Annotated in this window: 53 protein-coding genes, 6 tRNA genes, 1 other RNA gene and 2 pseudogenes (2 of these 62 running past the window's edge); 33 read left to right on the top strand and 29 right to left on the bottom strand. The window is 56.9% G+C overall.

Annotated elements, in window-relative coordinates; genetic code table 11:
• The 3 genes in view from U6G28_02435 to U6G28_02425 are tightly spaced (each overlapping or abutting the next) and all read right to left on the bottom strand, a layout consistent with a single transcriptional unit that may run on beyond the window.
• Positions 1-463, bottom strand: the 5' portion of a protein-coding gene (locus U6G28_02435) for an HNH endonuclease signature motif containing protein (protein ID WRS30563.1). 356 nt of this gene lie to the left of the window's left edge; only the first 463 of its 819 coding nucleotides appear in the window; its start codon is at positions 461-463; its stop codon lies off the left edge, out of view.
• Positions 456-674, bottom strand: a complete 219-nt coding sequence (locus U6G28_02430) for a hypothetical protein (GenBank protein WRS30562.1) — start codon at positions 672-674, stop codon at positions 456-458. Before U6G28_02430 ends, U6G28_02435 begins: the two co-directional genes overlap by 8 nt.
• Complete coding sequence (locus tag U6G28_02425) at positions 674-910, bottom strand: hypothetical protein (protein WRS30561.1); 237 nt, start codon at positions 908-910, stop codon at positions 674-676. Before U6G28_02425 ends, U6G28_02430 begins: the two co-directional genes overlap by 1 nt.
• A gap of 127 nt (positions 911-1,037) precedes the next feature.
• Between U6G28_02425 and U6G28_02420 the strand changes: the two genes are divergently transcribed.
• Positions 1,038-1,541 (top strand): hypothetical protein, encoded by a 504-nt coding sequence (locus U6G28_02420; GenBank protein WRS30560.1) that lies wholly within the window; start codon positions 1,038-1,040, stop codon positions 1,539-1,541.
• 29 nt (positions 1,542-1,570) lie between these two features.
• On the top strand, positions 1,571-1,960 hold the full coding sequence (locus tag U6G28_02415) for a DUF6782 family putative metallopeptidase (protein WRS30559.1): 390 nt from the start codon (positions 1,571-1,573) through the stop codon (positions 1,958-1,960).
• A 118-nt stretch (positions 1,961-2,078) separates the two neighbouring features.
• Here U6G28_02415 and U6G28_02410 read toward each other — a convergent pair.
• The 3 genes from U6G28_02410 to U6G28_02400 form a co-directional block, all read right to left on the bottom strand.
• A tRNA-Phe gene (locus tag U6G28_02410) sits at positions 2,079-2,154 on the bottom strand.
• A 26-nt stretch (positions 2,155-2,180) separates the two neighbouring features.
• A tRNA-Asp gene (locus U6G28_02405) sits at positions 2,181-2,254 on the bottom strand.
• Between the two features lie 164 nt (positions 2,255-2,418).
• Positions 2,419-2,491, bottom strand: a tRNA-Glu gene (locus U6G28_02400).
• A gap of 188 nt (positions 2,492-2,679) precedes the next feature.
• Between U6G28_02400 and msrB the strand changes: the two genes are divergently transcribed.
• From msrB to purU, 4 genes are read left to right on the top strand one after another with little or no spacing between them, the layout of a single operon-like run.
• Positions 2,680-3,099 carry a peptide-methionine (R)-S-oxide reductase MsrB gene (gene msrB, locus U6G28_02395; protein ID WRS30558.1) on the top strand — a complete coding sequence of 140 codons (420 nt, stop codon included), beginning with the start codon at positions 2,680-2,682 and terminating at the stop codon, positions 3,097-3,099.
• Positions 3,099-4,097, top strand: a complete 999-nt coding sequence (locus U6G28_02390; protein WRS30557.1) for an EamA family transporter — start codon at positions 3,099-3,101, stop codon at positions 4,095-4,097. The genes msrB and U6G28_02390 overlap by 1 nt, the downstream gene beginning before the upstream one ends.
• The gene (locus tag U6G28_02385) at positions 4,094-4,360 is read left to right on the top strand and encodes a hypothetical protein (GenBank protein ID WRS30556.1); all 267 of its coding nucleotides are present in this window, start codon (positions 4,094-4,096) and stop codon (positions 4,358-4,360) included. Before U6G28_02390 ends, U6G28_02385 begins: the two co-directional genes overlap by 4 nt.
• Before the next feature lie 4 nt (positions 4,361-4,364).
• Entirely contained in the window at positions 4,365-5,246 is an 882-nt protein-coding gene (gene purU / locus U6G28_02380; GenBank protein WRS30555.1) for a formyltetrahydrofolate deformylase, read from the top strand.
• A 143-nt stretch (positions 5,247-5,389) separates the two neighbouring features.
• Here the strand turns inward: purU and U6G28_02375 are convergent, their stop codons facing one another.
• On the bottom strand, positions 5,390-5,989 hold the full coding sequence (locus U6G28_02375) for a DNA-3-methyladenine glycosylase (GenBank protein WRS30554.1): 600 nt from the start codon (positions 5,987-5,989) through the stop codon (positions 5,390-5,392).
• A gap of 535 nt (positions 5,990-6,524) precedes the next feature.
• On the opposite strand from U6G28_02375, the gene dapB reads away from it, so the two are divergent.
• The 8 genes from dapB to U6G28_02335 all read left to right on the top strand — a co-directional run bounded on the left by dapB (position 6,525) and on the right by U6G28_02335 (position 13,181).
• Entirely contained in the window at positions 6,525-7,298 is a 774-nt protein-coding gene (gene dapB / locus U6G28_02370) for a 4-hydroxy-tetrahydrodipicolinate reductase (GenBank protein WRS30553.1), read from the top strand.
• Positions 7,298-8,524 (top strand): LL-diaminopimelate aminotransferase, encoded by a 1,227-nt coding sequence (locus U6G28_02365; GenBank protein ID WRS30552.1) that lies wholly within the window; start codon positions 7,298-7,300, stop codon positions 8,522-8,524. The genes dapB and U6G28_02365 overlap by 1 nt, the downstream gene beginning before the upstream one ends.
• A gap of 231 nt (positions 8,525-8,755) precedes the next feature.
• Positions 8,756-10,051 (top strand): diaminopimelate decarboxylase, encoded by a 1,296-nt coding sequence (locus U6G28_02360; GenBank protein WRS30551.1) that lies wholly within the window; start codon positions 8,756-8,758, stop codon positions 10,049-10,051.
• A 26-nt stretch (positions 10,052-10,077) separates the two neighbouring features.
• Positions 10,078-11,367 carry a homoserine dehydrogenase gene (locus U6G28_02355; protein WRS30550.1) on the top strand — a complete coding sequence of 430 codons (1,290 nt, stop codon included), beginning with the start codon at positions 10,078-10,080 and terminating at the stop codon, positions 11,365-11,367.
• A gap of 134 nt (positions 11,368-11,501) precedes the next feature.
• Positions 11,502-12,434 carry an NAD(+) diphosphatase gene (gene nudC / locus U6G28_02350; protein WRS30549.1) on the top strand — a complete coding sequence of 311 codons (933 nt, stop codon included), beginning with the start codon at positions 11,502-11,504 and terminating at the stop codon, positions 12,432-12,434.
• Positions 12,435-12,641: 207 nt separating this feature from the next.
• Complete coding sequence (locus U6G28_02345; GenBank protein WRS30548.1) at positions 12,642-12,821, top strand: hypothetical protein; 180 nt, start codon at positions 12,642-12,644, stop codon at positions 12,819-12,821.
• A tRNA-Lys gene (locus U6G28_02340) sits at positions 12,812-12,885 on the top strand. Before U6G28_02345 ends, U6G28_02340 begins: the two co-directional genes overlap by 10 nt.
• 50 nt (positions 12,886-12,935) lie before the next feature.
• Positions 12,936-13,181, top strand: coding sequence for a hypothetical protein (locus tag U6G28_02335; protein WRS30547.1), 246 nt, complete (start codon positions 12,936-12,938; stop codon positions 13,179-13,181).
• Between the two features lie 65 nt (positions 13,182-13,246).
• Here U6G28_02335 and U6G28_02330 read toward each other — a convergent pair whose 3' ends face one another.
• A complete protein-coding gene (locus U6G28_02330) occupies positions 13,247-15,085 on the bottom strand; it encodes a BglG family transcription antiterminator (protein ID WRS30546.1) in 1,839 nt (612 codons plus the stop codon).
• A gap of 148 nt (positions 15,086-15,233) precedes the next feature.
• Here U6G28_02330 and U6G28_02325 point away from each other — a divergent pair, with 148 nt between their 5' ends.
• From U6G28_02325 to U6G28_02310, 4 genes are all read left to right on the top strand, one after another.
• Entirely contained in the window at positions 15,234-15,563 is a 330-nt protein-coding gene (locus U6G28_02325) for a PTS sugar transporter subunit IIB (protein ID WRS30545.1), read from the top strand.
• Between the two features lie 85 nt (positions 15,564-15,648).
• The gene (locus U6G28_02320; GenBank protein WRS30544.1) at positions 15,649-16,995 is read left to right on the top strand and encodes a PTS transporter subunit EIIC; all 1,347 of its coding nucleotides are present in this window, start codon (positions 15,649-15,651) and stop codon (positions 16,993-16,995) included.
• Positions 16,996-17,150: 155 nt separating this feature from the next.
• Positions 17,151-17,498, top strand: coding sequence for a PTS lactose/cellobiose transporter subunit IIA (locus U6G28_02315; protein ID WRS30543.1), 348 nt, complete (start codon positions 17,151-17,153; stop codon positions 17,496-17,498).
• Positions 17,499-18,941 (top strand): glycoside hydrolase family 1 protein, encoded by a 1,443-nt coding sequence (locus U6G28_02310; GenBank protein ID WRS30542.1) that lies wholly within the window; start codon positions 17,499-17,501, stop codon positions 18,939-18,941.
• A 3-nt stretch (positions 18,942-18,944) separates the two neighbouring features.
• Here U6G28_02310 and pstB read toward each other — a convergent pair whose 3' ends face one another.
• From pstB to pstS, 4 genes are read right to left on the bottom strand one after another with little or no spacing between them, the layout of a single operon-like run.
• Positions 18,945-19,724, bottom strand: coding sequence for a phosphate ABC transporter ATP-binding protein PstB (pstB, locus tag U6G28_02305; protein WRS30541.1), 780 nt, complete (start codon positions 19,722-19,724; stop codon positions 18,945-18,947).
• A complete protein-coding gene (pstA, locus tag U6G28_02300; GenBank protein WRS30540.1) occupies positions 19,724-20,707 on the bottom strand; it encodes a phosphate ABC transporter permease PstA in 984 nt (327 codons plus the stop codon). The genes pstB and pstA overlap by 1 nt, the downstream gene beginning before the upstream one ends.
• A complete protein-coding gene (gene pstC / locus U6G28_02295; GenBank protein ID WRS30539.1) occupies positions 20,704-21,837 on the bottom strand; it encodes a phosphate ABC transporter permease subunit PstC in 1,134 nt (377 codons plus the stop codon). Before pstC ends, pstA begins: the two co-directional genes overlap by 4 nt.
• A gap of 16 nt (positions 21,838-21,853) precedes the next feature.
• Positions 21,854-22,984 carry a phosphate ABC transporter substrate-binding protein PstS gene (gene pstS / locus U6G28_02290; protein ID WRS30538.1) on the bottom strand — a complete coding sequence of 377 codons (1,131 nt, stop codon included), beginning with the start codon at positions 22,982-22,984 and terminating at the stop codon, positions 21,854-21,856.
• Positions 22,985-23,127: 143 nt separating this feature from the next.
• Here pstS and U6G28_02285 point away from each other — a divergent pair, with 143 nt between their 5' ends.
• Together U6G28_02285 and U6G28_02280 are read left to right on the top strand one after the other, a co-directional pair.
• Positions 23,128-24,285 carry a HAMP domain-containing sensor histidine kinase gene (locus U6G28_02285; GenBank protein ID WRS30537.1) on the top strand — a complete coding sequence of 386 codons (1,158 nt, stop codon included), beginning with the start codon at positions 23,128-23,130 and terminating at the stop codon, positions 24,283-24,285.
• Positions 24,282-25,004, top strand: a complete 723-nt coding sequence (locus U6G28_02280; protein WRS30536.1) for a response regulator transcription factor — start codon at positions 24,282-24,284, stop codon at positions 25,002-25,004. Before U6G28_02285 ends, U6G28_02280 begins: the two co-directional genes overlap by 4 nt.
• Here U6G28_02280 and U6G28_02275 read toward each other — a convergent pair.
• A complete protein-coding gene (locus U6G28_02275) occupies positions 24,952-26,022 on the bottom strand; it encodes a DNA adenine methylase (GenBank protein ID WRS30535.1) in 1,071 nt (356 codons plus the stop codon). The two genes, U6G28_02280 and U6G28_02275, sit on opposite strands and share 53 nt — an antisense overlap.
• A 307-nt stretch (positions 26,023-26,329) precedes the next feature.
• On the opposite strand from U6G28_02275, the gene U6G28_02270 reads away from it, so the two are divergent.
• Positions 26,330-27,520 carry an alpha/beta hydrolase gene (locus tag U6G28_02270; protein ID WRS30534.1) on the top strand — a complete coding sequence of 397 codons (1,191 nt, stop codon included), beginning with the start codon at positions 26,330-26,332 and terminating at the stop codon, positions 27,518-27,520.
• A gap of 202 nt (positions 27,521-27,722) precedes the next feature.
• On the opposite strand, the gene U6G28_02265 is transcribed toward U6G28_02270, so the two are convergent.
• The gene (locus U6G28_02265) at positions 27,723-28,934 is read right to left on the bottom strand and encodes a hypothetical protein (protein WRS30533.1); all 1,212 of its coding nucleotides are present in this window, start codon (positions 28,932-28,934) and stop codon (positions 27,723-27,725) included.
• A gap of 162 nt (positions 28,935-29,096) precedes the next feature.
• Between U6G28_02265 and U6G28_02260 the strand changes: the two genes are divergently transcribed.
• A complete protein-coding gene (locus U6G28_02260; protein ID WRS30532.1) occupies positions 29,097-29,513 on the top strand; it encodes a hypothetical protein in 417 nt (138 codons plus the stop codon).
• A gap of 120 nt (positions 29,514-29,633) precedes the next feature.
• Here U6G28_02260 and U6G28_02255 read toward each other — a convergent pair whose 3' ends face one another.
• Positions 29,634-30,950: a TrpB-like pyridoxal phosphate-dependent enzyme gene (locus U6G28_02255; GenBank protein WRS30531.1), complete on the bottom strand. Its 1,317-nt coding sequence runs from the start codon at positions 30,948-30,950 to the stop codon at positions 29,634-29,636.
• 368 nt (positions 30,951-31,318) lie between these two features.
• On the opposite strand from U6G28_02255, the gene U6G28_02250 reads away from it, so the two are divergent.
• A complete protein-coding gene (locus tag U6G28_02250; GenBank protein WRS30530.1) occupies positions 31,319-32,185 on the top strand; it encodes an alpha/beta hydrolase in 867 nt (288 codons plus the stop codon).
• Between the two features lie 146 nt (positions 32,186-32,331).
• On the opposite strand, the gene U6G28_02245 is transcribed toward U6G28_02250, so the two are convergent.
• Positions 32,332-33,093, bottom strand: a complete 762-nt coding sequence (locus U6G28_02245) for a glycosyltransferase family A protein (GenBank protein WRS30529.1) — start codon at positions 33,091-33,093, stop codon at positions 32,332-32,334.
• Between the two features lie 243 nt (positions 33,094-33,336).
• A tRNA-Ser gene (locus U6G28_02240) sits at positions 33,337-33,421 on the bottom strand.
• A 227-nt stretch (positions 33,422-33,648) separates the two neighbouring features.
• Here U6G28_02240 and U6G28_02235 point away from each other — a divergent pair.
• Complete coding sequence (locus U6G28_02235; GenBank protein WRS30528.1) at positions 33,649-34,860, top strand: carbohydrate-binding domain-containing protein; 1,212 nt, start codon at positions 33,649-33,651, stop codon at positions 34,858-34,860.
• Between the two features lie 274 nt (positions 34,861-35,134).
• Here U6G28_02235 and tpx read toward each other — a convergent pair whose 3' ends face one another.
• From tpx to U6G28_02215, 4 genes are all read right to left on the bottom strand, one after another.
• Positions 35,135-35,632, bottom strand: a complete 498-nt coding sequence (tpx, locus tag U6G28_02230) for a thiol peroxidase (GenBank protein WRS30527.1) — start codon at positions 35,630-35,632, stop codon at positions 35,135-35,137.
• A gap of 178 nt (positions 35,633-35,810) precedes the next feature.
• Positions 35,811-36,629, bottom strand: a complete 819-nt coding sequence (locus U6G28_02225; protein ID WRS30526.1) for a DUF4097 family beta strand repeat-containing protein — start codon at positions 36,627-36,629, stop codon at positions 35,811-35,813.
• Positions 36,626-37,327, bottom strand: coding sequence for a response regulator transcription factor (locus U6G28_02220; GenBank protein WRS30525.1), 702 nt, complete (start codon positions 37,325-37,327; stop codon positions 36,626-36,628). The genes U6G28_02225 and U6G28_02220 overlap by 4 nt, the downstream gene beginning before the upstream one ends.
• Complete coding sequence (locus U6G28_02215) at positions 37,315-38,793, bottom strand: sensor histidine kinase (GenBank protein ID WRS30524.1); 1,479 nt, start codon at positions 38,791-38,793, stop codon at positions 37,315-37,317. The genes U6G28_02220 and U6G28_02215 overlap by 13 nt, the downstream gene beginning before the upstream one ends.
• A 194-nt stretch (positions 38,794-38,987) precedes the next feature.
• On the opposite strand from U6G28_02215, the gene ffs reads away from it, so the two are divergent.
• The 3 genes from ffs to recR all read left to right on the top strand — a co-directional run bounded on the left by ffs (position 38,988) and on the right by recR (position 42,130).
• An RNA gene (gene ffs / locus U6G28_02210) (signal recognition particle sRNA small type) lies at positions 38,988-39,083 on the top strand.
• A 78-nt stretch (positions 39,084-39,161) separates the two neighbouring features.
• Positions 39,162-41,534: a DNA polymerase III subunit gamma and tau gene (locus tag U6G28_02205; GenBank protein WRS30523.1), complete on the top strand. Its 2,373-nt coding sequence runs from the start codon at positions 39,162-39,164 to the stop codon at positions 41,532-41,534.
• Positions 41,531-42,130 carry a recombination mediator RecR gene (gene recR / locus U6G28_02200; protein ID WRS30522.1) on the top strand — a complete coding sequence of 200 codons (600 nt, stop codon included), beginning with the start codon at positions 41,531-41,533 and terminating at the stop codon, positions 42,128-42,130. Before U6G28_02205 ends, recR begins: the two co-directional genes overlap by 4 nt.
• Before the next feature lie 213 nt (positions 42,131-42,343).
• On the opposite strand, the gene trxA is transcribed toward recR, so the two are convergent.
• Entirely contained in the window at positions 42,344-42,709 is a 366-nt protein-coding gene (trxA, locus tag U6G28_02195) for a thioredoxin (GenBank protein ID WRS30521.1), read from the bottom strand.
• 363 nt (positions 42,710-43,072) lie between these two features.
• Positions 43,073-43,555 carry an NUDIX domain-containing protein gene (locus U6G28_02190; GenBank protein ID WRS30520.1) on the bottom strand — a complete coding sequence of 161 codons (483 nt, stop codon included), beginning with the start codon at positions 43,553-43,555 and terminating at the stop codon, positions 43,073-43,075.
• Positions 43,556-43,728: 173 nt separating this feature from the next.
• Between U6G28_02190 and U6G28_02185 the strand changes: the two genes are divergently transcribed.
• The 3 genes from U6G28_02185 to U6G28_02175 all read left to right on the top strand — a co-directional run bounded on the left by U6G28_02185 (position 43,729) and on the right by U6G28_02175 (position 46,618).
• Positions 43,729-43,802: transfer RNA gene (locus tag U6G28_02185), tRNA-Gly, on the top strand.
• A 318-nt stretch (positions 43,803-44,120) separates the two neighbouring features.
• Positions 44,121-44,561 (top strand): hypothetical protein, encoded by a 441-nt coding sequence (locus U6G28_02180; protein ID WRS30519.1) that lies wholly within the window; start codon positions 44,121-44,123, stop codon positions 44,559-44,561.
• A 755-nt stretch (positions 44,562-45,316) separates the two neighbouring features.
• Positions 45,317-46,618 (top strand): IS110 family transposase, encoded by a 1,302-nt coding sequence (locus U6G28_02175; GenBank protein ID WRS30518.1) that lies wholly within the window; start codon positions 45,317-45,319, stop codon positions 46,616-46,618.
• 695 nt (positions 46,619-47,313) lie between these two features.
• Here the strand turns inward: U6G28_02175 and U6G28_02170 are convergent.
• The 3 genes and pseudogenes from U6G28_02170 to U6G28_02160 form a co-directional block, all read right to left on the bottom strand.
• A pseudogene (locus U6G28_02170) lies at positions 47,314-47,862 on the bottom strand (transposase).
• A gap of 27 nt (positions 47,863-47,889) precedes the next feature.
• Positions 47,890-49,242: an IS256 family transposase gene (locus U6G28_02165; protein WRS31178.1), complete on the bottom strand. Its 1,353-nt coding sequence runs from the start codon at positions 49,240-49,242 to the stop codon at positions 47,890-47,892.
• 82 nt (positions 49,243-49,324) lie between these two features.
• Positions 49,325-50,077: pseudogene (locus U6G28_02160) on the bottom strand (IS256 family transposase).
• Positions 50,078-50,318: 241 nt separating this feature from the next.
• Here U6G28_02160 and U6G28_02155 point away from each other — a divergent pair.
• Positions 50,319-50,477, top strand: a complete 159-nt coding sequence (locus U6G28_02155) for a DUF3024 domain-containing protein (protein WRS30517.1) — start codon at positions 50,319-50,321, stop codon at positions 50,475-50,477.
• A 96-nt stretch (positions 50,478-50,573) separates the two neighbouring features.
• Here the strand turns inward: U6G28_02155 and U6G28_02150 are convergent, their stop codons facing one another.
• The 3 genes from U6G28_02150 to U6G28_02140 form a co-directional block, all read right to left on the bottom strand.
• Positions 50,574-50,870: a hypothetical protein gene (locus U6G28_02150; GenBank protein ID WRS30516.1), complete on the bottom strand. Its 297-nt coding sequence runs from the start codon at positions 50,868-50,870 to the stop codon at positions 50,574-50,576.
• Position 50,871: 1 nt separating this feature from the next.
• Entirely contained in the window at positions 50,872-51,894 is a 1,023-nt protein-coding gene (locus U6G28_02145) for a hypothetical protein (GenBank protein WRS30515.1), read from the bottom strand.
• Positions 51,895-51,983: 89 nt separating this feature from the next.
• Entirely contained in the window at positions 51,984-52,628 is a 645-nt protein-coding gene (locus tag U6G28_02140) for a hypothetical protein (protein WRS30514.1), read from the bottom strand.
• Positions 52,629-53,345: 717 nt separating this feature from the next.
• Here U6G28_02140 and U6G28_02135 point away from each other — a divergent pair.
• Together U6G28_02135 and U6G28_02130 are read left to right on the top strand one after the other, a co-directional pair.
• Complete coding sequence (locus U6G28_02135; GenBank protein ID WRS30513.1) at positions 53,346-56,597, top strand: NPCBM/NEW2 domain-containing protein; 3,252 nt, start codon at positions 53,346-53,348, stop codon at positions 56,595-56,597.
• A gap of 189 nt (positions 56,598-56,786) precedes the next feature.
• Positions 56,787-57,480, top strand: the 5' portion of a protein-coding gene (locus U6G28_02130; GenBank protein WRS30512.1) for a metallophosphoesterase. The gene runs 2,000 nt beyond the window's last position; only the first 694 of its 2,694 coding nucleotides appear in the window; the start codon lies at positions 56,787-56,789; the stop codon falls past the right edge of the window.

Here is a 57,480-nt window from a genome sequence, read left to right as displayed (position 1 = left end):
GCTGACAGTCCTGAACAGTCACCCCGTCACGCTTATAAATAATCGGCGCGCCGTGTCTGCATTCGAGTGGTCGACCAGCGCGGCGACTGTTCTCAGCGCGACTCACAATCTCCATGTGCGCGGTGTTCATGCACTTCTTGTTTTGACACAAGTGGTCAACGGTCATGTCAGCGGGGATCGGCCCGTTCGCTTGCTCCCACGCGACACGGTGAGCGAGCTTGGCTACACCCTCAAGGGAGAACACCCCATAGTTTTTGCTGTTGAATCCGCCTTCCCAAGGCCAACATTCGTCGTCGCCACGAACCAGTATTTTCGCGTTGAAATCATCGAGCACGCCAGGATCGGAAATCTTGCGTTTAGGCTTCTTGTATCCGCGAGCGCGACGATCCTGGTGATAGTGCGTGTCGCAGAAGCCTCTAGCTTTAACTCTGCGAGCGCATCCCGCGATCTGACATTCACGCATCTTGCATCGCGTCCTGCCATGCGAGTTCTTGGCGTGCGGTCACGTAGATACGGCCTGGGCCTTTGGAGCCCTTCTTCTTGACCCTTTTCACGGTCAGGTCTGGGTACGGGTCTCCTTGCCCTTTCATGCAGCGTTCAGCGGTGTCGCGACTGATCGAGTTACGTCTAGCGAACTCGTCCAGCGTCATCATCGAAATGTCGGAAGTGAGCATTAGGCTGCCGCCTTGAAGGTGTCGGGGCGCGCTTCGGCTAGCTGATCGACGTTCTTGCTGAAGGTGAGTGCGATTGAGGCTAGGAACAGCGCGGATGGTGCTTCTTTGCCGGTTTTGACGGCGGTGTATTCGTCTTCGGGGATTCCTGCGAGTCTTGCCATCGCTTCGTCGGTGGCGATGCCCCCGGATTGGCGGAGACTGTCGAGGATTCCTTCTTTCATTGCTAGATATGCCAAGGTGATTCTCCTTTGAGCGGGACCGATCAATGTGTCTGATATGGACAAGATTACCAAGATGGACATTAGAGTGCAAGCCAAAATAGAGATGTTGTCAAGAATGGACAAGTTAGGGTATGATTGAGTCATGAAAACACATAGCGAATGGTTCCTTGACACTGTGGGATCGGATACCACAGCCGCTGCAGCAAAGCGCGCTGACCTGGCACATAACAGCCTTGGCCGTCAGCTAGACAAGGATTCGATTCCTGCTGAATCGGTCATAAAGCTGGCGCGCGCATACCATGTGAACCCTGTACAGGCACTCGTTGACACTGGGTACATCGACGCTGAAGAGTCGCGCGGGCCTATCACGGTCATAAATTGGGATGAAGTCACCGACGCGCAACTACTCGAAGAGCTATTAGGACGCGCAAACCGAGGCTCCCAGATCATGCGGCAACCCCTCGACTCCGAGACAGTGGAAGAGATTGAGGTTCAGGCGGATGAGGATGGTCCGGCGAACCTCACCGCGCAGAACGTTCATGTCCTCGACTTCGGTAAGGGGCGAGTGATCGACGGGCGAGGGATGGCTGCGTTGCGCGACAAGGAAGGCCCACTCGACGGGCAAGGCGCAGATGACATCCCATAAATGTCGGACCGACTAGCTACCCTACGACCGTGGTGAGTAGCAAAGAGAACACCCTCCTAGACTTGCTCAGTCGGGAGGGTGTCACTGTCCTAGAAGCAGAGCTAGACGGAGCGTGGGGCTACTACGATCACGCCGCCAAGACCATCTACCTGCAATCAGGGATGACCAGCGGACACCGCTTAGCGACACTTGCTCACGAAACTCACCATTGCCAGCGCGGCGACCTAGGACCGCAGTCTCAGGTCATCGAGGACCGAATCAATGAGGAAGTCGCTCTGGCCCTTATTGACCCGGTTGACTATGCGTGGGCGGAGTCCCAGGTTGGCTACCACACGGGCGGACTAGCGGCCTTGCTTGATGTCCCCAAGTGGACGGTGCGAGCTTATCGGCGTGTGTTGGCGCGAAGGCTGGCGGCTTAGAATGGCCTAAGTAATGGCTAAAGTGGCCCGTCTCAAGGCGCGTTTTGTAGCTTGGTTTTCCGGCCATAGACACAGAAGAACCCTAGGGATTCCCTAGGGTTCTGGTTTATGGTGGTCTTGGTGGCTCCGACGGGCGTCGATCCCGTGACCTTTCGATTTTCAGTCGAACGCTCTACCAACTGAGCTACAGAGCCGAAAGGTCGACCCTTGAGCCGACCTGCGACCCCTACGGGACTCGAACCCGCGACCTCCGCCGTGACAGGGCGGCGCGCTAACCAACTGCGCTAAGGGGCCATAACATGACAGATCGAAATCCGCCCGGTCATTGACCTGCACCTAGATTGCCTTATCCAACGGTTATCTGCAAAATCTTTCGGCCTTTCAGCCGTGAGACTTTTCGCACCTAAACCTTTCGACCGAAATCGAAAGGCCATGGATGCCGCTATCTAGTTGTGCAGTACCCCCAACGGGATTCGAACCCGTGTCGCCGCCGTGAAAGGGCGGTGTCCTAGGCCTCTAGACGATGGGGGCCTACTTGCGGTTCTCTAGATTACCTAGTGCACTGCAAGACTCAGAAAGTGTATCTGTCCCCGTGAGTTGCAACAAACCAAACGGCCGCAAGTGCAACCAGTGCCACAGCTACACCTCCGTCTCCCGACCCGCCCTATCCACCAATCGGGGTTAGGAGCAGAATGGACGATAGCAAAAGGAGGAGGATCATGAGTCACCCCAAGACCGAAGATGAGTGGAAGGCCAAGCTCACTCCCTTCGAGTTTCAGGTCCTAAGAAACGCCGCGACCGAGCGCCCCGGCACCGGTGAACTGCTGGACGAGGAGCGCCCTGGAACCTACTACTGCAAAGGTTGCGGCCAGAAGCTATTTGACGCCGGGGCCAAGTTCGATGCCGGTTGCGGATGGCCCAGCTTCTTCCAGGCCTACCCCGGTGCGACGACCGAGACCACCGATTACGTGCTCGGTTACCCTCGTACCGAAATTCGTTGTTCGAGGTGTGGTTCACACCTCGGTCACGTTTTTCCTGATGCCCCCCAGACCCCGACCGGCATGCGCTATTGCATGAACTCCGTCGCGCTCACTTTTGAGCCAACGGATGAGGGCGACCCCGAACCAAGCGCCCGGTAGTGGCGTCCGAGTCTACAGCGGCGCGCCGCCGACTGCCGGTACCGGCGCTCTTCGTTTCCTCTGGCATCTTCACATACGTTGGTGCGGCTATCGCGGTGGGTCTTTTTGTCCTAATGCCGCCGACCGGCGTTGTTTGGTGGCGGATGGCGCTGGGTGCCGTTGTCCTCCTGCTCCTGTGGCGTCCGTGGAAGCAGGCATGGACTCCGAAAGCGGTACTGGTTGCTGTCGTTTTCGGTCTGGTGCTCGGAGCCATGAACGCCCTCTTTTACGAGGCGATCGCCCGCATGCCGATGGGGGCCGCCGTCTCAGTCGAGTTCATTGGACCAGTCATCGTCGCAGTTGTTCGTGGACGAGGGTGGACCCCTCGTATCGCCGCTGTGCTTGCCCTCGTCGGAATATTCATGATCGGCGGTTGGGGTGTTGATCTTTCCAACCCGACAGTTCGCACCGGCTTCTTCTTCATCCTTGGGGCGGCCGTTGCCTGGGCTTGTTACATCTCGCTGGGCTCGTATATTTCGAGGCGTAGACCAACCGGGCCGTCGCTGGCGCTTGGATTGAGCGCGGCTACCATCATCTATCTGCCGGTCTTCTTTGCAGACGCATTTCACGTGCATTTCACGGGGAACCTAGTCCTGATGCTGATAGGCGTTGGGGTCCTCTCCACCGCACTTCCATACTCGATTGATGCGATCGCTTTTGGGCGCATCAGCGACGCGACGTTTGCGCTACTGACTTCGCTACTACCGCTGACCTCCGTGATTGTCGGGGCGATAATGCTTCGTCAAATCCCCAATGCTTTTGAGATTTCTGGGATGATTCTGGTTTCTGTTGCCGTTTGGCTGGCCAATCGGGTCCCGAGGAGGCGAAGGTCAGCCAAGGGCGCGGTCACGGCCACAACACCGGAGTTGGTTGAACCGGTGAGCGGCGTGGTTTCGCCTGCTGACGTGGGAGAATCAGAGGTAATTGAAATCGGGAGACCTGAGAAGGAGAAGCTGTGAACCTTGCTTGGATGGTCGTTGTTGGTCTGGCTATCGGCTTGATGTCGAGCATGTTTGTTAGGGGAACCCGGCTTACAGGGCTGATTCAGACAACCCTTCTTGGCGTTGGTAGCTACGCTTTCGCTGACTTGGTCGGCCAGCAAATGGGAATGGATGTGCTGGCACGGTGGGTGTCTGCAATCGTTCTTTCACTAGTGCTTTTAGTCGCCTACATCCTGTTTGCGAACACGAGGTTCGAGCGCAAAGCCTTGAAGGCAGAATAGAGCCATGACTCAACCGCAACTTCCCCTGAACCACGACCATGCGTGCCTGGTTGTGCACGGCCCCGACACCCCGGGGATTGTCGCCGCCGTTTCCGCGATGATTACCCGCAACGGGGGCAATATTCTCTCCCTTGACCAGTTTGCGACGGACGAGGAGGAGCGGCCAATGTTCTTCCAGCGCATCGTCTTCCTGAAACCTCAGTTGGTCGCCAGTCAACCTGATCTTGAGGCGGACATTGCGAGGACGCTTGAGCCGTTTGGTCTCGACTGGTATCTGCGCGACATGGAGGTTCCTAAGCGCATGGCGATCCTAGCCAGTAAGCAAGATCATTGCTTGCTCGATCTGCTGTGGAGGTATCGCCGTAGCGAGTTGCCGGTGAGTATCCCAATGGTTATTTCGAACCACACGGATACGGCAGAGGACGTGCGTTCCCTCGGTATCCCGTTCTTCCATGTCCCCAGCCAGAAGGGGCCGGACAAGGCAAAGTCGGAGGCAGAGATTCTTGCGCTTCTAAAAGGCAACGTCGACTTCGTTGTCCTTGCGCGTTACATGCAGATTCTTTCAAGTGATTTTCTCAAGGAGCTGGGGGTTCCGGTGATCAACATCCACCACTCGTTCCTCCCCGCGTTTATCGGAGCTAACCCCTACAAGAAGGCGAAGGAGCGCGGCGTCAAGCTGATCGGCGCCACCTCGCACTACGTAACTGAGGATTTGGACGAGGGGCCGATCATCGAGCAGGACACCATCCGTGTCAGCCACAAGGATTCGATAGCCGAGTTGGCTCGTCGCGGCGCTGATGTTGAGCGTCAGGTACTGGCCCGCGCCGTCCTGTGGCACGCCGAGGACCGAGTCATTCGGAACGAGAACCAGACGATCGTCTTCTGACCGTCATGTTTGGCGACATCCTCGCCCACTCCGGTTTGCCAATCAGATAGGGCTGCAACACGCCGAAAATTCGGTCCGAAATATGCCCGTTGTGATTGGCAAACCAAGGAGCGTAGGTGCCTACCGCGCCCCGGTACTTGGGGTCAGCGTCGGACCCTATCCGAGTCTATGAACCGCCAGGGCTCGTGTTTGTTGGTTGCGTAGTCGATTCCGATTCGGGGAGTGGTACGAACGTTCACCGGGCTGGTTCTCTCGGTGATGAAGATTTGATCACCGGTTAGGTCCGTGCCGTAGTCGTCCCCGGTGATCGCAAATGCCTGGCACAGTTTGCCCGGTCCGTCCGCCAGAGGCTTCGGTCGCCCGCGAAGCTTGGCCATCGTCTTCTCACCCTGGATTGGAACCACGCCGCGAATGAGGACACCCTGGCCGATCCCCTCCGGCATTGTTACAACGTTCAGGTTCCAGTGCATCCCATAGATGAAATAGACGTAGGTGAATCCAGGCGGACCAAACATCACCTGGTTTCTTTTGGTCCTGCCGCGAGCAGTATGGGCGGCATCGTCGAACTCCCCAAGATAGCCTTCGGTCTCGATGATCTGCCCGACGAGGATTTCCCCGCCCAGTTCCTCCGGCAGCTTCCTGTGCAGGCGACAGCCGATCAGGTCGCGGGCAACCTCCAGCGTCTCCCTTTCATAGAAAGAGTGGGGAAGCACCAGCGAACCCTGGAACGAATCATTGGACATAGAAGTCAATCCTAGAAGAACCTGGCTTGTGCCCCTCGTATGGGGTGCTCGACTTGGTTTGATCGATTGCTCGCGGTAGGAAGGTCGAGTATTGGACCGTTCGTTCCCCCTAGATGGGGTGTCCGACTTGGTTTGATCGATTGCTTGCGGTAGGAAGGTCGAGTATTGGACCGTTCGCGCCCCTCAGATGGTGGGGTGCCTGGTGCGCATATTCTGGCTTGCGCCTCTCGTCCGGGGTGTCCGCGAGCGTGATCCGCGCTGGCCTTAGGTGTTCGTCGTAGTTCCCATTGGGAGGGGTGCCCGCGCGCGCGATCTGCGCTGCCGAACAAGAAATCGCTGAACGAGTGCAAAAACGGGGTGCCCGCGCGCGCGATCTGCGCTGGGCTGGTATAGGACGAGGGACAGGTAGTCGGTCGTAGGTAGCGGTGGGCATTTCTGCGGACTCGGTCGTGCGCTGGCTATGCTTTGGGCGGTTGCAAGATGGGTCTTCGCTATATCTTGGGCCGAGTGTTGGTACGGGTTTTGGGAGGCTGTTTTGACTCGGATTGTCCTAAACGGAGTCGGCAAGCTAGGGCAGGCTGTGATCACCGCAGCCAAAGATAAGCAGGACGGCGTTGTCATTGTCGCCGCAGTTGATCCCCATGCTGTAGACGACAAGGCGCGCCCCTTCTACAGAACTCTTGAGGACGTTCGCGAAGAGTTCGACGTGATCGTTGATGCTTCACGCGCGGAGGGGCTGGACTCGGTTCTGAACTATGCGATGAAGACTGACAAACCAGTTGTCATCGCTGCAACCGGTCACAACGATGCTCAGTTGGCGCTTCTTCAGGAAGCGGCGGAGACTATTCCCGTTTTCAAGTCTGCCAACCTCTCATTCGGAGTTAGTGTCTTGCGTAAGCTCACCGAAGACGCCGGCCGGATGCTCGGTCCCGTCGATGCCGAGATCATTGAGGCACATCACCGAATGAAGGTTGATGCTCCCTCGGGCACGGCCCTGACGTTGGCGGAGACGCTCCGAGACGCCACCGATCCAGATCGCCCGTTTGTGTACGGGCGAACCCCCGACGATGACCAGCCTCGTGGAGGCGAAATCGGCATCCATGCGGTCCGCGGCGGAACGGTGGTTGGGGAGCACTCGGTCCTCTTCCTTCTTGATGACGAGATTATCGAACTGCGCCATGTTGCCCAGTCACGCCAGGTGTTCGGAAACGGTGCGGTTCGGGCAGCCAAGTTTGTGGCCGGGAAAGCGCCGGGTCTCTACGGAATGGATGACCTACTCGAAACTGCGGGTGAGGAGAAGGACAACTGATGTCGATGGTGAATGAGAACTATGCGAAGGTTCCTTCCTCGTACCTATTCAGTGAAGTGGCGAAGCGGGTCGCTGCTTATCAGGCCGAACACCCTGACCAGAGACTGCTCCGCCTTGGGATCGGTGACGTGACGAGGCCGCTCCCGCAAGCCAGCGTTGAGGCACTGAAAGCCGCGGCGGATGAACAGCTAACCAGCGAGGGTTTCCGCGGCTACGGCCCAGAGCAGGGATACCCGTTCCTGCGCGAGGCGATTGCCGCAGGCGAATATGCCCAGGTCGGAGTTGAGATCAATCCCACCGACATCTTCGTTAGCGACGGGGCCAAGTCGGACTGCGGAAACATTCAGGAGCTCTTCGCCTCGAACGCGACCGTAGCGGTAGCGGACCCGGTTTACCCGGTCTACATCGACTCGAACGCACTGTCAGGGCGCCTTGGTGACTACATCGATGGTCGTTGGACGAACCTCACCTACCTGCCCTGCAATGAAGATAACGGTTACAAGCCGCCGTTGCCGCAGAGCCATGTTGACCTTATTTACCTCTGCTATCCGAACAACCCAACGGGTGCCACGCTGACCCGCGCTGAACTGAAGCGGTGGGTTGACTACGCTCGCGACAACGACTCGGTGATCCTCTACGATGCGGCGTATCGAGCCTTCATTACCGAGGATGATGTTCCCCGCAGCATCTATGAGATTGAGGGCGCGAAAGAGGTCGCAATCGAGTTTGGCTCGTTCTCCAAGACTGCCGGATTTACCGGGTTGCGTTGCTCGTGGACTGTCGTTCCAGAGGAACTGATGGTCGATGGTGTGGCTTTGAAGCCTATGTGGAACCGCCGCCAGGCGACCAAGTTCAACGGGGTGCCCTACGTTGTGCAGCGGGCTGCTGCTGCGATCTACACGCCCGAGGGGGTAGAGCAGACTCGCGAGTCCATCGAGTATTACCTGCGGAATGCCGAGCTGATTCGCTCCTCGTTGGAGGAGGGCGGAGTCTCAGTTTCTGGCGGTAGGAACGCTCCCTACGTGTGGTTCCGTTGCCCGGGCGGAATGGACTCGTGGGAGTTCTTCGACCTGCTACTGAATCGGACCCAGATTGTCGGAACTCCGGGTGTCGGATTTGGTCCCGCGGGTGAGGGATGCTTCCGCCTCACAGCGTTCGGAACTCATGAGGATACGGCGGAGGCGGTTGCTCGCCTCAGCGCTCTGCTACAGGAACTTGCGCGGTAGGCGGGCGTGGGAACTTCGACTCAGTCCAAAGTACCGTGCCGAAACGACTATCGGTTCCCGCCCGCCGAGGTGCTCGCGCCGACGGGAACCCATCATTACCTGAGTTGCGAAGTGCGAGAACTCCGGTTGGAGCCACTTTGATGCGTCCCTTGGCAATTATCCACTAACAAGACCACCCGTCCGGAGTTCATCTGGATCATCGAGACCACAAGATACAGACCAGGAGCGCTAATGCCTCGTCCCGCACCCTCACTCCAGAAGCTACGCGAGATAGCCGCAGAGATTCCCACGCCCTTCCATCTTTACGACGCAAAGGGGATTCGCGACAACGTTCGCGCTCTGCAAGAGGCGTTCTCGTGGAATCCGGGTTTCAAGGAGTACTTCGCGGTGAAAGCGACTCCAAACCCTGCGATCCTCCACCTCCTGAAGGATATGGGATGCGGAGTGGACTGCTCCTCGTACACCGAACTGCTATTGGCGGACGCGGTGGGATTCAAAGGGCACGAAATCATGTTTTCCTCGAACGTGACTCCGGCCGAGGAGTATCAGCTGGCCAGCGAACTGGGTGTCATCATCAACCTGGACGACATCAGCCACATTGAGTTCCTCGCCGAGAATGGCGGAATTCCAGAGGAAATTAGCCTGCGGTATAACCCGGGCGGTGACTTCAAGCTGGGGACGCGCGTGATGGGAGACCCAGGAGACGCGAAGTACGGGCTGACACCTGAACAAATGCCGGTCGCGATCAACCGGTTGAAGGAACTAGGGGTGAAGCGGTTCGGAATCCACTCGTTCCTCGCCTCAAACACCACGGACAACGAATACTATCCGGCACTGGCGAAGATCCTCTTCCAGTTGGTCGTCGACTTGAGCGAGGAGTGCGACGCGGAGTTCTTCCTGGTGAACCTTTCCGGTGGCATTGGAATCCCTTACGAACCAGGGAAAGCGGGACCGGACGTTGCCGTCATCGGGAAAATGGTTGAGAAGGCGTACAACGAGACCATCGTGGCGGCGGGGTTGCCTGAGCTTGCGGTGGTCACGGAACTTGGCCGCTACATCACAGGGCCGAACGGATGGCTGGTTGCGACAGCGATCCACGAGAAGAACATTCACAAGCACTACATCGGGTTGGATGCCAGTTCGGTGAACCTACTGCGCCCAGCGATGTATGGCGCCTACCACCACGTGACGGTTCCAGGGAAAGAGGACGCACCCCTCGACCACGTATATGACGTCACGGGGTCGCTGTGCGAGAACAACGACAAGCTGGCGATAGATCGGGCACTACCCGAGATTGAAATTGGGGATCTGGTCGTCGTCCACGACACCGGCGCGCACGGACACTCGATGGGGTACAACTACAACGGCAAGCTCCGTTCGGCGGAAGTACTGTTTGAAGAGGACGGATCTTTCCGGATGATCCGCCGCGCTGAGACGCCTCGTGACTACTTCGCGACGGTGGCAGGGTTTGAGGTGACCGACGACCTCGGTAAACCGGAGATCGATCCGCTCAGGAGTAAGAAGTGAGCGCGAGTTTGAGCGGAGGAGAAGAGATGAAGACCGTAAAGATTGCACTGCTAGGTGCGGGAACCGTTGGATCGCAGGTCTTCCGCCTGCTCCAGGAGCAGGACGCTGATCTGGATGCGCGTGCTGGTGCTGATCTGCAGGTCGCGTCAGTGGTTGTGCGGAATGTGGCTGCTGAGAGGGATGTTGCGATTCCCGCCGATCTCCTGACAACGGATGCCGATGACGCGATTGATGGCGCTGATCTGGTGATTGAGTTGATCGGTGGCATCAATCCGGCTCGCGAATACGTAATGCGTGCGCTCGAGCAGGGAAAGACCGTTGTTACAGGAAACAAGGCGTTGCTTGCCGCTCACGGCCCTGAGTTGAATCAGGCGGTGGCTGATCATGGCGGGAGCCTCTATTACGAGGCGGCTGTCGCCGGGGCAGTTCCGGTTGTTTATGGTCTGCGGGAGTCGCTCGCGGGCGACCGGATTACCGGGGTCTTCGGAATCGTCAACGGGACGACCAACTTTATCTTGGACTCGATGGCGAGTACGGGCGCCTCGTACGAGGATGCCCTAGCGGAAGCCCAGCGCCTCGGATTCGCGGAGGCCGACCCAACGGCCGATGTTGAGGGCTTGGATGCGGCGGCGAAGTGCGCGATCTTAGCGTCACTCGCTTTCCACACGCGGGTCAGCATCGACGACGTTTCGGTTGAGGGAATCACGAAGGTCACCGCTGATGACATCGCCGAGGCGGCTGCGGCAGGATACGTGATCAAGCTCCTGGCGATCGCTGAGCGCGCCGAAACTGGGGCCGGTGAAGAAGCAGTGTCGGTGCGGGTTCACCCGAGCCTGGTTCCGGTCGGTCACCCATTGGCGTCGGTGGCAGGCGCCTTCAATGCCATTGTCGTTGAGGGCGAGGCTGCGGGACGCCTGATGTTCTATGGGCAGGGTGCGGGTGGTGCTCCGACGGCCTCGGCGGTGTTATCGGACGTGGTGGCGGCGGCGCATCACATCGCTCACGGCGGCGGCGCTCCGCAGGAACTGGCTTATGCGAACCTCCCGATCCTCAGCGCCGATGAGGCAGAGACTCGCTACCAGATCAGGCTGGCGGTTGAGGATCGTGCGGGCGTGCTCTCTGAGGTTGCTCGGGTGTTCGCTGACAACGGGGTGTCGATCCAGACGGTGCAGCAGGGTGAGAGGGATGGTGAGTCAACCAACCTCCTAATAGCTACGCACCGCGCGACGGAGGGCGCGCTACGGAAGGTGGTTGCGACCCTCTCGGCATTGCCGGCGGTGGCCCGAGTGGATTCGACTCTGCGAATCGAGGGCTGAACAGATTTGACCGGGGGTAGAACCTCCTGGGTGAAATTCGTGCGAGCTTGGGAGCGTGTCGACCGGGGTTTTTGTTGCCGCGATCCGTTCCGAGGCCGGCCAGATTATGAACAAGCGGCAGAAGAGGTGCTGTTTTGATTAGTGAGTTACCCATGGGGCGCGGAGCCGTTGACGCTATGGGTTATGAGCGCGCGAGTTTCACGTTCGCGGACCTAAATGGTCAGCCATGGGTAGGTCACGTTGTTGACCCGGCTGGGAGGGTCTTAATTCGGAACGGTCGCCTCGCAGAAGTTATGGACGGTGCGGGTGAACCGCTCCTACTGGGGAGAACGACCGATGGGATCGTCCACTTGGTGTGGGTGGTCCCAACGGAACCGAATACGCCAGGCACTGCTAACTTCGTCGCAAATGTACCCCGGTCGTCCGGCACAGACTTGGCGCCGTCGTTGGCGTTGGCAGAAGCTACCCTTGTCCCACTAACTCAGATCGCTGCGGAACTTTCGGCCGACGATTCGCAGCTAGCGTCCCGCGCCGTCGCGCTTGCTAAGTGGCACGCGACTTTTAGGTTCTGCCCGCGTTGCGGGGCCCCCGTTGTCCCGGTTGAGGCTGGTTGGGCGAGTCAGTGCACCAATTGTGGCGCGATCGAGTATCCGCGAATGGACCCGGTAGTGATCATGCGGGTGACCGACGCGAAAGAGCGGCTACTCCTCGCAAGCAACGCCACTTGGCCGGAACGCCGGATGTCGCTTCCTGCCGGTTACGTCGAAGCGGGGGAGACTCCACCCCAGGCGGTGGACCGAGAACTCTGGGAAGAGGTGCAACTTCGCGTTGAGAACACAGAATACCTAGCCTCCCAGGTTTGGCCCGGTCCAAGGTCTCTGATGTTGGCGTTCTCGGCGACGATCCGCGGCGGGACCGCAGACCCGGTGCCGGACGGGGTGGAGATTCGTGAGGCCCGATTTTTCTCGAAGAGGGAACTGATCAGAGCCTTCGATACCGGCGACGTACTGGGTCCGGGTCCAAGCTCAATCGCGTACGCAGTAATAAACGACTGGCTGGGAGCCTAGAGCCGGGCGTGTGCCGGAGTAGCCTGTCGGCTGAGTGTCAGCAGTATTAGGTACTCCACTTGAACATCGACTACGACATTCTTGTTTCAGCAGGCGTTGCAACAGTCTCCAACTTACGTTTGGGCGACGACCAAAGATCAGGTTTCGTCATAGCGAGGTCTGGTTGCAGTAGCGGCTTTGGTAGTCAAGAACCGGGATAGTTCTTGGTTGTTGGCGGACGTTTTCTACTACGAGACCGCGCTACTGCAACCAACGACGGCTATGACGAGGCGTGCGAGGTGCGGTAAGCAAATGGATGTGGTCTTTGTGGCCGATAGGCGAATGCCACAGTTCCTGAGTGCTACGGTTCCTGCTGAAGCCCTTAGAATGATCGGTGCGGGCCTCTAGCTCATCTGGTTAGAGCAACGGACTTTTAATCCGTGGGTGCCGGGTTCGAGTCCCGGGGGGCCTACAAATCGGAGCCGATGTGCGTGACTACTATGCTGATGGCAGGTGGATTCAATGACCGGGATGGACTGGCTTACTGTCGCAGCCATCGGCTTTGTTGCGTACACGTTCATTACTATCACCGCTGAAATCCCACCGTTTGCCGTTGCCGCGATCTGGGCCCTTTGGGGTGCAGTCACCTCCGCTGTTGTAATAAACCTCTGGGAAAAATTTCGTAAGAGGAAGACCGGAGCGGACGCGGTGACAAAGGAAGAAACCTTGGGTGAGAGCCTGGCTGATGGTCCTGAGATCAGTGACTAGTCGTCCATCGCAGGTTCACCGATGTGGATAGTCCCTTCGATTCTCATGGCACGACGTAGTCTGGCCTAAAGTGCGGAGGCGAGAGCTATCGCAGTCTGCTTGAAACTTTCAAAATCTTTCGCACGTTCCGCGAGGGTCTTCACCGATTGAGGATCTGAAAGCAACTCGATCAATTGGTCGAACATAGCATTGAACAACGGTCGCTCCTTCTGGCTGAATGCAATGAAGACCACCAGCGATACGTCATAATCATTCCACTTGATTGGATCTTGAAAACTAACGACCGCCAATCCTGATCGCTTGGCCCCCATCTTTAGAGGGTGTGGCACGGCCACTCCCGAGGGGAAGCCAGTGGGTGACAGGCGTTCTCTTTCTAGAATTGACTCTGTAAACCGATGATCGCCAATGCCAATGGATATCAGGTCCTGACTCACGAAACGAATTAGTTGTTCGGGAGTGCGTGCTGGTGGGTCGACATAGAACAACTCGGTATCGACCAGTCGAATGAGTTGACTTGAGAATAGTTCTACACGCTGCTCGCGCAGTAGGTCGCTGATACGGGAGCGAATCCGTTCCAGATCCGACTGATTTAGGAGCGGGCTAACCTGGATGACCGGCCTGGGCGAGTTGTTCACGGGGACGTTGGTTATCAACAGATCTGTCTGCGAATCGACTTCATCAACGCTGGCGATGGCGGAAAGATCCACGTTCTGAGGAAGGGACTCTCTGAGGGTCTCGATAGTGTTTTGGGAGAGGTGCTCATATCCGTGCATCAGAACCAGAACGTTAAGCCTATTGGCGTGCGGCGAAACACGGCCGAAGTATGAACCCAGGTGCATTGCAATGAATGCCTTCTCGTCGTCATCGACGACGATGCCTGCCGCGGTTCCTAGGTGCTGCGCAAACGCCACGGCGAGTTCATAAACAAGAGGGTGCGATTGCTTGATTTGATTGGTGAAAGGATTCGGAATTGCCGTGCCTCTGGCAGAGCGTACAAGCAGGCTACGAACGTGAAGGGACAGGGAGCGTCTAAGAGCCGGATCGTCAAATGTAATCTGAAACTCGTCAGAGAGTTGGTGAAGTGCGGTCGCAACTAGTTCGGTAGCGTGGTCCTCCGGTTCGAGGCCGCCCGTTCGTTGGTCCAAGAGGGTTGAGAGATACGCTCGTTCACTGTCTGGAATTGGGAACCCTAGATACTCTTCGAACTCATCGGCAATTCCGCTTGCAACCGCCGACGAGTCGGATGTGTTCGGGAGTGGCCTTCCAACATGGACCCGGGTGATCATGATGAGGATATGGAGCATTACACCCGACTCGACAATTGGGTTGATCCGCAATTCGTATGCGTCAAGGTTGCTACGCACGATCTTCTTCAGAGTCGAGACGTCATAGTCTGGAAAGGCATGTTGCAGGTCATCGAGAGTGATCGTGGGGCCTGTTGCGACAGAGTCGATCAACAGATCTCGAAGCAGGACTCTTTGAGCGTCCTCGGAACCCTCAATCTGCAACTCATCGCCTCGGCGTCTAATGCGCAGACCGTGATTTTGAAGAAGACCCCGAGCCCTTCCAATATCGGCTTCGAGAGTGGGTGGGGCAACGAAGAGCTGATCGCACAAACTGAACAGGTTTACGACTCCATCGCTGGAGAGCAGAGCCTTCACAATGAAGTAGAGCCGTTCTAAGGGCGTCTCCGGACCAGAATCACGCTGAGACTCCAACCAAACCCTTGCCTCCGGTCCGGCGCGGTATCCCTGTCGGGAAGAGTTTATCCCGGGTATCGAGTGTGCATAGTTACGAATCGTTCTGGCAGAAACACCGACCGTGCGCGCTAGCTCGGGGCCTGAGACCCAGTTGTCGGTATCAAGGAGTCTTGTTACTAGCCGGTGTCTTGCATCTTGACTCACGTTCCCACAGTAATGACCTAAACTAACGCATTCCATTTATGTGAACATTGGTCCTTGCCGCCAGAGCGGCAAATCGACATTGGTCCTAACGGCCCAATCGATGGATTCTCATTGTGAAACGAAATCGACGCGCCGAAGGGACCCTACAATGAGCGACCAGATCAATATCTTCATCTGCTGTGGAGCGGGTGCTTCCAGTGGATTTATCGCGCAGAAGGCACGTCAAGCTGCAAAGGCACGCGGGTGGGAAAACGTGGAAGTCATAGCGCGGTCTGAGGCAGAACTCGATGAGAACCTTCCGAACGCCGACGTAGTGCTACTTGGCCCTCATCTTGAGTACATGATTGACGACGCGCGGAGGAGAGCTGCTGCCCACGAAGTCAGGGTTGCTCTGATACCTCAGAGTCTTTACGGAACGATGGACGGCGCAGGAATCCTGGATCTTGCGGCGGATGTTCTTGAGGCAGAAGACGAATAGTAATTCGGTCGGTGACCCATCAATCAACGTCGATTGATCATAGCGAGCTATTAGGAGATAAGCCGTGGATGGCCTGATAAATTTCATGAACCAGAAAGTTGTTCCTTTCACCAACAAAGTGACGCGGAACCCTTGGGTGAAGGCAGTTCAGGATTCGTTTCTGACAATCTTGCCGTTTGTCCTTGTTGGATCCTTCGTCACCCTGATCGGATTGGTCCCCGAGATTCCCTGGGTGAGAGAGAACTGGACGTGGTGGCCGGACCTTTCACCAATTAGTTCTTTCAGTTTCGGACTGATGGGCCTTATCCTGGCATTCTTAATTCCCTACTTCGCCATGGAGAACAAGGGCGTTCAGCGCACGAAGCTCTTGGCCGGCGCTACCGGCATCGCGTCGTATCTGATGCTGGCCAAACCAGCGCTCGTGGTGGACGAAGAAACCTGGGCAATGTCGGCAACCTTTGAGTTTGACCGCTTTGGTGCCGGAGGAGTGTTTGTTGCACTAGTCGTCGGGCTGCTGGTCGGACTGATATTCTTCTCGTCCTCGAAGTGGTCTTTCTTCAAGAAATCGTCTTCGCTCCCGGACTTTATTATCACCTGGTTCGACTCGTTGATCCCGATAGCCGTAGTTCTAGGAGTTTCATGGCTTATCACCTTCAGCTTTGGTTTTGATGCATTCGCCATTCTCGGGACGATCTTTAGTCCCCTGCTCAGCATCGGACAGAGCTATCCCGGGTTTGTCCTCATCGTCTTTATCACCGTGTTCATCTACTCGTTCGGGATCAGCTCCTGGGTGATGGGGCCGATTATTTTCCCGATTATGTTTGCCGGAATCGCCGAGAACCAGGCTGCGGTCGCTGCGGGTCTCGCCCCGACGATGATCAATACGCAGGAAGTGGTGTACATCGGTTGGATCGCAATCGGGGGACTGGGGGCAACGCTTCCTCTGGCACTGATGATGCTGTTCGCAGCGAAGTCGAAGCAACTAAAAGCGGTTGGTAAGGCGGTCATTGTTCCTTCGATCTTTAACATTAATGAACCTGTCGTTTTCGGGGCACCTATCGCTTTCAACCCCATTTTGATGATTCCTATGTGGATCAACGGTTTGCTCTTACCCCTGATAGTTTGGCCAGCTCTGCACTTTGGTATGGCCCCTATCCCCGCTGAGCCATTCCAGATCTGGTATATGCCGTACCCGATTTCGACATGGCTGGTTGCGCCTGCGATCGGATCCCTAATTCTGTTCGTAATCGTGGTGGCGGTCGCCACTGCAGTCTGGTTCCCATTCTTCAGGGTCTACGACAACCAGTTGCTTGTACGAGAAGGGAAGACCGACGAGCAGCAAATGGAATCTGTCGGTGCGAGTGAGACACCCGGGACGAATCGACCCGCACCCAGGAAAGCACCCACCAAGAGAACTAGGGTGGAACTCTAGTCTCCCTCGCTCGAAATAGAAGGTTAGATCCGAGCGTGAGCTAGCCGGTGACGGTCTGCGAGCCTTTTCCCTCCGACTGTCGAACGAGTATGGCGGGGGAGCCTCGTTCGATCCCACTCAACAAAATTCTACTGATGCAAGAAGAAGGAACATCAATGATTGCGATAGATGAAGTCCATCAGGTTGCGATGGAAATTATCCTCAATGCTGGCAATGGTCGTACGAAGATCAAGAGTGCGCTGGTTGCGATGGAAGAGTGTGATTTCGACAAGGCTCGGACAGACCTTGATGCCGCACAAGAGGAAATAACGAAGGCTCATCGAGCGCAGACGAAACTGATTCAGTCAGAAGCGAGAGGCGAAGAGATCCCCTCGTCGATCCTCTTTGTCCACGCCCAGGACACTCTAATGACGATCAAGAGTGAACAGAACATTGCTGAGCGGCTTATGGGAATCACGGATGCCTTCAACAGGCGACTAATTGCTCTGGAGAACGAGAAGTAGATGACCGGGTTTAAGAAGAATTTTCTTTGGGGCGCGGCAATTGCGGCGAATCAGGCTGAGGGCGCGTGGGACGTAGACCGTAAGGGAATCTCGCAGGCTGACGTTGTTCCGTACGGGGGCGACGCACGAGGGAAAAAACTCGACACGATCCGGTCGAAAAAGGAAATCGAACGATATCTTGCGGATAGTTCACTCACGTTCCCTAAGCGGTATGGAATTGATTTCTTCCACACGTATCGTGATGATCTGGCACTTCTTCGCGACGCCGGGCTAAACGCCTTCAGAACTTCTATTTCGTGGCCCCGACTTTTCCCTACCGGAATGGAAGAAGAGCCGCTGAAGGAGGGCGTCGAGTACTACCGCCAGATGTTCAGCTATATGAGGCAGATCGGTATTGAACCAATCATCACAATCTCTCACTACGAGATGCCGCTGGAACTCATTACCAACTGTGGGGGTTGGGCGAATCGTAAGGTCAAGAATGCATTTGAAAGATTCGCGAAGTTCGTGGTCAATGAGTATAAGGACTTGGTCACCTACTGGATAGTCTTCAACCAGATTAACTCGGCGATAATGGACCCCTACCTAGCGCTTGGAATCCTGGCGGCTGATGTTCCTGACCCGGTTCAAGCGAAGTTCCAAGCCATTCATAATCAGTTGGTTTCCAATGCAGAAATCGTTCGCTACGGACGGGAACTGAACGCAAATCTACGGATGGGCTCCATGATCCTGGATCAGACGGCGTATCCGCGAACTCCGAAGCCAGAGGACATGTTTGCTGCGCTTCGTTACAACCAGCAGGCCTACTTCTTTAGCGATGTGATGGTCCAAGGAGAGTACCCAGAATACGTGCTGGCAGAGCTAGCGAGGCAGGGTATAGAGATCAGTTGGGAGCCGGGCGACGCAGAGACACTTCGTGAAGGAACCATTGATTTCTTAGCCTTGTCCTACTACATGACAATTGTCGTGGACGAGGGGATCACTTTTCTCGATGCTGATTCCTGGGATATCGGTGAAGCGTTTGCAAATCCCTACTTGGAGGCAAGTGAATGGGGATGGCAGATTGATCCTCTTGGCCTCCGATACGCCCTCAACGTCTTGAATGATCGATACCGGGGGATAGATCTGATGATCGCAGAGAACGGACTCGGATACCGTGATGTAGTTGTCGACGGGACCATCAATGACCAGTACCGAATCGACTATCACGCTGGGCATCTACGCGCTCTTCGTGAAGCCATAGCCGACGGATGCCACGTAATCGGCTATATGCCCTGGTCGGGGATCGACATTATTAGTGCTTCGACATCCGAAATGAGTAAGAGGTACGGGTTCGTATACGTCGACCTTGACGACCTTGGTGAAGGTAGCGGTAAACGTCTCAAAAAGAAGTCGTTTGACTGGTATCGGGAAGTGATCGCCTCGAATGGGGAGTCGCTTTGACTCCTACCCGAAGCGGCCCTGGACGTAATCTGCGGTTGACCGGTTCGCCGGGTTTTCGAAGATCACCTCGGTGTCGTCATACTCGACCAGGCGTCCCGGTTCACCCGTCTTTTCGAGGTTGAAGAAGCCTGTCTTGTCGCTGACCCTCGCCGCCTGCTGCATATTGTGGGTGACAATCACGATCGTGTACTGAGCACTCAACTCGCTGATGAGATCCTCGATCGCCAGGGTTGAGATGGGATCGAGGGCGGAGCAGGGCTCATCCATCAGAATCACGTCTGGTTTCACCGCGATAGTACGGGCAATGCACAGACGCTGCTGTTGCCCCCCGGAAAGCGAAGACCCCGGCAGATCAAGGCGGTCCTTCACCTCTTCCCACAGGTTTGCACCGCGCAGGGAGCTCTCAACGATCTGGTCGGCGTCGGCCTTCGAAATCTTCTTGTTGTTCAGCTTCACCCCGGCCAGTACGTTGTCGCGGATCGACATCGTTGGGAACGGGTTTGGACGCTGGAACACCATCCCGACCTTACGGCGCACATCAACCGGGTCGACATCAGGAGCGTAGAGTTCCTGCTCGTCGATGAGGACGCTACCTTCAACGGTGGCACCCGGAATGACCTCGTGCATCCGATCCAGTGTCCGCAGGAAAGTGGACTTGCCGCATCCGGAAGGGCCGATCAGCGCGGTGACCGTGTTCGGCTCCATAATCATCGACACGCCCTCGACGGCCTTGAAACTGCCGTAGTAAGCGTCAAGGCTTTTGACTTTGATTTGAGTAGACATCAGCGAGTTCCTTTCGGTGCGAAACGGGCCGCGATTAGGCGGGCAGCCAGATTCAGCACCATGACAATAAGAATCAGTGTGAGCGCGCCGGTCCAGGCGCGGTCCAGGTAGGCTTGTGCATCAGCGCCCTGACTCATGTACGAGTTGTAGACGAAGACAGGAAGAGTCATCATCGGCCCATCGGTGAGCGAGTAGTTCATTGACTGCGTTAGTCCGACCGCCACTAGAAGTGGGGCGGTTTCCCCGATGACGCGCGCCACCGCGACCATGACGCCAGTGGTGATGCCTGCAATGGAGGTGGGGAGGACGACCTTGGCGATCGTTCGCCAACGAGGAACGCCAAGGGCCAAGGAGGCCTCGCGCAGTTCGTTCGGAACCAGGCGCAGCATTTCCTCGCACGAACGCACCACCACCGGGGTCATCAGGAGGGCGAGCGCGATGGCACCTGCCATTCCCATTTGCGAACCCGGTCCGAAGAGCAGAAGGAACAGTGAATATGCGAAGAGACCGGCAACGATTGAGGGAATACCGGTCATCACATCGACGAAAAAGGTGATCGCCTTCGAGAGCTTCCCCCCGTTGCCATACTCAACGACGTAGATCGCGGTGAACAGGCCGATGGGCACGGCGAAAAGTGAGGCCATTGCCGTGATCTCCAGCGTGCCAACGATAGCGTGGAGCGCTCCTCCTCCCGCCCCCACGACATTTCTCATCGAGTTGGTAAAGAACTCGGCGTCGAACCGAGCCAGGCCTGAACTGACGACTGTGTAGACGACCGAAATCAGTGGAAGCAAAGCAAGAATGAACGCCCCGGTAACGACCGCAGTTGCGAACCGGTCCTTACGTTTGCGGGTTTTCGCATAGCGAGTGCTCACGGCGGCTTCGACACTGGTTGCACGAGCGGCTTTGCTGGCTCGCGCCAACTGGTCAGCGGTTTCAGTAGGGCTGGGGATTTGTATCTCAGTGGCCTGTGAGATGCTCATGCGTTTGCTCCCTGGAACTGAGCGCGCCTAGAGATAACCCAGCGCGCAAGCATATTGACTGCAAGGGTGATCGCGAACAGGAATAGCCCGGTTGCGATCAGGACGTTGACCCGGAGACCAAACGCCTCGGGGAAGTTCAGCGCGATGTTCGCGGCGATTGAGTTCGGATTCTGGGAAGTGACCAGCGCAAAGGATATGACTGCTGCGGGGGAGAGGACCATGGCAACAGCCATCGTCTCCCCGAGAGCGCGGCCAAGGCCGAGCATCATGGCCGAGATGATTCCCGCTCGTCCGGCGGGCAGCACTGCCATCTTGATCATTTCCCAACGCGTGGCACCCAGAGCCAGGGCGGCCTCCTCCTGGAGTTTCGAAGTCTGCAGGAACACCTCGCGGCATACCGCGGTCATTATCGGGAGGATCATCACCGCAAGAACCAAAGCGACCGTGAGGACGGTGCGCCCTGTTCCAGACGCAGGACCGCTGAATAGCGGAATCCAACCAAAATGCTCAGTGAGCCAAACATAGGCTGGTTGCAGCATCGGAGCCAGGACGCGGATTCCCCAGAGTCCGAAGACGACTGATGGCACAGCGGCCAGAAGATCGATTATGTAGCCGAGGCCATTAGCAATCTTTCTTGGCGCGTAGTGCGAGATAAAGAGTGCGACCGCGATAGCGATCGGCGTTGAGATTAGCAGGGCGAGGAACGCGATCCAGATGGTCCCGAAGGCGAATGGGGCGACGTAACTCCAGATGCTCATCGGCTCGCTGCCGGAGGCCGAGCCAATTTCATCGGACGTGACCAGGAATGCGGGCCACGCCTGTGCCATGAGGAAAACGGCAACTGCGAACAGAACAACCAGAATCAGTGCACCCGCTCCAATAGCCAGTGAAAAGAATGCGGCGTCACCCGGCCGAGGTACCTTCTTGAACGGCTTGCCAGGTCTAGGCGCTTCTTGCGGAGTGCGCGGTCTGGTTGGGTCTGACACCGAGAGCCCCACGGGAGTGTCGGTGTCTCCGTGCAGTGCGTCCGGTGCCGAACTGCATTGCCGGGGATCAGACTTAGGGGCGCGAGCGTCCCCGCCCAGAGTCTCTTCCAGGCGGGGACTGACTTCCTCGACAGTTGTCGACATATGGATCGGTGACCTCTTACTTGATGGTCTCTAGAACCGGGAGGATCTTGTCGCGGGTCGCATCGGAGATCGGCGCTGAACCGGCACCCTCCTGCGCAGCGGTCTGGCCCTCGGGGCTGACAATGTAGTCGGCGTATGCCTTCACGAACTCACCGTTCTTGGCATCCGCATAGTTCTGGCAGACGATCAGGTAGGACACCAGGACCAGCGGGTAGACGCCCGCCTCAGTGGTGGTGCGGTCGACCTTCACTGCCAGATCGTTTGCCGGTTGACCTTCGTCCGGACGAGGAGAGGCATCGACAATCGCGGCTGCCCCCTCAGGCGAGTAGTGGACGTAATCATCGCCCACCTTCAGCGCGACGCTTGAAAGACCGCCTGCTTTTGAGGCATCCACGTAGCCAATGGTTCCGGCCCCACCCGCTACCGCGTCGACGACACCGGAGGAACCCTGAGCGCCCTCGGCTCCCGGGAAGGAGTAGGGATACTTGTCCTCGGGCTCCGCATCCCATATTTCCGGGACGTTCTTGTTCAGATAGTCTGAGAAGTTCTTGGTGGTGCCTGAGTCATCGGAGCGGTGCACCACAGTGATTGCCGTCTGAGGAAGCTCAGTGTCCGGGTTTGACTCGGCAATGGCAGGGTCGTTCCAGGTGGTGATCTCGCCCTTGAAGATTTTCGCGATTGTCGCGGCATCCATGTTCAGCGACTCGATACCATCCAGGGAGAAGACCACTGCGATGGGGGAGATGTAGACGGGAAGGTTGTACACCTCCGAATCGGCCGCGCATGCACCAGCGGTTCCGCCCTCAAGCTCTTCGACCTTCAGGTATGAGTCTGAACCTGCATATACGGTTGCGCCTTCGATGAACTGCTTGCGACCGCCTCCTGAACCAACAGGGTTGTAGTTGATGGTGACGTCAGGGTTATCACTTTGGAACGCGGCAATCCAGGCCGCTTGAGCAGCTTCTTGAGCCGACGCTCCAGCACCGGCAAATGTGCCCGAGAGCGTCGATGCTGATTCCGTGGTTTCGCTTTGGCCCTCAGACGGAGTGGTTCCTCCCTCGTTAGCGGCACATCCGGCGAGTAGTGCGGTGGAAATGGCAAGTGTGGTCCCGGCCATCCAGGCGCGAGTGTTTCTTGTTTGCTTCATGCCACCAGCCTCCGCTCCCTCTTTGAACGGACCCTGGAGTGAATGTGAACGATGCGTTAACTCTTTGGTAACTGTGGGTTAATCCCTTGCGTCGTTCGCCGTCGCCGTTCCGTTCGCTGCTACAAGCGCTCTACGATGGAGGTATGTCGGGTCCTTCAACCTGGCCACCGGCGTTGCTCTTCGCGCTTGGCGCTGTCTTGGGCGCATTATTGGTGGCATTGCTTCGGGCGGCGGCCCAGTCCCGTCGCCGCTCGGATACTCCCACCCTGGCAACACTTTCGTTCACCAGCCAAGCTTTGCTTGAGGCCGTCCCCATTCCCACCGTTGTTTTCAGTGACTCGATGCGGCCCCTCTTTCACAACACCGCGTACGAGGATCATCCGGCAATGGTGCGCCGCGTTCTTGAGAAGGAATGGCTTCAGAGGACCGTTATGCGTGCGCTGGTTGAGGGAAAAGGAGTTTCGCGCCGTTCAGACCCGGATGATCAGCAGAGCGTTCACGTTGTTCCTCTGCCCGAGAATCTAGTTGCCGTCATGGTATGGGACGAATCGGACCTGTACAGCGCGGACGCCATGCGTCAGGACTTTATCGCAAATGCGAGCCACGAACTAAACACACCGGTGTCGGCGATTTTGTTGCTTTCCGAGGCGCTTCAAAAGGGGTCCTCAGACAAGAAAGCGACCGGGGAGTTCGTCAAGGCGCTGCATGGTGAGGCCGAGAGACTGTCCGAACTCACTAGAGATATCGGCAGACTTGCTGAGGCGCAGGATAGATCACGCACAGAAAAGCTCGAACCTATCGATACGATCGGCGTCGTTGACGAAGTGGTGATGAACCACTTGACTCTCGCTAGCGCTGCTCAGGTGAGGCTGGAGTGGAACCGAGCCTCGGCCCCCGAGAGTCTAAGAGTGGAGATCGATCCCAAAATGCTTGAAGTGGCTTTGGGGAACATAGTGGAGAACGCGATTAAGCATTCTCCGGCAGGTGGCAGTGTCAGGATTGGGGTCCGTGAGACCGGCCCTCTAGAGGAGGCCATCGTCTCGATTTCCGATCAGGGACCCGGGATTGAACCAGAGCAAGCAGACAAGATATTCCAGCGTTTCTACCGGGTGGATAAGGTCCGGGGGCGACAGTCTGGGGGCACGGGTCTTGGTTTGGCGATAGCTAGGAACGTGGCCAGAGGTGCGGGTGGGGATATCTCGGTGAAGTCAGTTCCAGGGGAGGGTGCCACATTCCTCGTTACGCTTCCACTGGCACCTCCGCCGGTATATCGCGGTGAAGGTGAAGAGGAGTCCAAATGAGTTCAAAGAAACGGTTGCTACTGGTCGAGGATGAAGCCTCAATTGCGGTACCCCTCAGCTTCCTTCTGTCCGAGGAAGGGTTTAAGGTAAAGGTCGTCGGTGATGGTCAGGAAGCGTTGAGTGAGTTCAACCGGAAAACTCCGGACCTGGTTCTGCTTGATGTAATGCTTCCTTCCATGTCGGGGATCGAGGTGTGCCAGAGGATTCGAGCCACCTCGGACGTGCCGGTCATCATGCTCACGGCAAAGGCCTCCGAGATCGACAAGGTGTTGGGACTTGAGGTTGGAGCCGATGACTATGTGACCAAGCCCTACTCTTCGCGAGAACTCCTGGCGCGCATCAAGTCGGTCATGAGGCGTTCGAAGTCGGTAGAAGTGGGGATTCTAGGGACCACGGACGAGGTGCTTACCGTCGGTCCGGTGACCATCGACTACGGGCGCCACAGCGTCGAGGTCGATGGAAAACCAGTGCAGCTTCCCCTGAAGGAGTTCCAGCTATTGGGAACACTGATGAGCAACGCGGGCCGGGTCGTGACGCGCGCCTACCTGCTGACCGAGGTGTGGGGAGCGGACTTCTACGGTGATGAACGAACACTTGACGTCCATATCAAGCGATTGCGCTCGCGGATCAGTCCCGGAGACGTTGAGCGAAAGCTGATTAGTACGGTTAGGGGAGTTGGCTACCGGTTCGAGGAGCAACCCCATCAACCATCGCTCTGATCGTCCCTGCATCGCCCTGCAGAATTATGTACTCCAAGTTTTTCGCAGGCCCTGGAGTTCCAACCTTCTTGCCGTCTAGATTGTGTATGCCGATTTGGGCACCCACGTGCCGCTTGTTCTCGAACTCCAGCACCTCGACTGTGCCGCCGCGGGCCTCGCAATACTCAACTAGTTGTTCGAGGGGAAGAAACCCCTCATCACTAAAGCTTAAAGCTACGGTACTGGCGTCGAGGTCTCGAAGGATCTTTTCGAGCGCTGGCCCGATCTGGCCTCGCTGATTGAAGGGGCTCTTGGTCTTCTCGTCCCTCGCGTCCGTCCGCTTACAGGCGATGCCGTAGTACTCGGGTTCATCGTTGCGAATCAGGGTTTCCCACACGTGGTAGTTCGTGAAGTAGCGATGCTGGTTATAGGGCGGATCAAGATAGGCAAAGTCAACGTGAGGGAGCATTGTCGCCACTTCGAGAGCACTGCCTCGTATCGCACTACCTCTGCCAGGCGTCAACACGGGCGATCTAAGCTCAAGGGGTTTCAGGGCGCGGGGAGCCCACTGCTTCAGATAGGCCATCTGCAACCCGACGGTTGAGTCCACGGCGTCAGCGGCCTCAAGCAGGCTGGTGAGAAGAATCGGACGAAGCGGAGAATCCGCGTAGTACTCATCAATTCCGTCGCGGATGGCATCGATTCGCACTCCGTTGTCGGGATGAAAGTAGCGGCTCTCTTCACAAAAGACCCTCGTGAAGTATCCACGCTTCGGAGGGAGGGAAGAAAGGTGACGAAGCGCCAACTCGACCTCGTCCTGATCGATGTCTGCGGAGTCGATTTCCACGTAGCACTGGGCCAAGACCTCAGAGTAGGTTGCTGTATCGACGGCGTAGGTGAAGGCCCCCCGACGGCAGAACTCCTGTGCGACACGGGTGGTACCGGTGAATAGGTCTAGGGCACTCTGGGCTCCGGTTGCGTCGAGAAGCCCGCCGATGACCGGAACGAACAGGCGTTTCGAGCCCAGGTACTTGATCAAACGGACCGCCCTAACTCGTTCTGAAAACTGGGGCTCTGAAGACGGACTCCAGCCGAGGCGCTACGGCCTAACTCAGTACCCATTGGCGATCCTATCGACGGGGCAGATGATTGGGTCGAGAACGCGCCGGGATTGGGTCCGGGGACCAGAGTTTCGGGACTCAGATAGGGAGAATATCGGGCCGACTGCGAGTTCTCGACTCATTCATCACTCAGTTCGGGTTTCGTTCTCGTCGCGAGTGACAGCTCCGCGTCATTAGTTCCTTGGTCGATGACTGTTTGAGAGACAATGAAGGAGTCGATCTGTCTTGGGGGTTGGTTTGATGCGGGATGTGCGAGATCAGGTTATTCGGCGAGTTCAGCGGCCCGCCGTGCAAGGAAGTCCCGAGTTTGGTCTGGCCTACGTTCGGACCGGTCCCCGCCGGGCGATCCCGACGCTTGTTGTCCCTGGTGGTCCAGGACTGGCATCCATCGTTCCCTACGGCTCTGTTCGCCGTCAGGCAGCGGCTGACGGCCTCGACGTGATAATGGTTGAGCACAGGGGAGTTGGGTTCTCACGCGCTGATGTCACCGGGGTGGACCTGCCCGAATCGGCAATGTGGGTTGACCTGGTGCTCGATGACATTGCTGCGGTGTTGGACCAGGAGGGAATTGCCGCGGCATACATTGCGGGTTCCTCATATGGAAGTTATTTGGCCTCAAGCTTTGCCGTGAAGTATCCCGAGCGTGTTGCCGGGATGCTACTGGATTCGGCACTGCAGTCGACGAAAGATCTGGCGTTGGAACGCGAGGAGATCCGACGACTGTTTTGGGAAACTGGCAGCCCGGTGGGTCAGTGTGTTCGAGAGTTGACGGCGCGAGGAGAAGATCAGCGGGTTCTGTTGGATGTTGTCCGCTCCGGTTATGAACTAAGCGGGATGCCGTTGGTGGAATCGGCGGTGAGCCGCAAAGTCGCTGACAGGTTCGACCCGGTCTGGCAGGGTCTGGCTTTATACGCCGCGCGAGATGAGTCTATTGCAGGTATTCCGTACTTCTACGAGTTCGAGCGCGCTGGGACCATCGGGTTTCGGGAACTCAACTACGGAGCCGTGCCCGACGGGTTACCGCTGGATCCGGCGCTGACGTATGCGCGGATTGCTGATCGGTTTCCCTCGTTCGAGGGGGAACTATTTGATCTGCCAGCGGAAACATCGGGTTTTGACTGGCCCATGGTGGTGCTGTCGGGGACGAGGGACGTGAGGACACCACCGGCGATCGCGGAGCGAACCGTTGCGCTTGCACCAAATGCGACGCTGGCTCGGATTGAGAACGGACACAGTGCTCTCGACAGTCACCCCGTTGCATTCGTGAAGGCGCTGAAACTCTTGGTTACGGGGCAGAGCCGACGGTTGCCCGGACTGGAAAACGAACTGAACCGGCTTCCAAGACGCGGGCTCACTGCCGACTTGGCGAAAGCTATGGAACTGCTGGCGAAAACCTCGCGATCTCCAATCAGATAGGGGCGCGACACGCCGTAAATTCGGTCCCAAAAGTCCCTTATCTGATTGGAAAACGGAGATAGCGGAGGACGGGGAGGACGACGGCTTGTCAGCTTGTTGGGGGATAGTTCTCCCTGTATGAATCTCCAATCAGATAGGGGCGCGACACGCCGATAAAGTCGGCGAAATCGGCCCCTATCTGATTGGCAACTCTTGGAGGTGGCTAGACCTGTACTTCGTGAACTGCCTCTAGCGCTTTGGCATCCTCATCGCTCATTCCGTCGATTGGGCCGCCATCCCAGACGATGTCACCGCCAAGGGCTTCGAGAACCTTCTCGTGTTTGCCGTGTCCGAGTTTTGCTCCGTGGACCAGGGTGGCTGGACTCCACATCATCGCGATGGAGTCGTGCCAACCCTTGCCGGTGTCGGTGCCCTCAAGAATGTCCTTGACCGTTCCTGGAATGGTCTTTAGGTGGGGGGTAAAGACGTTTGCGAGGACTGCAAACTTGATCTCGCGTTCCGTTCCCGGCGCGGCCATCGCAGTGTCTTTTATGTCGCCGGTCAGCGCGTCGACGAACTCGTCGGTTTCCAGTAGCAGGACGCCGTTGGTAGTACGAGGGTTACATTCGATCGCGATGAGGCCACCCTCGCTATCGACGAAGTCGAACGAGAGTTGACCGCTGTAGTTGCAGTCCAGCTGGTCAACGATCTTCTGCGTGTATTCGAGAGTTTTGGTGGAGTCGTCGGCAACGAACTCGATTCCGGTCGAGTGAGCCCACTGCTCGGGAGCGCGGTAGGTGACCATGCTGGTGACTCTGCCATCCACGACGGTTGCGTACGTGCAGACCATGGGTCCGTCAACGAACGGCTGGACAATCCAGGGTTGCTCCGGGGTCGGGTGGCAATCCTCGACCTTCATCGCCCCCTCGAGAGGGCCGGTGTTGGTAAGCAGTGCGACTCCGCCGCGGGAGAAGGCGGCTCGGGCAAAGTATCGGGGGAAGCGAGAGATAGCTTCTTGCAGACTCTCCTCGTCCGTTGCTACGACCGTTTCGGGGATCGGAACGCCGGCGTCTTCGCAGAGACGCTGGAAACTGACCTTGTCGTGAAGCATCGCGAGCTTGTTGAAGGGGCCGGTGAACACCTCTACGCCTTCGGGCAGATCAGCGCGGCGCGCGGCCAGGTAAAAGGCTTCTTCGAAAGTCGGAATGATCAGGTCGATCTGGTTCTCGGCTGCGAAGTCGCTGACGTCCTTGATGAACTGATCAGTGTCGAACGTCGGTGACGCGGTTACAAGGTGGCCCTCAGCGTACTTTGAATGACTTCCCATTGCCCCACCGTATGTGTCGCTGGCAAAGACGGTATGGCCGGAACTGCCAAGCTTACGGACGATGTCGAGGGTGAAGGGATTCCTAGAGCTGGTTACCAGAACGCGCATTGATGATCCTCTCGGAGTCTGGGAGGTGAACAGTCTGAGACTATCAACGCGGGGATTTGTTTGCAGGGGATAAGGCGTCTGGCTCAGGGGGATAAGTCACTTGGATGAAACAATCTTGTAACGCCTGTTAGATAACCGTTCTGTCGGACGTATAGTTTTCGCATGAGAAGACAGATTCTTAGGCCCGTGGCTGGCGTCGTTGCGGGGGTCGCTTTGGCCTTCGGATTGGTGGCGTGTACTTCCAATGGTAGCGGTAGAGCGCCGACATCAGACAGTGGGAGTAGTTCTGACGGCGGGAGTGTTCTGCCGCCTCAGATCGTTGAAGGTACCGATCTGCAAGGCGGCTCGTTCACAATCACTAAGGATCAGCCACTGGTTGTCAACGTTGATGATCCAACCGAATGGACCGGCGAGACTGTGGATAAGGCGGTCGCCGAGTTCGTGGCGGGCCGCGATGACGGGTCTGCAGTTTTCAATCCGGGGTTTAGTGCGGTCGGCACCGGCACGACGGATGCTTCAATGACTGCCCCCGATGGAACAACCTACAGCTTCAAGATAAGCGTCTCGGACGAGGAGTAGCACCTAGTCGCGTTTGCGGAGGAACTGCCGATACGGCGGGCTTCCGACGCGCATTGCCTCCGACTGCGGAGCCGGCCATTTCCTCCCGTACGAGGCCGTGAGTTCTCGACACGTAATGTTCTATGCTTGCGCTTCCGGGAGGAACTGCTGGTACGAAGGTAGGTCAAGCATTCCGTGTCCGGACACTCCGACGACGATTACCTCTTCCCTATCCGAGTTGCGCGCCCGCTCAAATGCCGCAGTTAGTGCGTGATTGGATTCGGGTGCAGGCACGATTCCCTCGGTTCGGGCCAGCAGAAGTCCAGCATCGAACGCGTCTTTCTGTTCGACTGCCATGGGCTTGACGAGGCCCAGGTTCACCGTGTGGCTAAGCGCCGGGGCCATCCCGTGATAGCGCAACCCTCCGGCGTGGATCGGGTCTGGAACGAAATCGGTGCCCAGGGTGTACATCTTCAGCAGCGGAGTCATTCCAGAGAAATCTCCGTGGTCGTAGCGGTATTCCCCCTGCGTGAGTGACGGGCATGCAGATGGTTCAACTGCGATAATTTCAGTTTCCGCACCAGCCGTCAGAACATCCCTGAGGAACGGGAATGCGAGGCCGGCCAGGTTAGACCCGCCTCCGGCACAACCAATGACGACGTCTGCTCCGTCTTCGCCAGCTTCCTTGAGCTGATCGATTGCTTCTTGCCCAATCACCGTTTGGTGCAGGACAACGTGGTTCAGTACCGAGCCCAGCGCGTAACGAGCTTTCGGATCCTTGACCGCTGCCTCAACAGCTTCACTGACGGCCATACCGAGACTGCCAGAAGTGTCCGGCTGCTCCGCGAGAATTGCCCGCCCTGCCTCGGTAAGATCTGAAGGACTCGGGTGAACAGTGCCGCCGTACGTCTCCATTAGGTAGCGACGGTATGGCTTCGAGTCATACGAGGCGCGGACCTGCCAGACTTCGACCTCTACCCCGAATATTGCGCCGCCGAGGGCCAACGAGGAACCCCACTGCCCTGCCCCGGTTTCGGTGGTTAGCTTTGTGATGCCCTCTTTTGCGTTGTAGTACGCCTGCGGTAGCGCCGAGTTCGGTTTGTGGCTGCCGACGGGAGAGGCCCCCTCGTACTTCAAATAGATGCGTGACTTGGTTCCTAGCTCGCGTTCCAGGCGGTGAGCGCGAATGAGGGGAGTGCGCCTCCAAACTGAGTAAGCCTCCCGTACTTCTTCGGGGATGGGGATATAGCGTTCCGTGGAGAGTTCTTGCTCGGAGAGTTCCCGGGCGAAGATGCCGGACAGCTCATCTACGGTGATCGGCTCTTTGGTGCCGGGGTTGAGGTGCGGCGGGATTGGTTCGGGAAGATCGGCGTTGATGTTGTACCAGGCCTTGGGGACTGTGGGGAACGGATCGACTTCGTCGACCTTGATCGTTTCGCTTGTCACCTGGTCACTCATGGGATTCAACTTTCCATCAACTTCAATTCGCAACTATGGCTACCTGCATAGGTAGCGGTTCGATGCTAACCCGAACGGACAGCTGGTCGTAGAACTGTCTGAATCTGGGGAAGTCGTTTGCCGAGGGGTGGTAACCGCTCGGAAAGACGTCTTGTCGGACTAGGTTTTTGGTGTGGGTGGCGTGGGTGATCTCCGCCCATCGCACTAGAAAATTCGACTCTTCTGGGTGGCGCCGACGCGTCCACGAGGTTACTTCATTGTTGGATTTCCTGGCGTTGTGGGCGCGAAGCCGAATGGACCGATGTGCGATGTCACGGCAGCGGTGCGAGAATCGGACAATATCACTAGCAACACAGTTGGGGACTACGGTGGACAGTTCTATTGACTGGTCTATTCTGCCTCCGGGTACGGAGGCTGGAACATTTGATGCTCCATCGGGCCGACTGGCGACGGCAACGTGGGGGCCTAGGGACGGCGTTCCAGTATTGCTACTGCCAGGCATTACCGGATCAAAGGAGGACTTCTCCCTGATCGGTCCGGCGCTCGGCAGTAGTGGCTATCGGGCGGTGGCAGTAGACCTTGCCGGACAGTTCGCTTCCGGTGATGCTGGTCCCGATGAAAGCGGACACTGGTCACTCGACCTCCACACGGAGGATGCACTCGCGATACTGAGGAAGATAGGCCCGGCTCATCTCGTTGGTTACTCGTATTCAGGAGTCGTCGCCTCTCGCGTTGCGGTCACACACCCTGAGCTTCTTCGTTCTGTCGTCTATCTTTCCGCGCCACCATTATCCGGGGACTCTTTCCGGAAGATGAGGGTTGTCGGAGCTCTGTCGCGATTCGTAACGCCAAAGATGGGCTCGGCTATTCTGCGAGGTGCCATCCGTAACGGAATCAACTGGCTTCCTCGAAAACGCAAGGAGTTCATAAAGTATCGGCTGAAGTTCACCCAGAAGCAGAGTGTCGACGACACAATGGAGACGATGATGGCTGTTCCGGATTACGAGGAAGCTCTCGCAACCTCACCGCTTCCACGCCTAGTTACCGCTGGCTCTGGGGACCTCTGGTCCCTGAAGACACACAGGGCATTTGCCGACCGAGTAGGGGCGGAGTTTAAGTCGTATCGCAGCGGTCACAGCCCGGCCGAATCCAAACCGAAAGAGTATGCGAGAGATCTGATTGACTTCTTTCATAAAGTGGACGAGGGGAAGCTCGCCTCAGAGACCCCACTTTAGGTCGGCGCACACGGAGGATTTAGAGGTTAGGGCGCCGGGCGCCTCGACGTCGCGTGTGCCGATCAGGCTAAGTTCTACGCTGACCCAGATCTTTTGAGGCTGCCTCTTGAGGCAGAAGTCGTTTCCGAACCAGTGCCATCCTAGGACTAGTAGTCGTGGTGTCTTCTCCACCACGGGAGAATCTCCGGCCAGGTCACCCGCATAGTCCTCAGCGCCTTTCCGATTCGCGTTGCGAAGGCATGAGGCCCATCGAACGGCCTGGCAGAAACTCCGACTCGAAGGGTCTCGTCGTATACGGCGTTATCGCTAGGACGCATCCGAATCGACAGCTCAAAGTCATCGTGAATATCCGCACGATTAGAGAGAACCTTGTTCTTCATTCTTTCCCATAGAGCGACGCTCATTGCGGAGTTCGAGCCGAAGAGCACCGGGTTACCGAGCCACGGATTCATTATCGAAACCATTAGCCCTAGATAGCAGTGCTTCCCAAACCATCGGCTAAAGCGTGTTCCGCCGTAGAAGTCCCCCATGCCGGTGATCGCCAGGAGGGTCGGATCATCGGTGAAGGCGCGCTCGATCCTCTCAATCCAGTCCGGTGGCGGGACTGAATCGGCGTCCAGGCGGGCGATCACATCTGCGCCGCGTTTGGCTATCTCGTCGTAGGCCATCGAAGCGGCGGGCCAAATACCGATCTGTGATTGCTCCACGACTACCGCCCCGCCATCGTGTGCGACCTGCGCGGATTTGTCGTCTGAGCTGTTGTCGACGACCACGATGAAGGAGGGCTTTCGGGTTTGCCGGGCTAGGGCTTCAAGGCAGGTTCCAAGAAACTGGGCGTCATTTCGGCACGGTATTGCAACGCCTATTTTGAGTTGATCCGCAGGTACGCCCTGGCGGGGGTGATCCATCCGGTTGCTCCTCGGGCCTCGTGTTAAGGGGACGCAGTAGATGCTAGCCGGAACTTAGCTGGGATGCGCGAGCAGTATGAGTCCCCTCACCCCTGGAAAACAAGAGGCGCGGATGGCTTGCAGGCCCGGATCTCGAAAGAGCCGCGCGGAGGATTTACGTTCACAATTGTATTCTCACCCGGCTTCATCTCTGAAGTCTGAAATGGCTTTGACCTGCTGTTTTAGACTTCAAAACAGCGTTTGCGGAGGATGGGGGATTCGAACCCCCGAGGGCTTGCACCCAACACGCTTTCCAAGCGTGCGCCATAGGCCACTAGGCGAATCCTCCTGCGCATTCCCATGGGATCGCCACGGGAACGTGCCCGATAATACTAGCCCGCTGCTGGCTCGTCATTCCACTTAGGTCGGTGTGGGATCCGTCGTGAAAACGAACGCGCGCCGCTTCACTTGAGCAGTTCTTGTTCATAAGCGAGCCATATGAGCTTCATAGCTTCCTCATAGGTTGCATTGGTTTTCTTGTCGCAGTTGATGAATCGTTCATCGGAAGGAAAAACAATGAAACGCAACATTGCTAAGGGGGCGCTTGCTCCTCTTGCCGCGATACTTTTGATCGCCGGTTGCTCCACTACGGAAGCCACAGTTAGCGAAGACTCAACGATGTCGCCCTCCGAGACTGTTCAAGCCACGGAAGTGGCGCAGAGCGAAGAGATCACAGAGACCGCCACAGCAACTGCTGATTCGATCCTTGACGTTGACTGGAGTCAGCTTCCCTCCACGGATGTGACGCTCATCGACGAGGGCCTAACGATCACCGACCCTGGTACCTACGTTCTTAGTGGGAGCTCGACCGGGCAGGTGGTTGTGAACTCCGAGGGCTACGTTCGGATCGTTCTTTCAGGAGCCGCAATCAACAGTTCGGCGGGAGCTGCCATCCAAGTGGACAACGCCGAGGGAGTTGCCATTGAGACTACCGACGGTACTGACAACACCGTTTCCGATGCATCTACCAGGACTGATGAGGAGATTGGCGGTGCCATCTACTCCGCTGATGACCTGCTTCTGACCGGTGCGGGCACCCTTAACGTTACGGCTAACTTTGAGGACGGCATAGTCGGCAAGGACGACCTGTGGGTCGACTCTGGAACCATAAACGTAACCAGCGTTGACGATGGTATCCGTGGCACTGACTCTCTGAACGTCAGTGGCGGCACAATAACGATCGACGCACTTGGTGACGGCATGAAATCTAGCAACTCTACCGATCTGGGCAAGGGAAACCTGGTGATAACCGGAGGCGTCATCACCATCACAACGGGTGATGACGCAATCAAGGCCGAGCAAAGCCTGTCGATCGCAGGCGGAACAATCAACATTGTTCAATCGGTCGAGGGCATCGAAGCCCCGGTGATCGTCATTGATGGTGGGGATATCACGATCAACGCATCGGATGACGGGATCAATGCATCGACGTCGGACATCATCACCGATGGACTTAGCATCACGATCAATGATGGAAACCTGACTATCAACATGGGTGCCGGAGATACCGACGCTATTGACAGTAACGGGGATCTAACGATCAACGGTGGAACCGTCACCATTTTGGCGCAGTCTCCGTTCGACTACGACGGTGTTGGCACGCTGAACGGTGGAACCATCATCGTGAATGGAGAGCAGGTTTCCGAGCTCTACCAGATGATGATGGGTGGACCCATGGATGGTGGGATGGGCAGCGATCCAGGGATGGGTGGTCCCGGCGGAATGTAGCGTTGCCTCGTTGACCCAGTTTGGCTCCCTACTCAGACGTGAGTGGGGAGCCAAACTCTATTAGGAACTGGATCTGCTAGGAACTGGATCTGCTAGGAACTGGATCTGCTAGGAACTGGATCTGCTAGGAAGTGAATTGGCTAGCGATTGGATCCGATACTCGGGCTCACCAGGCAGCAACCCCGGCTCTGGTTTTCCAATCAGATAGGGAAACTCTTGGGCCGAATTCACGGCGTGTCGTCTCCCAATCTGATTGGCAAACCTGGAGGGGTGGCTAGGCGAGCGCAGCTAGGGCCGCCTCGTAATCCGGCTCCTGACCGATCTCGGGTACCTGCTCGGTATAGACGATCGTCCCGTCCTCGTCCAAGACCACAACAGCGCGGGAGAGCAGACCCTCAAGCGGACCGTCCACCATCGTCACGCCGTAGTCCTCACCGAACGAGGAACGGAAGGCTGATGTGACGATTACTCCATCGATGCCCTCGGCTCCGCAGAAACGTCCAAGGGCGAAAGGGAGGTCCTTCGAGACGCACACCACGGTGGTGCGATCCAGATTGGCGGCCAACTCATTGAATCGGCGTACTGCTGTTGCACAGACTCCGGTATCAATAGACGGAAAGATGTTCAAGATGACACGGCCTTGCGGCAGTGCGCCAAGTTCTATGGCATTGAGGTCAGAGTCAACCACCGTGAACTCTGGAGCAGCGGAACCAACTGCGGGTAGTTCCCCGATTGTGTGCACTGGATTTCCATGAAAAGCAATCTCACTCATATGACCATGGTCCCACTCTAAAGCCGATCTTGGTAGCCCCGAGGCTCGATGCCCGGATTGAGTCCTGCATCCACTTGTGAGTCTTCAATCCGGGCAGGAAATGACGCGCAACAAGTCCAGGCCACAACCCTCGCTATGCGAGAGCACGAGTACCCGACACCCAGGTGAGGCCAGTGGACTACTTGACCGGGGCCAGATTCAGAGAGCCAGCGGCCAGATCTATGTCAATCAGGTGCTGAGATGCCTGCGATGGATCAGTTCTTAAGCCGTTTGAAAAGGAACCCGCACCGACTTCTAGTTCGAGTGCGTACGCAACATCTGGCACCTTTAGGTTCATGGTGCCTGCTGCCACATCGACGTCGATATTTCGAGGGGGGATCCCGTCCAAAGACGCTGTTAGCGAGCCGGCTGCGAGGCTAAAGGACGCTTCTTGGACGTCCGTGAGATCTAGGTCCGCTCTCCCGCCAGCCAACTCGACATCGACGATTGCGAATGAGCCGGTCGTCGAGAATGAGCCCCCCGCCATTGAGACGTTGAGTTCGAGCGCTGAATCCTGCAGTGATTCTGGAAGCGTTAGAACTACCTGGGACCAGGGGTCATCGTCGAAATCCCAATCGTAGTTCCAACCGAAGAAGGAACCCCAGTTGCCCTCCTGCGTCACCCGTAGTGAGGCCCCGTCTCGACTCATATTCCATCCGGTATCGTGCCCCCCGGCGACCGCTAGTTCTGCCTCTTCGACCGGGCCGAACTCGACTGTGAAGTCAGAAGCGGCGGCATCGATATCAATCTCACTGATTCCGTCCGTGTTCAGCGGCTGCAGTGGTTGGACGGTGAGTGGCCCCGGAAGCGGGAACAAGCGCGACATGCCGCTCCCGATTGTGGCGATTAGCGCTATGGCACCGACAATCGCCACAACCAGCGTGATCGTCCGGGCCATGGGAGTTGACCCTGCATTTGGAGCCGTGGCCGGGCGTTCTTGCGGATTTGGGTACGTCATTTCCAAGCCTTTCTTGGTCCGGCCTCTGCGGGATTCGTCTGCGTCGCTCCGGCTGTGTTTTCTAGGTGAGCGAGTGTGGCTAAAACCCTTCGGTTGCCTGAATCATCTTGCTCAAGTTCGAGTTTCTGGAAGATCGAAGTTATGTGTTTCTCGATGCTGGCTTCCGAGAGAAATAGTTCCTCCGCGATTGCCTGGTTTGATCTACCCTCAGCCATCAGCGCGAGGACGGAGCGTTCGCGGGGCGTCAGCCTTTGCATCTTTACGTCCTGCTGCTTGCGCCCGATAAGTTGTGCAACAACCTCTGGATCGAGGATGGTCGCGCCACCGGCCACCTGCTCCAAAGAAGCGATGAACTCGTCAACGTCAGCGACGCGGTCTTTGAGGAGGTATCCGAGTGAGCCGGTGGACCCGCTTATCAACTCGCTCGCGTAGCGTTCCTCGACATACTGGGAGAGAACCAAAAGGGCAAGATCGGGATGATTCTCGCGAAGTCGGAGTGCAGCGCGAACCCCCTCGTCCGTGAACGTTGGAGGAAGTCGAACGTCGAGAATACAAAGATCGGGTTTCGAGGCGTCGACGGTAGCCTCAAGGTCCTCGATTCCAGGTAGTGCCGCCACCACCTGATGTCCAGAGAACTCAAGTAGGCGCGCCACCCCCTCGCGCAATAAAACAGAGTCTTCACAAATTAGAACGCGCATGGGACGCTAACCTCCAATGACGTCGGGCCGCCAGCGGGACTGTCGAGTCGGACCGACCCGCCAGCCGCGTTTACCCGATTGATGATTCCGTCGAGACCGCCGCCAGGAGTGACCCGGGCACCTCCGACTCCGTTGTCTTCCACTCTGGTCCACAGGTAGCCCGTACGAGGGGAGCCAGGAGTGGGATTGGGATTCGGTCGTAGTCTGACTGTTATCCGGCACTCCTCGGCCCGTGAGTGCTTCGCCGCGTTTGTTAGCGACTCGGCGATGGCAAAGTAGACGGCAGTTTCGGCCTCACGACTGGCGCGGGCGACCGGTGCGCCCGTGGCGTCAACGAGCCGTATATCTAGCCTGGTGGGGACGGGTGAGCGGCCAACCAGAGCGGAAAGTGCTGCGTCCAGGCCGCGGTCGTCAAGGACGGACGCATGGACACCTCGCGCAAGTTGCCTAAGTTCGGTGATGGCTGCCTTAGTTGAGGTGTGGGCTTCAGAGACTAGTTCCTTGGCCTTGTCAGGGTCTGTGTCAATTTGTTGTTGTGCTAGTCCTAGGGTCATGGCAACGGAGACAAGTCGAGGTTGAACTCCGTCGTGCAGGTCACGCTCAATCCGAGTCCGCTCGACTTCGGCTGCTCTGACCGCGCCCTCGCGCTGCATGAAGTTTGTCTGAGCTTGCATCTGGGCGCTTCGGGCTTGCTTCGACAGCTGGGTGGTACGAGCTGAGGAACTAATGATCGCGATGTTGGCCGCACGGATGCCGTACACCAACGCAACAGCGGCAAGCAGGCCGAGGAAGGCTCCGATCAGGTTCCACATCGGTCCGCCTCCGCCCCACCAAAGGCCGCCGGGAAGTAGATTACCGAGCATCCCATAGCCGTGATCAGGATGAACCCAGAAAAGTGAACCGTAGTCAGCCGGTGCGGTCCTGGCGATCAATGCTATCTGTGAGATGCCCCTAGGGATGGAGAAGACTGCGCCTTGAATGAGGGACAGCATTACCGTTCCGCCTACTGCGGAAATGAGGAAACTTCCCAGTGCCACCCACATGCGGCCGACTCCCAGCTGACTGAGTAGGGACCGAACCCACTCTTTGAAGCCGGGTCCTCTCGGGGAACTAAATGGAACGGGTTCGACGCCAAGGTGGTAAAGGCCATCGACCCTTAGAACCTCGAATGCTCCAATTCCGTAAAGGACGTAAACCAGGCCGACTAAGAAAAGCAGGCCGATACCGAGGACCATTAGTAGGCCAAGGCCGAGCCCGGCCAGGGTGAATACCGCTGCAATCGCAACCCAACCAAAAGTACCGAGTGCGCAGAGTTCAAGGAGGGTTAGGAAGAAGCGTCGCGGCGGCTTTGTCGTTGTCGCGACCTGACTGTTAGCTGGCTGCGCGGATTGGGTCGCGGGAGCCTGTGGTGGAAGGCCCTGGGGCGCCGCAGTGGGCGGCGTTGTGTGCGGATAAGGAGTTGTCATGTACTAAACGCTATGCCGCTGAGGGTCCCGATGTAACCGGGAGGCCCGGAGACTACGGTTAGGGATATCCCGAAAGCTCGGAGTGTCAGAAAGCAAAGACTAGCAAGTCCGCTTCTCAACTCTTCTGGATGAGGCTGGTTCACTTGGAAACATTCGGCTGTCCGCTAAGGCAACCGTTCGTTGTGTAGACTTATGGGCGGTCCCCGTGCGACGGCATCCCCTGAACCTCCCCAGGGCCGGAAGGCAGCAAGGATAGGGGCGCTCTGTCGGGTGCGCGGGGGCCACTTAATTTCTAGAGTGACGCCGCGGCGCTGCTGGAGCCTGGCGCAGGACATCGTTTTGACGGTGGTTCGTTCTAAGGTCTAGGTGTGACGACAGCTCTGTATCGCAGGTATCGACCCGACACGTTTCAGGACGTGATTGGGCAGGAACACGTAACGACAGCTCTTCAGAACGCCCTATCCTCCGGGCGGATCGCGCATGCCTTCCTCTTTTCGGGTCCTCGTGGTTGTGGGAAGACGACGTCGGCCAGAATTCTTGCGCGGAGCCTGAACTGCGCCGAGGGCCCTACACCAACGCCATGCGGCAAATGCGAGTCTTGTATTGAGCTTGCGTCGGGTGGTCCCGGATCTCTCGACGTTATGGAGATAGATGCGGCTTCGAACTCGGGCGTTGACGATGCTCGTAGTCTTCGTGAGCGCGCTGAGTTCGCTCCGAGTCGTGACCGATACCGTATCTTCATTCTAGACGAGGCCCATATGGTGACCTCGCACGGGTTCAACGCGTTGCTAAAGCTGGTTGAAGAACCTCCTGAGCACGTGAAGTTTATTTTCGCGACGACCGAACCGGACAAGGTTATTTCGACGATTCGCTCGCGTACTCATCACTATCCGTTCAGGCTTGTACCGCCGAATGTCTTGATGCCGTATCTAAGGAAGATATGTGTTCAGGAGAAGGTAACAATCGATGAGGCGGCACTCCCTTTAGTGGTTCGCGCCGGTGGCGGTTCGGTTCGTGATTCTCTGTCGGTTTTGGATCAACTGATTGCCGGCTCGGATGGAAATGTGACTTTAGAGCAGGCCACGCACCTGCTGGGCTTTACGGATGCTGCGTTGTTGGATCGCATGGTTGAGGCACTCGGAGTGGGCGATGGAGCCGGTGCGTTTTCGGTTGTGGAAGAAGTCGTCGGGGGAGGTCATGAGCCCAGGCGCTTCGCCCAGGACTTGCTTCAACGTCTGCGAGACATGATTGTCGCTGCGCTCGCGGGCCCCGAGCGGTCCCAGGACATTCTGCTTGGAGTTCCTAGCGATCAGCTGGCCACGATGCTCTCTCAGGCTGAGCGGTGGGGCACCAAACTAATGTCGCGGCGGGCCGACCTGGTAGAAGAAGCGCTCCGGGAGATGACCGGCGCAACTGCACCTAGGTTGCAACTAGAATTGCTGATCGCGCGGTTGTTGGTGGAGCAACCATCGGGCGAGTCTGGCGCCACTGTGCCAGTGGCAACTTACGTCTCTCCTGTTGAGTCCACCCCCACTTCTTCCAAAAAGAGTGGGGTTCGATCAACGCCCGGTCCTGCGAATCCTTCCATCTCTCCGCGTCGTGACAATCATTCTGTCTCTCTACAGACGGATGGTCATTCTTCAGATCCGTCTTCGGCAAGGGTAGGCAAAAGTTCAACGCCCGATCCCGTGACTCCATCTGTTACGACCAGCGGATCGACGCCCATGTCCGAGGTTCCTGCTGCAGAGAACGCCGGGTCGTCGCATGGTCCCTCGACTGCCTCCCTTTCTACAAGCCGGGATGTTCGCCCTTCGGGTTCGGTTCCAACTGAGGAGCCGCAAGTTGCGGTTACGTCCGCTTCGACCGAGATCAAAGAGTCTTCTGTGCAAAACACAGGGCCGGAAGCGACCGCCCCACAGCAGTCTCCCGCTGCCAGTTCTCAGGAATCAGAATCTCGAAGCACGCCGTCGGCACCCCCCAAAGCGTCTGGGTCTTCTGCTGAGGATGTGGCTCCATCCGAGGACGAAGTTCGTTCGCAGTGGCGACCCCTGCTCTCAGCGATGGGGGCCCGATCAGCTCTGTACGGTTCGCTTCTGGGGGCAACCCGCGGTGTTGGATCCGTCGGCGGTACCGTTCGTTTTACGTTCGCTGAAGAGGGCTACGTCAGGCGATTCAAGAACATGAAGGGCGAGCAGGACCTGGGTGAGGTGCTTTCAGAGATATTCGGTATGCATCTCACCGCAGAGGTGGGCACGGCGGAGCAACTAGCTGGGAAAACAACTGTTGAGGAAGTGTCTCCGGGGTCAAGTAAACCTGAGTCGATTCCCGCAACTGCCGAGTCCATCGGAACTCAATCTGGGGGTTCGCACTCTAGCGATCCGAGCGATAAATCCCCGGAGTCTGCTGATTTGCCGGACTATTCGGATGAGGATGAGCCTCCGATTGACGAGTCTTCTATGGAATCCTCGGCAGAGGAGCCCCCAACCGCCAACTCTGCGTCGTTAGACGCGACGTATCCCGAACATGATCTTTCGTCAGGAAGCGGTGACGCCAGTTCTCTTCGTAGCGAGGTTCGGGGAGAGCCCGGTGGCACGAACTCCAATCCGAGTGCAACCACCGAGATGCCAGAAAATGAAATTAATGAGGCTCGATACCGGGGAATGCCTGCGACTGAAAGAGTCCTAAACATTCTGGGGGGCCAGATAATTGATGAGGTTTTCGAGCAAGCGGAGGATGAATGAGTAGCTTTCAGGGTGCAATTCAGGACCTGATCGACGAACTCGGTGCACTCCCTGGCATCGGGCCCAAGAGTGCACAGCGGCTTGCCTTTTATCTTCTGAACGAGGACGAGGTGACTGTTGAGCGACTGGTTCAGGCCATCCAAACTGTGAAGCGTGACGTCCACTTTTGTGTCATCTGTGGCAACGTCACCGAGGGCGAGAAGTGCCAGATCTGTGAGGACCCACGCCGCGATCAGACTGTCCTCTGCGTGGTTGAGGAAGCCAAAGATATTAGCGCAATTGAAAAAACCCGCGTCTTCCGGGGCCTGTACCACGTCCTTGGGGGAGTAATCGATCCGTTGGCCGGGGTGGGTGCTGAGCAACTCCGAGTGCGCGAGTTGTTTGCACGCCTTGCCGACGGCACGGTTACCGAGATCATCCTCGCCACCAATCCGACTGTTGAGGGTGAGGCGACAGCCTCGTTCATCGCTCGAAGCGTGTCGACGATGGGGGTGAAGGCCACTCGGCTAGCATCTGGACTCCCGGTTGGTGGGGACCTTGAGTATGCTGACGAGATCACCCTCGGTAGGGCCCTAGAAGGTCGTCAGAGCGTCTAGGGTGTGTTTCCTAAATCCCTGCGCGCTGTGGTGATCGGGAAATCCGCGCTTACTACGTTGTTATCGTCGGCTTTACCACCAGCAAAGCCTCCTCTTCCGCGTTACAACCACGAATTTCCCGGGCATCCTCGCCCGAGCACAGATTTAGGAGACACACCCTAGAAAAATGGGGCCCGACACTTTCGTGCCAGACCCCATCTTCGACGTTAAGAGTTACTTGCTTTCCTGCTCTGCGATCTGAAAGCGAACCTCGTCCATATCTACTTCTCGGATCTGCTTGATCAGATCGGCCAACGCTGGGCCAGGAAGAGCGCCAGCCTGTCGGAAGATCGCGATGCCATCGCGGAAGGCCATCAGCGTCGGGATCGAAGTAATCTGTGCCATCGCCGCAAGTTCGTTCTGAGCGTCCGTGTCGACTTTGCCGAAGACGATGTCCGAGTTTTCCTCAGATGCCTTGTCATAAACCGGAGCGAACTGACGGCACGGACCGCACCAGGCCGCCCAGAAATCGACCAGGACGATTGGGTTATCGGTTATGGTCTTCTCAAAGTCTTCGTTAGTCAGGTTTACTGTGCTCATTTGAATTCCTAAGTCTTGTTGGCTCCCCGTAAAAGCGTTCTAGAACGAGCCTATGTCCACCTGTGCGAAACACGCCACCATATACGCCTAGGGAGTATTCAAGAACACACGCAAGTACATAGCGGGTGTGACAGTATTTCGCGATGCTGTGCGCTAGACAATCATGTCGGACGACCCAACTGTAGGCTCCTAACGAAGCGAAGTAGGTACTCCTGAGGCGAGGACCAGCCCGGGTCCGCTGGTGCAATGATCTTCAGGCTGTATTTCGTTACTCGCTTTCCACTAGCATCCGAGAATCCCGATATCGACAGCATGTTGGAGTGTTCCAATGAGATGAGCAAATCGGGAAATTCTGATATCCGGCTATTTTGGTCGTGCCATAGCTTCGATACAAGCCTTGACGATAGGGATGTTTGTCGGGAGCCAGGGCAGGCTAAGCGCTTCTTTTGGTGAGGTCCAGACGAGGGATTGGTGAGACCCCAGCATCTGCGCTTCCTCTCCCGGTGCCAACTCTGAAAACCAGACCCACATGACACGGCCGCCGAGGATTGGCCAGGGCGCGAACCCGAGCCCGGCCGTCGGAAGTTCATGTCCTTCGTCTACCATTTTGGCAAATGCAGCTTCTGGGGCGGGGACAGGATTGCCAGGAATGATCTCTACGCCCAATTCCTCGCGAATTTCGCGGAAGAGGGCGGTCTGGGCGTCCTCGCCCTCGTCCACCTTTCCGCCTGGAAGCTCGAACATTCCAGCGAGGGACTTGGGGTAGGAGCGCTCGGCGGCGAGTAGTAGCGTTGGGTTTTCGAGGGAGTCGACGATTGCTGTTGCGACGACGGGGCGAGGAGACATAGAACGATCCTGGCACACTCGCGCGTAGAGACTATGTGAGGCGTGAGAGTAACCGAGGAGCTGGGTGGGGATGCAGAGTGGCCCCGGAGCGTTCCAGGGTCGGTGGACATCGCGAGGGGTGGGTGCGAAGCACTTAGAAACGTTGATAGACTCTACGGGTCTCACAGAGATTTGCGGGCGTAGTTCATCGGTAGAATGGAAGCTTCCCAAGCTTCAGAGGCGGGTTCGATTCCCGTCGCCCGCTCCACTTAGACTTGTAAGCACAAAAAATGAGACCACAAAAGGCGACGATGCCGGAAGTATCTAGGGAACTGTGTGAGTAGCGCCTTCATTTTTGTTGGTCTTTTGCGTCTGGCCAACCGCCAGCGAAAGTGATCGTTAACGAATGGTGAGGTGTAGGCATTTCAGTGGTACTACTGCTCAGTCGGGAAACGGTCCCCGGATCGTACCAACCTTTGGAACCTAGCACTCAGGCTCTCAATCGCGTTCGTAGAACAAATGACCACAAGGAATATTCTCGCTCGCACTACTATTGGCAGGACACATATCGACAAGGAGGTCGTCAATGCCAGAGTTGCTCCAGGTTCTCTACGCTAAGGGCACACGGGAGGGATATGACAAACTAAAAAGGTTGGAAGCACTCAGCGATGAGAGCCCCGAACTTTACCCGCATCTAGATGAGTTTATTTCGATGCTTGACAGCGAGAAATATGTGATTCGCGTGCGTGGTTTTCGCCTTATCTGTAGGCAAGCGCGGTGGGACACCGACAACCGCATTAACCGAAGCATTGAGAGAGTCCTCGATTTTCTCGATGACGAGAAGCCGACAGCAGTACGGATGGGTTTGGCTGCCCTCCATCACCTGATTGATTTCAAACCTGAGCTCCACGAGATACTAAAAGAAAGAATTCAGGATCTCGATCCTGACCGATACAAAGACAGCGTGTCTCCACTGATCACCAAGGATGCCCAAAAGCTCCTCGATGCCATCGCGGAACTTAGCTAGTCTCTCCCGGGGCATCTGATATCATCCAAGAGGACACTATGCTGGGTGTTCCCGCGCCGATGCATAGCGATCTCCGCTCAAGCAATCTGAACGCATATCAAAACGCACTGCTATCAGCGATGAAAACATCACCGAAAAGCAAGCAACCCCACGGAGCCGTTACCCCACCACTCCCCGAATACGCCACAACCATACACGATTTGCCCAACCTCTTGACGTTGCCGCTAACCTTTTGACGAGGACCACTCAGAACGGCATACCTTTTGACGTTTGCCTAAACGTCGATTTATCCGAAAGGGTCACTTAACATCTGATGGTGTCTGGAGGACACCCGCAGAGTGTTTTTCAGACACCATGTGTGTGACAGTAATCGAGTGGGCCCCCGCTGCCGGAGGCAGTAGGGGATCCCGTCGCCCGCTCCACTAGGACAACGGAATGGATACGTTGATACTTGTCGGGTAGTTGGTTTCTGTGCGTGACCCGTCTTCTGCGGGCGGCTCTTCTGGGACACTGATGGTGGGCTCGGGGCGTGACCCGATTGGATACTGACGGTCCCGAGGGGCCTGTCCTTCGCTTGATATGTCCGCCCCGAGCCACTACCTGGAGGCCATGGGAGACATGACCTCATAGGAGCGTGATGCTCCCGTGAGTTACTCGCATTTCTCATGGTAGCTGTCCCGTCAACGTCTTGTCTGCTCCTGATGGTCCTCCAGTGACAACTGAAGTCACGTTTCGCATGGAGGGAGTGGAAGATCATGAGGAATCAGGAAGTATTCATCTTGGACGGTGGTGTCCCTGAAGTGGAGTTCTGGGTGGGAATAGACACTCACAGTGAAACCCACACTGTTGCGGTCCTTGATGCCGCTGGTAGGACCTTGATGACTGGCACGTATCCGGCAACCAAGACTGGATATCAGGAAGTGGTGGAAGGGCTTGTATGCCTGGGGAGACCGGCACAATTTCGGGTTGGTGTGGAAGGGACAAACTCGTATGGAGCGGGGTTGTCTAGAACCCTGCAGACTGCTGGCTTTGAGGTTTTTGAGGTGTTGCGTCCTGCCCGGCGGGTGCGGCGTATGGATGGTAAGTCTGACCCGATTGACGCGGTAGAAGCGGCTCGAACTTTGATGAGTGGCCGAGGGGTGTCGGTCCCGAAAAACGGTGTCGGACACGCTGAATCGCTCAGGTATCTTCATGCCGCTCGCGATAAGTACGTTGGGATGATGACGGCAATATCGAACGCAGTCCTAGCTCTTGTCGTTACCGCGCCCGTGTCTTTGCGTGAGAAATACGCCCAGAAGACCACAGAGAAAACCATTGCAGCTCTTGCCGCTTGTAGGCCCGGCATGAGGGACCATGCTGGTACTGATTATCATGTCCTGTCTGCTTTGAGGTCTATGGCGCAAACATACGGTGACCTCAAAGAAGAAGCTGGCAGGCTTGAGGAACAAATGCGGGTCATCCTTGAGGACCATTACCGTGCCCTGCTGGCTATTTACGGGGTCGGTGTCGTCGCTGCGGCCGACTTGGCTGTCACCGCTGGCGATAACCCTGAGCGGATCCGTTCCGAAGCGGCTTTCGCGAAGCTCTGCGGCGCCTGTCCCATCCCTGCTTCCAGTGGTAAAACTAACCGTCACCGGTTGAATCGGGGCGGGGACCGGCGCGCAAACAGGGCTTTGCATCGAATAGCTCTGGTACGTATGTCATCCCACCGGGAAACACGTGCTTATGTGGAGAAACAGACCCAGCGGGGGAAGGGGAAGAAGGAGATTCTTCGCCAGCTCAAACGCTTTATATGTCGCGAGATCTATCGGGCACTGGTCAAACCCGAGACCATCAAGCAGCCCGTTGTGGGATCGGAACTACGAGCACAACGCGAGGCGCAGGGTTTTACCCGACCCCAGGTCGCTAAAATCCTCGGAACCTGGCCATCTAGGATCAGCGATATCGAAAGAGACAGATTCCCAGCGCTCGAACTTCGCGGCAAATACCACGACTGGCTCCAAACCAACCAAACCCAAGTGATCACGCTCACGCCAGAACAGCAAAAAGCCGCTTGACACACAATAGGAGCATCAAGCCGTAACCGATTGATCCCCTGAACGCCTATCCCCAGTTTTCCGCGTTGTTCCGCGGTTTTTGGCGGTCGGCATGCTCGCCCGAGAGAGCCTAGCCAGGCAAGAAATGACTCTGGACAGGCCCTCGGCAGACCAATTTTGCCCGACCAATGCCTTGCACCCCTCAAAGTTGAATACAGGGTGTATTCAAATTCTTGGCCGGAAGGGCCAGGGGTTTCAATTTCGGGCCAGGGGTTTCAACTTGGGTGCAGATGGTTGCAAACGACAAATCGACCCTGGTTGAAACAGGCATGCTGTCGTTCGCAGAGTTCTAAACAGTGGACGATGCGCTTGCGACCATGGCACTTCGGATCACCCTCACCGGGCTGCGGTAGGTCTTCGCGAGACCTTGCTCGCTTCAGGTGGCCGACCGGTCAGACTCTCGGTTCGTCTTTGAACCGAATCGTAACCGTGCCGTCCGTGCTTATCTCAGCTTCCTCGACGAGCACGTTCCACGCTTGGGGCGTGTAGTCTAGGGGCGGCTGGGTTTGTAGGTAGTCGTGGACTCGGTGGGCTAGGCAGCTACGGGTCTCCAGGTCCTGGATGGCCCGCGCGACTTTGATGCGTTGGGCGCCTATCAAGGTGCGTCTCTGGGGACGAGGGGACTGTTTCAGGAACGGTGTTTCCGGCGGTTTTATTTAGTAGGTCTCCGCGGCCGGCCAGCGGTGTGCGAAGGTTATGGCGAATGCGTTGAGAGCGGGCTTCCATCGCATTGTCCATCGGACTCGTCCCGCACCTGTCGGGTCGAGTGATCTAGTGACAAGATACAGGCACTTTAGTGCCGCCTGTTCTGTCGGGAAATGCCCCCTGGCTCGAACCGCTCTGCCGTATCTGGAATTGAGGGATTCTATCGCGTTGGTTGAGCAGATCACCTTTCGGATCTCGACGTCATAATCTAGGAAGGGAATGAACTCCTCCCACGCGTTCTCCCAGAGGCGGATGATCGCCGCGTACTTTTTGCCCCACTTCTCATCGAGGTCATCCAGGGCTGCCCGGGCGGCGTTGTGGTTCGGTGCGGTATAGATCGGCTTCACGTCACGTTTGAGGGCATCCCAGTCCTTCTTCGATGCCAACCGGAAGGTGTTACGGATTAGGTGGATGATGCAAGTCTGCACCGTCGTCAGTGGCCACACGTTGCCAACGACTTCGGGTAGGCCCTTGAGTCCGTCACAGACGAGGAAGAACGAGCTTGTCAAATAGTTTGTGTTTGGGGGTTAGTAAATGTGGGGGTTGACGCGGTCGGGGTAGGCGACTGCGAGTTGGGCTAGGGCTTGTTTCCAGTTGGTGGTTACATGTCCTTGGATTAGTCTTCCTGATGCTTTTCGGTCTTTACCTCTCTTTCCTTTATCTCGTTGTCTTTCGGCCGCTCTTTTGTCTTCGATGTTGCAGATCCCAAGCCATAGCAGTTTCACTGCCGCTTCATCGTTTGGGAACTGGCCGCGGTTCTTACTGATTTTGCGTAGCTGGTAGTTCAGTGACTCGATCGCGTTGGTCGTGTAAATGACGCGGCGTAGCTCTGGGGGGAACTCCAGGAACGGGGTGAACCGGTCCCACGCTGACTGCCAAGTACTCACCGTCGCGGGGTTCTTTGCCCCCAGATCGCTCTTCGCGAAAGCGCTGAGTGCTTCGGCCGCGGCGTCGGCATCAACGGCCGTGTAAATGGGTCTAAGCGCTGCGGAGACCTTTTTACGGTCTTGGTAGTTCACGAACCGCATCGAGGCGCGAATCAGGTGCACCACGCAGGTCTGGACTATGGTTTCAGGCCAGGTAGCTTCCACGGCTTCGGGCAGGCCGGTGAGCCCATCACAACAAACAATGAGGACATCGGCTACGCCGCGGTTACGCAGATTAGAGCACACCGAGGCCCAGAAACTAGCGCCTTCGTTGTTTTGAACCCAGATCCCCAGGACGTGTTTGACACCGTCCATGTCAACGCCAATGGCGATATGAGCGGCTTTAGAACGCACATGAGATCCATCCCTGACTTTCACGCGGATCGCGTCTAGATACATGACGGGGTAGAACTCATCCAGGGGCCGTTTTTGCCATTCCAGGACGGCCTCTAACACGGCGTCAGTGATGTTCGAGATCGTCTCGTGGGATAAGTCAGTGCCAATGGTCTGGCTCAGGTGCCACTGGATTTCCCTTATCGTCATTCCCCCCGCATAAAGGCTGATGATCATGTCATCTAGGCCTCCCAGACGCCGCGATCCTTTCGGGACCAGGCGCGGGGTGAAAGAACCATCCCGGTCCCTTGGTATCGAGACCTCAATCGGGCCTACCTCGGTGGCAACTGACTTAGGGTATGAGCCATTCCTTGAGTTCGCAGCCCCTACGGCTTCCTTAGATTCCCGATCGCCCGCAGCGTAACCCAAATGCGAGGTCATCTCCGCTTCTAAACCGCGTTCCAAAGCAGTCTTGATCAGTGCGGGAATGAGACCGCCATCGCCTGTTAGTTCCACTTCACCGCTATCAATGCGGGCAAACAAATCAGCCAGAGCCCCAGAATCCTCAAGCTCTTTCGCTAAACGATTTGTTGCCTCACTGTTCTTATCAATCAAATCGATCTCGTCCAAATCAATCGTTCGTGTATCCAACGCCAGCACAGCCTTTCAGATCAAGCCATACACAAACAATCTGACAGGCTCGGAAGAACGTGTCTTTGACGCCCCGGTTCTTGATATCGGTCAGGACACTCATCCAGAACTTCGCACCCTCACCCCCAGACCCGGTCCAGAGCCCAAGAACATCCTTTTCCCCGGCCAGGGTGACACCGATCGCGGCATAGATGGGCCGGTTGGCGACCTGCCCATCACGGATCTTCACCACAATCGCGTCAATGAAGATTGCCGCATAGACCTCGTCCAGTGGCCTAGCGGACCAGTCGTTCATCTCCTCGATCACCTTGTCCGTGATCCGGGAGATCGTCTCCTTCGAGACCGAGGCGCCATAGATCTGAGCGAAGTGCGCGCTGATCTCACCGGTCGTCAACCCGTTGGCATACAACGACAACACGATCTCCTCTACCCCGTTTAGGCGGCGTTGGCGTTTCTTCACGATCTGCGGCTCGAACGACCCGTCACGATCCCGCGGGACCTCGATCGTGACCTGCCCAGTCGCCTCGGTCAGCACCGTCTTCTGCCTGGTCCCGTTACGCACGTTCGAGGACTCACGCCCGGGATCGGCGCGGTTCTTCTCATGCCCGAGATGCTCGGTCATCTCCTCATTCAGCGCCGCCTCAAGCACGTTCTTCGTGAACAACTTCAACAACCCGTCCGGCCCCGTCAGGGCAAGGCCCTGCTCTTTGGCCAAGCGGACGAGCTCGGCCGCCGCAGCAGCCTCCGCAGAGCGGTCATCATCATCATGTTTCTTTGGACTCACAAACCCCAGTGTCGTCGTCATCACGGCACCTTCCCCGCCACGCAACACGCGCGGCGTGTCAAGCCGGAAACACCGTTAAATCCACAGTCCCAAAGTTGACACCAATCGAATACGAAACAATCATGGTCCCAGCTGCAACACTCGCAGCATGACTAGGAACTGTCACCTAAACCTTCAGCAGACCCAGAGGTCCAACTCAGGTGAAAGGCGACGCCGTCGCGGTGAGGGAGGTCCATCCTGGCGCGGCTAGGACCAATCCATCATGTCCAATTGCCTGGCTGCGCTACACCCGAACTGGCAACTCTACTGGGGGCGCAGCAATCGAAAGTGCCGCCAGTACAACCTGGCGCCTCCCGGCCCGGCTATCCAGGACCTGTTGGACCGCGTCGCAGAGAGCAAGAACCCTGTCTTCTTCGACTGAAACCTATTGCCGTCTGCACCGAAAGGTGTTCGGCGGCCAACTAACGCTTTCCTTGTTCTCCGCTCCCAAGGGGAGTGCAAGAGGGTCGCGTAGCGCTCACAGGTGCCTGGTTGACTTTCTTCTTTTCATCTCGCCTGCATAAAGTAGCGCCAAAGTACCCGCAGACACCAGAGCAACCGGAGTCCAGAAGATCCAGGCGCCCGCTCCGACACCCGTCTCAGGCAGCTCATCCGGCACGGCAGTTTCTACCTCCCCGTCCGTTTCCAAGCTGGAGATCTCCACCCTGATGGAAACGGATTCTGATTCTTCCGGGTCAGCCCCGTAAACCGGGCCTCCCAAAAAGAACAAGGAGCCAAGAACCGCAACCAATAACCCAGTAATTCTTCGGCCCATTTCACAAAATTCCCTGAGAGTTAGCGGCTTCCTGGCGCCCTTCTTCTCTGGCTTGAGAGAGAAGAGCGGATAGCTTACGCCGCGACCGTAGCCGCTCCCACAACAGCGCTACAACAAGTAAGGTCACGCCGCTCACAACCGCGATTTGCGGCCAGGGCATAGTGATTATCCTGGTGTTGGCAGTGACTGGGGCCAACTTAGTACTGTCCCCGTCCATAGTGATCATGGTTGGTTCGGCAACCACTTCGGTGGCGGCGACAAACAGTGGCCACACTCCAGGCACTCTGGCAGAGATCGTGCGTGAATCACCCGGCAACAATTCCTGAATGTGCTCATCCGAAGCAGGATACGCAATTTCAAGGCCGCGAACTTTCACTATCCCCTCAGCAAGAAGTCGCACATTACCCCGATTACTTACATCAAAAGTCACGGTAACGCTTCCCGCCTTTGTTGGATTCCAGGACTGATGATATTCCCCCCTCACCCCGGAAATCTCCAAGCTGGGGTTTAGCTCCCCGGAGACACGAGTGGTTACCCTGACGCCGATTCGGTTCTCAACTCCCATTTTGGTTCCATCGTCCGCCGTCTGAATGGACAATACTGACGCGGTAATGCCTGCGGCATGATCACCCGGTTCGGCCTCGAAAGGAACGGTCAGTGAGAATGGGATAAGTTCTGTTTGCCCAGCTGGCACCACAACTGACTCGTCAATGGAGACCCAAGTCCCCGCATCCGTAGATTCTTCACCCAAAGGAAGGGTATCGAACCGCCCAGTTCTGTTAAAAAAACCGTCTGAGGAAAGAAGCTGGAAAGTCACTTCCTGATCCGAAAGATTAGTTAGTGCAAGGTACTCTTCCACTGTTTCTCCCGGGTCAAGCTCATGGCTAATTGAAGATCTCCCATCAGGGCCTTCCAAATCTGCGGGGACCAGCGACCATTTGACCGGGTCGGTGTCCGCTGCAAAAACAGGAACTGCAGCGAACACCGCGCCCACAAGTGCAAGAAGAGCCAGCACCAAACTCACTGAGGCCAACCGCAATGCTGGTCGCGGCGCTCTGTCTATTCTCAAGTTGATGATTGGTTTCTCCTCCCGCTGTCAAGCCGCAGCTTCTCTTAGTATGCGTCCTCCCACAGGCTGAGGGTCAGAGTTGCCGAGTAGTTACCAGGAGCAACAGTCGCCCCTGTCTTCAGGAATAGGTCAGCGTTTGCCTCCCAGCTTCCCGTGGCAGACCCGGCGGAATCGAGCGACAGTGCCAGGAGTTCTTCCCCGACAAGACCAGTGTTGTTACCCGGCTGGGTCGCGGTATCCATGACGGTCATGACTTCATCTCCCACCACGACCCCGTCTTCCTCAGCGGTCTCCTCATCGCTTACCAGGGCAGGTCTCCATCCCAGGTGACCCGCCTCAATCACGTCTCCTACTCCGGGGGCACTGAACGCAGAGGACTGTCCCGTTACGTACCAGTAGAGCCCGTCCTCGACAAATGTTCTGGTGTCCTCAACGGTGACTGTTGGCAGCGTTCCCCGGAACTCTCTTTGAGCAGGGTCAGCGGATGTTATCTCGGTGAGGGTGGTCGCGTTCGCTGCGACGGTCATGGAGAGTGCACCAGTCGGTGCGGGGGCGCTGATGTCAACTCCGATTTCAACTTCTGCATCTTCAGTGGCGTCTGCTGCCATAGCCGCACCTGCGGTGCCTGCGAGCAGAGTGGTACCGAGTGCGGCAGCTCCAATTCTGGCGACAAACTTCTTTGTTTTCATTCTTCTTTCCTCCCGGCCAGACCACCTGGCCGATAGTGGTTATGGTCGGGACTTCCGACTACCGTGACTGCCCTTACCCGGCGGGCACCATTGCTCACTCTTAGCCCCAGCAGGACCTAGGACCCAAATTGTTGTAAAAGCGGTCCCAGCGTACACCTACAAATCTTTTGTGTGACCCCCACCCCCGCCTTTGCTTCCAGAAAGCACTGGCCGAATCGAGCAAAATGCGTCACTGTGCAGCGCATTGGGAATTCACACCACTTTCCACCCCCCCCTTCAATTCTGTGCACACACACTCTTCGGTCGCCCCTAGCGAAACGTCCAACCACACGTGGCGGAAAGGAGCCAACCTCCTCCCCCTTCTCCGCGGGCTACAGACCTATGGCCCCAAGCGCCATCAAAAGCCGCCTCTGTGACCAGTCGGATTCTTCGGAATCTGGATCCATCAACCTGATTCAAGCCCATGCGTTTCACCAAAACACCAAAGAATTGATCGCAAATGTTCGTTTATGTACTTTGTGTCCGTTGACACATCGCTCCCACCTGACATATTGTCACATACTAGCGGCACCCAGCAATCAAGTATTTCCTGAGTGACCTCTATTGATCAGTTTTGCTTCTTTATGTTCCCTTTTTTAGGAGTCTTGATCAGCTAGCCCCACTTGCTCCAGCAAAGGAGGCAAATGGTGCCGTCAGTTTATTTCAAGGAGGAGATGGATGCAGTCAAAGATCGGAAAACGCTGGCTAGCAACAGCGGGGGCACTCGCTTTGCTTCCAGTGGCAGCGGTACAGAACATCGCATTGGCGGCGGATACGCTGCCGGGCGTGCAGGCCGGCGCGGTTCAATATCTTTCTGATGTCGAACTCGACAGTGTGAGCACCGGGTACGGTGAGTGGCAAAGGGACTTCCGTAATCTGGGCAATGCCGACAAGAACAAATACTTGATGCAGGTCGCCGGACAAACCTTCTCCAAAGGTATCGGCCTCCATGTACCTGCCGAACTGAACGTGAGTACCAACGGCGATTGCTCTCAGATGCTCGCCTACGTAGGGGTTGATGATTCAGGAACGGCCACTAATGGCAGTTTCTACGCAAACTGGGTCTTCGAAGGCACAATGGCCAACGGGGAGACCAGGCAGCTTGCGCAAGTAGAGACACGCAAAGGTGAAGTTGCACCGCTGGTGGATGTCGACTTGTCCGGGGTGGAGACCCTCACAATCTATGCCAAGCAGCTGGTTGGCGGGAACAACGGCGGCTCCTTCGCAGACCTGGGTGAAGCGCAGCTAAACTGCGCAGATTCACCCATCGCGTACGATCCGCGAGTTTTTGTCGGCGAGACCGACCTGGACCGCCTCACCCCCGGCGGCGAAGTGGAATTCCTAGTTTGGGACGCGCAACCAAACTCCGATATTACCGTTGACTTGAACGATGAACGTATCGCATCCGTGAAGGCTTTCGACAGCGGGGCAACTCCCGTGAAGTTCACAATCCCAGCTGATATGCGCACCACGACGGCTGACTTCAAGATCACCACTGTGGATATGTTAGGTAGCCCAGTAGTCACAGACATGACGGGCGCCGTGACCATACCGAATCAGGGCCAGTTCTACATCGATTGCGCTTCTCCCGAAAACGGAGATGGCACCCAAAACAACCCCTTCAACAGCGTAGATCCTCTCAATGAGATGGAGGAGTTCGGCGCCGGTACACAAATTCTCTTCAAAAAGGGAACATCCTGCACTGGCAGGCTCGAGCTGCGCGGCGACGGAACCGCGGAGGCACGCAACATCATTTCTTCGTACGGAGACGGCGAAGAACGCCCAATACTCGACGCGGATGGCGAAGTAAACGTTATTGAACTGATTGACACCAGCTATTGGACCATCGAGGGGCTGCACCTCAAGAACCCTGCCACATTGACAGAGACACCCACAGAGCGTCAGGGCATCATGATTCGGTCTCTCTCTACCGCACCGAAAGCATCAATTGTCATCAACGATAATCTGATTTCAGATGTCGCAGGTTGGCCAAACAAGACGGGAAACAACCCCCGCTACCGTAATTCTGGCGCAATCGTCATCATGGCCGACCATGAGCTATCCGGGCCGGAACCGGGCCTCACGGACGGCATCACGCTCACAAACAACGAAATCACCGACGTCGGCGGAGGTGGCATCAAACTCCAAGGAGACGGCCAGAACAACTCGGACAAGTCCAAGTTTCACAAGAACGTCCACATCGCAAACAACAACATTCACCAAGTGGGAGGCGACGCGATAGTCGTTCACGCCTCCGACAGCGCCCTGGTCGAGTATAACCGAGGTGTGGACTTGGGCCAGGGGGCCTACCCGTTCCAGGCCGGTAACTTTGCAGGCATTTGGGGAATGACCTCGAAGGAATTGCTTTTCCGTTACAACGTGGTGGGCAATTCAACGGACACGTCCTATGACTCAACCGCTTGGGACTGCGACTGGGGCATGACCGGGGCCAGCTGTATCTTCGAGTACAACTACTCCTACAACAACGCTGGCGGCGCTTTCTTGGATTGCATTTCCGGCTGCGGGAACGTCTCCACCAACACACGCTCAGTAATGCGCTACAACGTCATGCAGGACGATTGCCGTTTGGCAGGTGCCTCCGGAGGGCCAGCACACACGTGGATTTACAACAACACGTTCTACTGCCCGACCAAAACTCTGGTAGATGACATGTCCGGACCCCGAACTGTCTACAACAACATTTTCGTGGCAAAGGACGGCAGCTGGGACGGTAAAACCAACAGCTACAACGAACGCGTTTACCGAAACAATGCCTACTTTGGCGGAATTCAGCCACCAGCGGCCGAGCAAGACTCGATTGTGGACGCTGACCCGATGCTCCTAGCGCCCGGCTCTTCCAAAGATGTCTTCGATGTGTCCGGGTATGCATTGAAAGCTGCTTCCCCGCTGATCGGAGTAGGCATAGACCTTGAGCAATTCGATGACGCTGCGGGGGTCGACATCTTCGACAACGACGTCACCATGGGCACCAACATAGGAGCGTACGGCGGCGACGGAGTCGCAGCCCGTCCTCTTACCTGGGAAGAGGCGCTGAACACCACTTCTATTGCTCACGATGGGAATCTGCGGACGGGCGGCGTGGAATTCACAACCCAGTTCAGCAAATCGTTGGGCCGTGGCCGGGATGCCTTCTTGGCTTCAGCATTGAGTGTCAACTCCGGAGAGGAAATCACCACTGACGGATTCACGTTCGTCTGGGACCCCGTGGTCGTGGGAACCCCGGACTCGGTGAAAGCCGCTGGACAAGAAATCGCTGTCGGGAAAGGTGGGGAAAAGCTCCACTTTGTCGGGTTCTCAACCGGGAGTTCGCGCGGCGGTCAGGTCACAATCAAGTATGCGGATGGAACTGTGCAGGAAGCGAACATGGAGCTTCCGAACTGGCATGAGACCACTGGTGAGGCTGAATCAGTAGTGGAGGCAATGCAGTACAACAACCACTCGGGGTCATACCTAGCGAAGATCGCAACCAAGACGGGGCCGGCCCGCGTCTACGCCTCATCCATCGACTTGGTGAACACCGCATCTGAGGTTACCTCGGTGACACTTCCCGATGGGCTCCCCGTAATTGGAGACGGGCTGACACTATTTGCTCTGGGTATCACTGGAGAGATGGGAGAGCCTGTTTCGTCTGTTGAAGTGGAGACTTCAGTGACGTCACGTTGTGTTGCCGGGAAAGTAACCCAGGTGATCTCAGCACGCAACATCGGAGAAAACCCCGTGGACATATCCATCACTAGCCCCCACGGAACAAAGAACTTCAAGGACATAGCTCCCGACCGTTCCTCCTCCGTAGCTCTAAGCACCCGCGCCAAAGAAATCGACGCAGGAACCGTTTCCTTCACCGCCACAGACACAGAAGGAAACACAACAAACACCCAAGTGGACTACCCCAGCACAAGCTGCAAATAGTCCCTAACACAACCGTGTCGGCCCGTGACAGCAACCACCACTGTCACGGGCCGAGACAATAACTCACAAACACCCGTTGGGTTTGCTGTTGGCTAAGATCCCTGCAGATTTGGTTCCCATCTGGCTACCAGAAAATTGGGGGCCCACGGGTCATCGCCTCTATCAAGAAAGTCTGAAGGGAGAAGTTGTATGAACAAGCATTTGAAACACAAAGCACCCTTACGCTCGCTGTTGTCCACACTTTCCGCCAGCGCCATTTTGCTGGTGGGTGTAACAAGTCCGGTTCCTGCTTTTGCTGAAAAACCCACTGCGCCCACTGATGTGAAAGTCACCCGGGTGGAGGAAGGGTTTTCAGATGCGCAGGGCCAGGTCCCGCCGGAAGGGTGGACCGTGGAGTCCTCAGAATCCGCGTCCGGAATGCAGGCAAACTGGCAGGGGTGGAGCTTCCATTCGCTCAGTGAGATCACCGCAAAATGGGGCACCGGGGGCGAGCACTCCAGGTTTTCCCTGGCTGACGGCACCGTGGCCATCGTGCAGTCGGACGGGAACAGGCCCTCAAACAGCGACTTTTCGGTCAAGTTCAGTTCCACACTCTGGTCCCCCAACATCGAATTGGACGAACATCTTGGGGCTGTGAAGGTTTCCTTTGATAGCCACTACCGCCAGGGCCAAGCCCCGCAGACTGCCACTCTGGTTGCATCTTTCGACAATTCTGATCCCATCGATGTGATGAAATTTGACGCTGCCCGGTATAACGAAACGGTAGAGGTCATTGTCGATGCACCGGAAAATGCGTCACAAGTGAAATTTGGGTGGGCTTACCTGAATTCCAGCAACAACTGGTACTGGATGATCGACAACGTGGCCATCATGGAGTCGGAGC

This window comes from Actinomycetaceae bacterium MB13-C1-2 (assembly GCA_035621235.1).
Classification (GTDB): Bacteria; Actinomycetota; Actinomycetes; order Actinomycetales; family Actinomycetaceae; genus Scrofimicrobium.
The sequence above is the reverse complement of the archived record's forward strand: the minus strand, read 5'-3'. Positions and strand labels throughout refer to the sequence as shown.

Coding starts and splice junctions, on each gene's coding strand:
- U6G28_02430 (WRS30562.1), bottom strand. CDS start 674: ATGCTCACTTCCGACATTTCGATGATGACGCTGGACGAGTTCGCTAGA.
- U6G28_02420 (WRS30560.1), top strand. CDS start 1,038: ATGAAAACACATAGCGAATGGTTCCTTGACACTGTGGGATCGGATACC.
- msrB (WRS30558.1), top strand. CDS start 2,680: ATGAGTCACCCCAAGACCGAAGATGAGTGGAAGGCCAAGCTCACTCCC.
- purU (WRS30555.1), top strand. CDS start 4,365: ATGACTCAACCGCAACTTCCCCTGAACCACGACCATGCGTGCCTGGTT.
- U6G28_02375 (WRS30554.1), bottom strand. CDS start 5,989: ATGTCCAATGATTCGTTCCAGGGTTCGCTGGTGCTTCCCCACTCTTTC.
- U6G28_02365 (WRS30552.1), top strand. CDS start 7,298: ATGTCGATGGTGAATGAGAACTATGCGAAGGTTCCTTCCTCGTACCTA.
- U6G28_02360 (WRS30551.1), top strand. CDS start 8,756: ATGCCTCGTCCCGCACCCTCACTCCAGAAGCTACGCGAGATAGCCGCA.
- U6G28_02355 (WRS30550.1), top strand. CDS start 10,078: ATGAAGACCGTAAAGATTGCACTGCTAGGTGCGGGAACCGTTGGATCG.
- U6G28_02335 (WRS30547.1), top strand. CDS start 12,936: ATGACCGGGATGGACTGGCTTACTGTCGCAGCCATCGGCTTTGTTGCG.
- U6G28_02325 (WRS30545.1), top strand. CDS start 15,234: ATGAGCGACCAGATCAATATCTTCATCTGCTGTGGAGCGGGTGCTTCC.
- U6G28_02320 (WRS30544.1), top strand. CDS start 15,649: ATGAACCAGAAAGTTGTTCCTTTCACCAACAAAGTGACGCGGAACCCT.
- U6G28_02315 (WRS30543.1), top strand. CDS start 17,151: ATGATTGCGATAGATGAAGTCCATCAGGTTGCGATGGAAATTATCCTC.
- U6G28_02310 (WRS30542.1), top strand. CDS start 17,499: ATGACCGGGTTTAAGAAGAATTTTCTTTGGGGCGCGGCAATTGCGGCG.
- pstB (WRS30541.1), bottom strand. CDS start 19,724: ATGTCTACTCAAATCAAAGTCAAAAGCCTTGACGCTTACTACGGCAGT.
- pstA (WRS30540.1), bottom strand. CDS start 20,707: ATGAGCATCTCACAGGCCACTGAGATACAAATCCCCAGCCCTACTGAA.
- pstC (WRS30539.1), bottom strand. CDS start 21,837: ATGTCGACAACTGTCGAGGAAGTCAGTCCCCGCCTGGAAGAGACTCTG.
- pstS (WRS30538.1), bottom strand. CDS start 22,984: ATGAAGCAAACAAGAAACACTCGCGCCTGGATGGCCGGGACCACACTT.
- U6G28_02285 (WRS30537.1), top strand. CDS start 23,128: ATGTCGGGTCCTTCAACCTGGCCACCGGCGTTGCTCTTCGCGCTTGGC.
- U6G28_02280 (WRS30536.1), top strand. CDS start 24,282: ATGAGTTCAAAGAAACGGTTGCTACTGGTCGAGGATGAAGCCTCAATT.
- U6G28_02265 (WRS30533.1), bottom strand. CDS start 28,934: ATGCGCGTTCTGGTAACCAGCTCTAGGAATCCCTTCACCCTCGACATC.
- U6G28_02260 (WRS30532.1), top strand. CDS start 29,097: ATGAGAAGACAGATTCTTAGGCCCGTGGCTGGCGTCGTTGCGGGGGTC.
- U6G28_02255 (WRS30531.1), bottom strand. CDS start 30,950: ATGAGTGACCAGGTGACAAGCGAAACGATCAAGGTCGACGAAGTCGAT.
- U6G28_02245 (WRS30529.1), bottom strand. CDS start 33,093: ATGGATCACCCCCGCCAGGGCGTACCTGCGGATCAACTCAAAATAGGC.
- U6G28_02235 (WRS30528.1), top strand. CDS start 33,649: ATGAAACGCAACATTGCTAAGGGGGCGCTTGCTCCTCTTGCCGCGATA.
- tpx (WRS30527.1), bottom strand. CDS start 35,632: ATGAGTGAGATTGCTTTTCATGGAAATCCAGTGCACACAATCGGGGAA.
- U6G28_02225 (WRS30526.1), bottom strand. CDS start 36,629: ATGACGTACCCAAATCCGCAAGAACGCCCGGCCACGGCTCCAAATGCA.
- U6G28_02220 (WRS30525.1), bottom strand. CDS start 37,327: ATGCGCGTTCTAATTTGTGAAGACTCTGTTTTATTGCGCGAGGGGGTG.
- U6G28_02215 (WRS30524.1), bottom strand. CDS start 38,793: ATGACAACTCCTTATCCGCACACAACGCCGCCCACTGCGGCGCCCCAG.
- recR (WRS30522.1), top strand. CDS start 41,531: ATGAGTAGCTTTCAGGGTGCAATTCAGGACCTGATCGACGAACTCGGT.
- trxA (WRS30521.1), bottom strand. CDS start 42,709: ATGAGCACAGTAAACCTGACTAACGAAGACTTTGAGAAGACCATAACC.
- U6G28_02190 (WRS30520.1), bottom strand. CDS start 43,555: ATGTCTCCTCGCCCCGTCGTCGCAACAGCAATCGTCGACTCCCTCGAA.
- U6G28_02180 (WRS30519.1), top strand. CDS start 44,121: ATGCCAGAGTTGCTCCAGGTTCTCTACGCTAAGGGCACACGGGAGGGA.
- U6G28_02175 (WRS30518.1), top strand. CDS start 45,317: ATGAGGAATCAGGAAGTATTCATCTTGGACGGTGGTGTCCCTGAAGTG.
- U6G28_02155 (WRS30517.1), top strand. CDS start 50,319: ATGTCCAATTGCCTGGCTGCGCTACACCCGAACTGGCAACTCTACTGG.
- U6G28_02150 (WRS30516.1), bottom strand. CDS start 50,870: ATGGGCCGAAGAATTACTGGGTTATTGGTTGCGGTTCTTGGCTCCTTG.
- U6G28_02140 (WRS30514.1), bottom strand. CDS start 52,628: ATGAAAACAAAGAAGTTTGTCGCCAGAATTGGAGCTGCCGCACTCGGT.
- U6G28_02135 (WRS30513.1), top strand. CDS start 53,346: ATGCAGTCAAAGATCGGAAAACGCTGGCTAGCAACAGCGGGGGCACTC.